General features: G+C 49.5%; 44 protein-coding genes (1 of these 44 running past the window's edge). 19 read left to right on the top strand and 25 right to left on the bottom strand.

Annotation, left to right across the window (positions count from 1 at the left end; translation table 11 throughout):
* Positions 1–15, top strand: partial view of a GNAT family N-acetyltransferase gene (locus BWI97_RS23045; RefSeq protein ID WP_102202985.1) — the 3' end only. It extends 1,041 nt beyond the left edge of the window; 15 of the gene's 1,056 nt are visible here — the last part of the coding sequence; its start codon lies off the left edge, out of view; its stop codon occupies positions 13–15.
* Positions 16–140: 125 nt separating this feature from the next.
* On the opposite strand, the gene BWI97_RS23040 is transcribed toward BWI97_RS23045, so the two are convergent.
* The gene (locus tag BWI97_RS23040) at positions 141–1,760 is read right to left on the bottom strand and encodes a carboxylesterase/lipase family protein (protein WP_102203137.1); all 1,620 of its coding nucleotides are present in this window, start codon (positions 1,758–1,760) and stop codon (positions 141–143) included.
* 152 nt (positions 1,761–1,912) lie between these two features.
* On the opposite strand from BWI97_RS23040, the gene BWI97_RS23035 reads away from it, so the two are divergent.
* From BWI97_RS23035 to BWI97_RS23025, 3 genes are all read left to right on the top strand, one after another.
* On the top strand, positions 1,913–2,638 hold the full coding sequence (locus BWI97_RS23035; protein WP_102202984.1) for an NUDIX domain-containing protein: 726 nt from the start codon (positions 1,913–1,915) through the stop codon (positions 2,636–2,638).
* 94 nt (positions 2,639–2,732) lie between these two features.
* Positions 2,733–3,128, top strand: a complete 396-nt coding sequence (locus BWI97_RS23030) for a VOC family protein (RefSeq protein ID WP_102203136.1) — start codon at positions 2,733–2,735, stop codon at positions 3,126–3,128.
* Positions 3,129–3,463: 335 nt separating this feature from the next.
* Complete coding sequence (locus tag BWI97_RS23025; protein ID WP_094813746.1) at positions 3,464–4,330, top strand: sugar phosphate isomerase/epimerase; 867 nt, start codon at positions 3,464–3,466, stop codon at positions 4,328–4,330.
* Positions 4,331–4,493: 163 nt separating this feature from the next.
* Here BWI97_RS23025 and BWI97_RS23020 read toward each other — a convergent pair whose 3' ends face one another.
* Both BWI97_RS23020 and BWI97_RS23015 read right to left on the bottom strand, forming a co-directional pair.
* Positions 4,494–5,246: an SDR family NAD(P)-dependent oxidoreductase gene (locus BWI97_RS23020; RefSeq protein ID WP_102202983.1), complete on the bottom strand. Its 753-nt coding sequence runs from the start codon at positions 5,244–5,246 to the stop codon at positions 4,494–4,496.
* Between the two features lie 190 nt (positions 5,247–5,436).
* Positions 5,437–6,366: an AraC family transcriptional regulator gene (locus tag BWI97_RS23015; protein WP_102202982.1), complete on the bottom strand. Its 930-nt coding sequence runs from the start codon at positions 6,364–6,366 to the stop codon at positions 5,437–5,439.
* 369 nt (positions 6,367–6,735) lie between these two features.
* On the opposite strand from BWI97_RS23015, the gene BWI97_RS27750 reads away from it, so the two are divergent.
* The 3 genes from BWI97_RS27750 to BWI97_RS23000 are packed head-to-tail and all read left to right on the top strand — an operon-like array spanning position 6,736 to position 9,419.
* On the top strand, positions 6,736–7,374 hold the full coding sequence (locus BWI97_RS27750; RefSeq protein WP_102202981.1) for a hypothetical protein: 639 nt from the start codon (positions 6,736–6,738) through the stop codon (positions 7,372–7,374).
* Positions 7,374–8,057, top strand: coding sequence for a response regulator transcription factor (locus BWI97_RS23005; protein ID WP_102202980.1), 684 nt, complete (start codon positions 7,374–7,376; stop codon positions 8,055–8,057). Before BWI97_RS27750 ends, BWI97_RS23005 begins: the two co-directional genes overlap by 1 nt.
* A 15-nt stretch (positions 8,058–8,072) precedes the next feature.
* Entirely contained in the window at positions 8,073–9,419 is a 1,347-nt protein-coding gene (locus BWI97_RS23000) for a HAMP domain-containing sensor histidine kinase (RefSeq protein ID WP_102202979.1), read from the top strand.
* A 33-nt stretch (positions 9,420–9,452) separates the two neighbouring features.
* On the opposite strand, the gene BWI97_RS22995 is transcribed toward BWI97_RS23000, so the two are convergent.
* The 4 genes from BWI97_RS22995 to BWI97_RS22980 all read right to left on the bottom strand — a co-directional run bounded on the left by BWI97_RS22995 (position 9,453) and on the right by BWI97_RS22980 (position 13,341).
* On the bottom strand, positions 9,453–10,499 hold the full coding sequence (locus BWI97_RS22995) for a PepSY-like domain-containing protein (protein ID WP_102202978.1): 1,047 nt from the start codon (positions 10,497–10,499) through the stop codon (positions 9,453–9,455).
* 252 nt (positions 10,500–10,751) lie between these two features.
* Positions 10,752–11,465, bottom strand: a complete 714-nt coding sequence (locus BWI97_RS22990) for a hypothetical protein (protein WP_146011004.1) — start codon at positions 11,463–11,465, stop codon at positions 10,752–10,754.
* Positions 11,466–11,623: 158 nt separating this feature from the next.
* Positions 11,624–12,838, bottom strand: coding sequence for an NO-inducible flavohemoprotein (gene hmpA / locus BWI97_RS22985; RefSeq protein ID WP_233207972.1), 1,215 nt, complete (start codon positions 12,836–12,838; stop codon positions 11,624–11,626).
* Positions 12,839–12,912: 74 nt separating this feature from the next.
* Positions 12,913–13,341, bottom strand: a complete 429-nt coding sequence (locus tag BWI97_RS22980; protein WP_094813730.1) for an Rrf2 family transcriptional regulator — start codon at positions 13,339–13,341, stop codon at positions 12,913–12,915.
* A 320-nt stretch (positions 13,342–13,661) separates the two neighbouring features.
* Between BWI97_RS22980 and BWI97_RS22975 the strand changes: the two genes are divergently transcribed.
* From BWI97_RS22975 to BWI97_RS22965, 3 genes are all read left to right on the top strand, one after another.
* The gene (locus BWI97_RS22975; protein ID WP_102202976.1) at positions 13,662–14,915 is read left to right on the top strand and encodes an alkaline phosphatase family protein; all 1,254 of its coding nucleotides are present in this window, start codon (positions 13,662–13,664) and stop codon (positions 14,913–14,915) included.
* A 289-nt stretch (positions 14,916–15,204) separates the two neighbouring features.
* Complete coding sequence (locus BWI97_RS22970; protein ID WP_146011003.1) at positions 15,205–15,723, top strand: hypothetical protein; 519 nt, start codon at positions 15,205–15,207, stop codon at positions 15,721–15,723.
* A 40-nt stretch (positions 15,724–15,763) separates the two neighbouring features.
* Positions 15,764–16,333, top strand: coding sequence for a hypothetical protein (locus BWI97_RS22965; RefSeq protein WP_102202974.1), 570 nt, complete (start codon positions 15,764–15,766; stop codon positions 16,331–16,333).
* Between the two features lie 61 nt (positions 16,334–16,394).
* Here the strand turns inward: BWI97_RS22965 and BWI97_RS22960 are convergent, their stop codons facing one another.
* From BWI97_RS22960 to BWI97_RS22940, 5 genes are all read right to left on the bottom strand, one after another.
* Complete coding sequence (locus BWI97_RS22960; protein ID WP_199182074.1) at positions 16,395–17,177, bottom strand: LytTR family DNA-binding domain-containing protein; 783 nt, start codon at positions 17,175–17,177, stop codon at positions 16,395–16,397.
* Entirely contained in the window at positions 17,174–18,313 is a 1,140-nt protein-coding gene (locus BWI97_RS22955; protein WP_102202973.1) for a sensor histidine kinase, read from the bottom strand. Before BWI97_RS22955 ends, BWI97_RS22960 begins: the two co-directional genes overlap by 4 nt.
* Positions 18,314–18,326: 13 nt before the next feature.
* Positions 18,327–19,727 (bottom strand): efflux transporter outer membrane subunit, encoded by a 1,401-nt coding sequence (locus BWI97_RS22950; protein WP_094813721.1) that lies wholly within the window; start codon positions 19,725–19,727, stop codon positions 18,327–18,329.
* Positions 19,728–19,844: 117 nt separating this feature from the next.
* On the bottom strand, positions 19,845–22,985 hold the full coding sequence (locus BWI97_RS22945) for an efflux RND transporter permease subunit (protein ID WP_102202972.1): 3,141 nt from the start codon (positions 22,983–22,985) through the stop codon (positions 19,845–19,847).
* A 46-nt stretch (positions 22,986–23,031) separates the two neighbouring features.
* Positions 23,032–24,150 (bottom strand): efflux RND transporter periplasmic adaptor subunit, encoded by a 1,119-nt coding sequence (locus BWI97_RS22940; protein WP_199182073.1) that lies wholly within the window; start codon positions 24,148–24,150, stop codon positions 23,032–23,034.
* 294 nt (positions 24,151–24,444) lie between these two features.
* Here BWI97_RS22940 and BWI97_RS22935 point away from each other — a divergent pair, with 294 nt between their 5' ends.
* The 3 genes from BWI97_RS22935 (at position 24,445) to BWI97_RS22925 (ending at position 30,914) form a co-directional block, all read left to right on the top strand.
* Positions 24,445–25,602, top strand: coding sequence for a Fic family protein (locus tag BWI97_RS22935; protein ID WP_369826648.1), 1,158 nt, complete (start codon positions 24,445–24,447; stop codon positions 25,600–25,602).
* A gap of 622 nt (positions 25,603–26,224) precedes the next feature.
* Positions 26,225–27,658: an arylsulfatase gene (locus tag BWI97_RS22930; RefSeq protein ID WP_094813715.1), complete on the top strand. Its 1,434-nt coding sequence runs from the start codon at positions 26,225–26,227 to the stop codon at positions 27,656–27,658.
* Between the two features lie 226 nt (positions 27,659–27,884).
* Entirely contained in the window at positions 27,885–30,914 is a 3,030-nt protein-coding gene (locus BWI97_RS22925) for a glycosyl hydrolase (RefSeq protein WP_158242821.1), read from the top strand.
* Here BWI97_RS22925 and BWI97_RS22920 read toward each other — a convergent pair.
* The 5 genes from BWI97_RS22920 to BWI97_RS22900 all read right to left on the bottom strand — a co-directional run bounded on the left by BWI97_RS22920 (position 30,852) and on the right by BWI97_RS22900 (position 35,294).
* A complete protein-coding gene (locus tag BWI97_RS22920; RefSeq protein ID WP_102202969.1) occupies positions 30,852–31,298 on the bottom strand; it encodes a hypothetical protein in 447 nt (148 codons plus the stop codon). The two genes, BWI97_RS22925 and BWI97_RS22920, sit on opposite strands and share 63 nt — an antisense overlap.
* A 52-nt stretch (positions 31,299–31,350) precedes the next feature.
* The gene (locus BWI97_RS22915; protein ID WP_102202968.1) at positions 31,351–32,220 is read right to left on the bottom strand and encodes an AraC family transcriptional regulator; all 870 of its coding nucleotides are present in this window, start codon (positions 32,218–32,220) and stop codon (positions 31,351–31,353) included.
* 8 nt (positions 32,221–32,228) lie between these two features.
* Complete coding sequence (locus BWI97_RS22910) at positions 32,229–32,918, bottom strand: siderophore-interacting protein (protein WP_102202967.1); 690 nt, start codon at positions 32,916–32,918, stop codon at positions 32,229–32,231.
* A 239-nt stretch (positions 32,919–33,157) separates the two neighbouring features.
* On the bottom strand, positions 33,158–34,201 hold the full coding sequence (locus tag BWI97_RS22905) for an NAD(P)-dependent alcohol dehydrogenase (RefSeq protein WP_102203132.1): 1,044 nt from the start codon (positions 34,199–34,201) through the stop codon (positions 33,158–33,160).
* Between the two features lie 430 nt (positions 34,202–34,631).
* Positions 34,632–35,294: a hypothetical protein gene (locus BWI97_RS22900; RefSeq protein ID WP_146011002.1), complete on the bottom strand. Its 663-nt coding sequence runs from the start codon at positions 35,292–35,294 to the stop codon at positions 34,632–34,634.
* Between the two features lie 378 nt (positions 35,295–35,672).
* On the opposite strand from BWI97_RS22900, the gene BWI97_RS22895 reads away from it, so the two are divergent.
* On the top strand, positions 35,673–37,241 hold the full coding sequence (locus BWI97_RS22895; protein WP_102202965.1) for a TlpA disulfide reductase family protein: 1,569 nt from the start codon (positions 35,673–35,675) through the stop codon (positions 37,239–37,241).
* A gap of 195 nt (positions 37,242–37,436) precedes the next feature.
* Here BWI97_RS22895 and BWI97_RS22890 read toward each other — a convergent pair whose 3' ends face one another.
* Positions 37,437–38,549 (bottom strand): acyltransferase, encoded by a 1,113-nt coding sequence (locus BWI97_RS22890; protein WP_094813703.1) that lies wholly within the window; start codon positions 38,547–38,549, stop codon positions 37,437–37,439.
* 614 nt (positions 38,550–39,163) lie between these two features.
* Between BWI97_RS22890 and BWI97_RS22885 the strand changes: the two genes are divergently transcribed.
* Both BWI97_RS22885 and BWI97_RS22880 read left to right on the top strand, forming a co-directional pair.
* Positions 39,164–40,468: a DUF2254 domain-containing protein gene (locus tag BWI97_RS22885; protein WP_102202964.1), complete on the top strand. Its 1,305-nt coding sequence runs from the start codon at positions 39,164–39,166 to the stop codon at positions 40,466–40,468.
* Between the two features lie 392 nt (positions 40,469–40,860).
* Positions 40,861–41,304 (top strand): hypothetical protein, encoded by a 444-nt coding sequence (locus tag BWI97_RS22880; RefSeq protein WP_102202963.1) that lies wholly within the window; start codon positions 40,861–40,863, stop codon positions 41,302–41,304.
* A gap of 193 nt (positions 41,305–41,497) precedes the next feature.
* On the opposite strand, the gene BWI97_RS22875 is transcribed toward BWI97_RS22880, so the two are convergent.
* The 7 genes from BWI97_RS22875 to BWI97_RS22845 all read right to left on the bottom strand — a co-directional run bounded on the left by BWI97_RS22875 (position 41,498) and on the right by BWI97_RS22845 (position 52,790).
* Positions 41,498–43,333: a serine hydrolase gene (locus BWI97_RS22875; protein ID WP_102202962.1), complete on the bottom strand. Its 1,836-nt coding sequence runs from the start codon at positions 43,331–43,333 to the stop codon at positions 41,498–41,500.
* A gap of 31 nt (positions 43,334–43,364) precedes the next feature.
* The gene (locus BWI97_RS22870) at positions 43,365–44,432 is read right to left on the bottom strand and encodes an AraC family transcriptional regulator (protein WP_102202961.1); all 1,068 of its coding nucleotides are present in this window, start codon (positions 44,430–44,432) and stop codon (positions 43,365–43,367) included.
* A 418-nt stretch (positions 44,433–44,850) separates the two neighbouring features.
* Entirely contained in the window at positions 44,851–45,573 is a 723-nt protein-coding gene (locus BWI97_RS22865) for a DUF3823 domain-containing protein (RefSeq protein ID WP_102202960.1), read from the bottom strand.
* Positions 45,574–45,584: 11 nt separating this feature from the next.
* Entirely contained in the window at positions 45,585–47,432 is a 1,848-nt protein-coding gene (locus tag BWI97_RS22860; RefSeq protein WP_199182071.1) for a RagB/SusD family nutrient uptake outer membrane protein, read from the bottom strand.
* Between the two features lie 20 nt (positions 47,433–47,452).
* On the bottom strand, positions 47,453–50,893 hold the full coding sequence (locus BWI97_RS22855) for a SusC/RagA family TonB-linked outer membrane protein (protein ID WP_102202958.1): 3,441 nt from the start codon (positions 50,891–50,893) through the stop codon (positions 47,453–47,455).
* A gap of 149 nt (positions 50,894–51,042) precedes the next feature.
* On the bottom strand, positions 51,043–52,128 hold the full coding sequence (locus tag BWI97_RS22850) for a FecR family protein (protein ID WP_102202957.1): 1,086 nt from the start codon (positions 52,126–52,128) through the stop codon (positions 51,043–51,045).
* Positions 52,129–52,199: 71 nt separating this feature from the next.
* The gene (locus BWI97_RS22845) at positions 52,200–52,790 is read right to left on the bottom strand and encodes an RNA polymerase sigma factor (protein ID WP_102202956.1); all 591 of its coding nucleotides are present in this window, start codon (positions 52,788–52,790) and stop codon (positions 52,200–52,202) included.
* Between the two features lie 694 nt (positions 52,791–53,484).
* Between BWI97_RS22845 and BWI97_RS22840 the strand changes: the two genes are divergently transcribed.
* The 3 genes from BWI97_RS22840 (at position 53,485) to BWI97_RS22830 (ending at position 57,649) form a co-directional block, all read left to right on the top strand.
* Positions 53,485–54,555, top strand: a complete 1,071-nt coding sequence (locus BWI97_RS22840) for an ATP-grasp domain-containing protein (protein ID WP_102202955.1) — start codon at positions 53,485–53,487, stop codon at positions 54,553–54,555.
* A 129-nt stretch (positions 54,556–54,684) separates the two neighbouring features.
* On the top strand, positions 54,685–55,056 hold the full coding sequence (locus tag BWI97_RS22835) for a hypothetical protein (protein ID WP_102202954.1): 372 nt from the start codon (positions 54,685–54,687) through the stop codon (positions 55,054–55,056).
* Positions 55,057–55,096: 40 nt separating this feature from the next.
* A complete protein-coding gene (locus tag BWI97_RS22830; protein ID WP_102202953.1) occupies positions 55,097–57,649 on the top strand; it encodes a DUF4132 domain-containing protein in 2,553 nt (850 codons plus the stop codon).
* Positions 57,650–57,671: the final 22 nt, after the last annotated feature.

Here is a 57,671-nt window from a genome sequence, read left to right as displayed (position 1 = left end):
TTTGATTATACCTGAGAAAATAGTTTCAAGTTTAAGTTGAGGTTTGAATATTTATTTCTTTAATAATCAGGTAAGTACTATAAAATACAAAGAGGAAGTACGGGATTCCCCGTACTTCCTCTCTTTTTAAAACGAATCCTCTATTTAGCTTTCTTCGACATTTCGTCAATGGCCAGATACCGCTCGCGGTGCTGCTCGGGTTGCTCGAAGGTCTTGGCACCAATGTGCATGACGTACACCTTATTTTCCGTAGCGGGCGTCCATTTGGGTAGGCCAGCTCCGTTGGGATTGCCCGTCTTGATAAAATTAGCAAAGTAATTCTGCATGGTTTTGGACACTTTGTAGTCTTCATCCGTCCAGGCGTACACTTTGTTGGTGGCCAGATTGCCCATGGCGTACTCAATTTCAGCCGAGTGAACGGCACCCTTAGCCGCCGGGGCGGGTTTGGTAGCGGGATCCGCATTTTTCACTACGCCTCCGGCCAGTCCGGGCTGAGCGTTGCCCATTTCAGGCCTCATCGCGGGACGCGGCTGGGTATACAGATAGCGGTAGACGGGTTGTTTGCTGGTTTTCATGTGGTAGTCTGCCCATTTCCAGGTGCTGTACCCAATGAAAAGATCACCCGCCAGAGCCGTACCTACTTCTTCTACCTGAGCATCTGAAGTCACGGGATAAGCCTTTAGAATGTCATCAGCCGAAGCACCTAAACGACCCTGCACGGCCTTTTTGTAGTTTTCTACGGTAGGGGCTTGCGGACCCATTAAGGCCCGGTAATTCATTTCCTCCGAGTTCCAGCCCAGTAATAGCGGTACTTGAGCCTGGTCTCCCGCGGCGAAAATATCGCTGACGGGTTTCGGGAAAAAGTAACCGTCGATGGTGATGGGAAAACTGCCGGGAGCTGCCTTTGCGGTCGCTTCCAGTAATTCTTTCGCCGGCAAGGCCCGCAGGGCAGCCAAAGAGGCAGCTCCGATGGATTCGCCAAACTGACTGCCTTTCTTTTCCGCCTCAGCGAGGGAAACGGGTGAGAGCGTACCCATCAGCGAACCACTTTCACCAATCGCCTGAGCAAACAGGTTTTTGGAACCCGGCGAGGCCATCTGGGCACTTACCGCAATAGAGCCAGCCGATTCGCCAGCAATGGTTACTTTGTTCGGATCGCCTCCGAAAGCGGCAACGTTGGCCTTCACCCAGCGTAAAGCCGCCTGCTGATCCATGAGTCCGTAATTACCGGACGAATGGTGCGGTGATTCCTTGGTTAGTTCGGGATGGGCCAGAAAACCGAAAACCGTAAGCCGGTAGTTTACTGTTATGGCGACTATGCCCTTCTGAGCCATGCTTTCGCCATCGTAACGCGGCTCGGAGCCATCGCCGGCCATGAAGCCACCGCCGTAGAAATACACCAGTACGGGCAGTTTTTCATTCCCTTTTTTCGCGGGCGTCCATACATTCAGGTACAGACAATCTTCACTCGTTCCGTTCGAACGAAAGTTCATGTCCCCAAACAAGGCTCGCTGCATGGCAGCAGGGCTAAAATGATCCGCTTTGTGCACGCCTTCCCAGTTTTTAACGGGCTGAGGTTCTTTCCACCGTAGATTGCCCACGGGGGGCTGAGCAAAGGGAATGCCCTTGAACGAACGAATCCCACTGGCTTCGACGGTTCCTTCGACGACTCCGTTCTGGGTTTTAATCTGAGGAGCTTTCGACGTCTGGGAAAAGGCCAGCGTCGTTCCCATCAGTAAAAAGGTAAGCATTGTTTTCATCATCGCAAGAGGCTGTTTAACGCATGAAGTAAAATCGATTGGCTTTTTGAAAAATCAGAGAAATGCTTTATTGTTGCATAGTGCAACAATAATAGAAAATGCCCTTGAATCGAACAAATTTTGTAAAAAAGAAACGATAAAGAGTGTTACGTATGACTACTGCGACGGATGAGACCAACCCTGATGGACGAGGGTTTTTACCGGGTCTGGCTCTTGATTTTGTCATTTTCGGTTTTCACGATCAGGAACTTAAAATTCTGATTCTGGAGTACAAAAACACGGATTTATTTGCCCTGCCGGGCGGATTTGTCCGCGAAAAGGAAGATCTGGAGTCTGCCGCCCGCCGCGTGCTGGCTCAGCGAACGGGCCTGACCGATATTTACCTCGAACAGTTTCATACCTTCGGAAGTCTGCAGCGGTATGATCCAGCTCCGCTCGCTCAGATCATGCAAGCGAAAGGTCACGCGGTGCAGCCGGATCACTGGCTATTACGGCGGTTTGTAACGGTAGGCTATTACGCTCTGGTAGACTTTACCCAAGCCGTACCCCAGCCCGACGCGATGGCCGATCGCTGTGCCTGGTACGAACTACATCAGCTGCCTTCGCTGATGCTCGACCACAAAAGCATTGTAGCCAAAGCCCTGGAAACACTTCGGGAAACGCTGGATCGAAAACTCATTGGGTTTAATCTGCTGGAAGAATCCTTCACCATGCACACGCTGCAACGACTTTACGAAACGGTACTGGGGGAGCCACTGAATCGATCGAGTTTTCAGCGACGTATGCTGAGTCTGGGAATTTTGCAGCGACTGGAGAAGACGTATACCGGAAAAGCCCACAAAGCTCCGTATCTCTACCGGTTTATTCAGCCGGAGTAAGCTGTCGCAATCAGCCCGGCAAATGGTCGGTTTTGACCAGTATTCGCTGGGAAAAAGGGGCTTAGGTTTGCAAAAACAAAAACATACTGAACCTATGGCTACGCAAATCTTTGTAAACCTGCCCGTAAAAGCCCTTGAACCTTCCGTCACCTTTTTTACGCAACTGGGCTATTCATTCAATCCCGAGTATACGGACGAAAACGCCACGTGTATGGTCATCAGTGAAACCATTTACGTCATGCTGCTGGTGGAGCCTTTTTTCCAGACGTTTACCAAAAAAGCAGTAGCCGACGCCCAACAAACCGCTGAAGTCATTGTATCCCTCTCCCTGGAAAGCCGGGCGGCCGTCGATGACATGATCCAGAAAGCCCTGGCGGCTGGAGCGACCACACCTACGCCCGCTAAGGACATGGGATTCATGTACCAGCACGGCTTTCAGGATCCGGACGGTCACTTGTGGGAATTTTTCTATATGCAACCCAACGCGTAAGTACGTTGCCATCCAACGTCCACCACTCCGTAAGACTAGAGCTTAGGGGGTGGTGGACGTTACTTTAATTAGCAGACGCCAAATGTTTGATAGCAACCGAAATCGTTAGCCCGTGTCTGGAAACCAGCCTTGATCAACACGGGTACGATGCGGCCCATAAAAGCTTTTGACCAAACCGTATTAGTACAATTGAAGGGAGTTTATACACCAAAAAACAGGGAATACTCGTTCTATCGGCAGAAAAAAGTTAAGGAATCCTACTGACAAAACAACGCCTGTTGACTTGTTCGGTGTACCTTAGCCTTTTTGAAACCCTTACTCTGGAATTTTTTACAATGCAAAGACGCCATTTTTTAAAACAGTCTGCTCTGCTGACGGCTGGTGCCCTCGCCTTACGTGAGTCGCTTGCGGCGGCTCCGTTGAAAACGATCAATCCGTTCGGCGTTCAGTTGTACAGTGCCCGCGACGTACTGCCGAAGGATCCTAAAGGCATCATGACGCAGTTGGCTCAGTACGGCTACAAGCAGTTTGAGAGCTACAGCGGACCCAAGGGATTTTTGTGGGGTCTGGAGCCGAAAGAAATGAAATCGTTTCTCGATGGGCTGGGCGTAAAGATGATCAGTACGCACTTCGATTTTCGGGCCGCGGCCAGCAAGCCTGATGTACTGAAAAAGAACATTGAAATGGCACAGGGAGCGGGCCTGAGTTACCTGCTTTGTCCTTACATTGGTGCTCAGAAGACTTGGGATGACTGGAAGAAAATCGCCGATGAATTCAACAAAGTAGGAGAGGAAGTAAAGAAAGGCGGCCTGAAGTTTGGGTACCATAACCACGACTACTCGTTTAAGCCCCTGGATGGCAAGCTACCCCAGGATTACCTGCTGGCTAACACCGATCCTAAAAACGTAATGTTTGAGCTGGATTTGTGCTGGATTGACGTTGCGGGAGTGAATACAACCGAACACCTGAAGAAATACGGCAAACGTTACGAACTCTGCCACATCAAGGATTATACCGTTAAAAATGGTAAACCCGTTCAGAACGATATTGGTGAAGGATCCGTAGATTTCAAAAAGACGTTGCGGAGCGTACTGGATACGAGTAAGATTAAGTACTTCCTCGTTGAACAGGAGGAGTACCCCGGCTCGCCGATGGACAGTCTGAAAAAGGACGCTCAGTATATGAAAACGCTGAACGTTTAGCCAAAAGGCAGCGACGAAAAGAGCAAGGCACGGACACTGTCCGTGCCTTGCTCTTTTCGTAGGGTATACGGGTGCAGGTTTCCAGACCTGTACCCACTATGAGGCAGTTTCCAACTGCCGCCTCTCCAGTAGGTGATTAGTACTTCTGAATGAAGCTGATTGACTACAGATTCACCCCACCCGATACCTCGATTCGCTGAGCATTGATCCAGCGGGCTTCTTCCGTACACAGAAAAGCCACTACACCCCCAATGTCATCGGGTAAACCTACGCGGCCGAGGGCCGTCGCACTGGCAATTTGCTGATTGATCTGAGCATTGTCCCGCACGGCTCCACCGCCAAAATCGGTTTCGATGGCTCCCGGAGCTACAACGTTGACGGCAATACCCCGTGATCCCAATTCCTTCGCCATGTACCGGCTCAGCGTTTCGATGGCCGTTTTGAGGGAAGCGTACACGGCGTAGCCTGGATTGGAAAAGCGAGTCAGACCCGAAGAAATATTGATGATCCGGCCACCATCGGTGAGGAGGGGAAGTAGGTGCTGGGTCAGGAAAATGACGCCTTTGAAGTGAATGTTTACCAGTTGATCCACATCTTCTTCCTTCGTATTGCCAATGGGCGTATGAGCGGCCACACCGGCGTTGTTGATCAGAAAGTTGAAGTGTTCCTGGCCAAAGGTATCGGCGAGTACTTGTTTGAACTGGCCAACAAAAGCCTCAAAGCTAGCCACGTTTCCCGTATCAAGCGGAAGGGCTGCGGCTTTCGCTCCCAGTTGCTCAATCTCTGCGACGACCGCCTGAGCTTCGTCAGCTTTACTGTGGTAGGTAAGAATCACGTCGATTCCTTTTTTAGCCAGACTCAGGGCCATGTTTTTGCCCAAACCGCGGCTACCGCCGGTAACTAATGCAATACTCATAATGGTCTGTTTCTTAAGGTTTGAAAGAACGGTACTTAGCCGTAAAACCAAGTACCAGCATGCACAGGGCGTACCCGGCTAGGCCGTATCCCAACCAGCGATTTACGGCTGGCTTGCCGGATGCAAAGATGCGGGCTAGGACAATCCGGGTGTTTGTACGGATCAATCCATTCCTTGCAAAAATCAAATCTTAGGCCCGAAAAGCAAGTGGCGAGAAGGAGGTTTGTTTGCGGAAGAAATTGGAAAAGTGGGCGACCTGCTCGAAACCCAGGCAGTAAGCAATTTCGGATACCGTCCAGTTGGTTTGTTTGAGCAAAATTTTGGCTTCCTGCAGAATCCGCTGTTGAATGGCTTCCGTCGTGGTTTGGCCCAGCGTTTCTTTCAAAACTTTATTGAGGTGATTGACGTGAACCGCCAGATGATCGGCAAAATCCTTGGCCGTACGAAGGCCTACTTTCTGATGAAGCGTATCAATGGGAAACTGCCGTTCCAGTAATTCAAGAAACAGGGAGGTAACCCGGGCAGAGGCCGGCGGATGGGTTGAGCTTGCCGGCAACGGCTGTAGTTTCTGTCCGTAATGAATCAACTCCAGCACGTAGGTGCGTAGCAAATCATACTTATAGGCGTAATCGGACGTGATTTCTTCCCGCATCTTCAGGAACAGGCTGTTGAGCTGGTCGGCTTTCTCATCGCTTAGCTGAAAGATCGGTACGCCGCCCGGTCGGAAAATGGGTAGCTCGTCCAGGATGACGCCGCTCTTGCTGGGCAGGAGAAACGCATCCGTAAAAATGCAGAAATAACCCGCCTGTTGCTCATCCAGCGGTACGTAATGATAGGGTACTTTAGGGGAAGCAAACAGCAAAGCATTGGTTTCAATGTCGATGACTTTGTCGGCGTATTCGGCCCGGTTTCGACCGCGAATCAGACTGATTTTGTAATAAGTCCGACGATTGTACGGCATGACCGACCGCTGCGTTGTCTTCTGAAATAAGTCTTTAATGCTGAAAACATTGAAATGACCAATTTCTTTCGCGACATCCTGCGGAAAGATCGTTTGTTTTTCGAGCGTAGAGCCCGTCGTTACTTCCCGATAAAAATCATCAACCGAGGTCAGAGCCATGTAGCGTACGTTTGTAAAAATCAAATTTACAAAGAGTCATCAACAACTCAAACGAACCACATACGGATTCTATGGGTACGCGTAGAGGTCAGTTAAGAAGAAGAGCTAAAATCGAAACATTAAGAAATCTTAATCTTATCCTAAGGCCGTTTTTATCGGAGTAGCCGAACTTGGCTCCTTTGCAGAGAGAGAATTCGTCGGGGCTGGCGGACTCAAAAGAACGATACTCTTTGAAATGCTTCGGTAAACGTTTCCGTAAAAGGACTCATCTTGAGTTAGGATTGTACGGGTAGAGTCGGTAAAGTAAGTCCGTGCAGCAAAAAAGTACCCCATTATGGAATCGTTCGTGATTCCCCTTTATTCGTTCGTGTGAAAAAAACGTTACGCTATACCACCCTTTTCCTGCTCTTGTGGCTAAGTAGGGAAACAACCCAGGCCCAGACCTCCGTTTCGGGCCGGGTGCTCGGCTATGTGTGCAATCGGATTGGGGATTATGATGGCTTACGGCTACAAACAACGGCGGGCGAAGTACAACTAAATTTTCCTCCCCACGCCGCTCTCAGTGTGCGGCGACTGGCCCGTACCGGACAAACGATTACCGCCGATGTCGAACCCGGAACGGGTGGACCCGGCCCGGCTCGCCCGCCGGAAGCCCGGCTGAACCGGTATCGTCTGATTCGGCTGCGAAATCCCTCCTCCGATTTAGTAATACAAGTGGCCGGTTTGCCGCCGCCCCAACCCCAATCGGGCTCGCTGGTTCAGGCGGAGGGGCCCCTGCTCAAAAAGATACGGGACGAACGCGGGCAGTTGATCGCTTTGCTGACGGATAAGTATCTCATTGAACTCAAACCCCACCAGGCCGGACAAATTCTTCCCTTGCTCGAAGGTGTTCAACGCCTGAGTGTGACCGGTTTCGAGCGAACCGCCGAGGGTTTTGTCAATCAAACCGGCCGTGCTGTATTACTCCCTTCTACACTAACGATTCGGGGTCAAACCTTTGCACTCTAATGAAAATTCTGTTAATCGACGACGAAGAAAAACTGGCCCTGCACCTGCAGAAAGGTCTTCGGCAGGCGGGTTACGCGGTAGATATTGCCTTTTCGGCATCGGTAGGCCTTGAACAGGCAGCCGTAGGCGGTTATGATTTGATTTTGCTGGACCTGATGTTACCCGGAACGACGGGCTTTGACGTGTTGCGTACTTTACGGGCTTTTGGCATTGATGTTCCCGTAATGATTCTGAGTGCTCTCAATCAGTCCCGCCACGTAGTAGAAGGACTGGACTTAGGAGCCGTTGACTACCTGCGTAAACCCTTTGAGCTGGAAGAATTACTGGCCCGGATTCGTACAGTACAACGGAGTCAGGCGGGCAGTCGGCTGGCGGTGTGGCAGATCGGTGACTTGCGTATGGATCTGGCCAGTCGGCAGGTCAGCCGGGGCGAACAACCCATTGCCCTGACGCCCCGGGAGTATCAGTTGCTGGAACAGCTCATGCGAAATGCCGGTCGCGTTCTGTCTAAAGCCCAGTTGACCGAAAAAGTCTGGGAATCTGATTTTGACCGGGGTAGTAATGTCGTGGAAGTACACATCCACCAACTTCGGAAAAAGATTGACCGGGGCTTTGCCGTGCCGCTGCTCGAAACGGTCGTTGGCGTAGGGTATCGCCTCAAGGGAACACTGGAAATCAATTAAACTTCTTTGATAGGTATGGTAGGAATCTGGCCCATTCGTAGTATTCGGGTAAAAATGGGTCTGGTATTCGGGCTTACCTTCTTTGTGGGGTTTGCCGCTGCGGCTACCTACGTATTCCATGAGGTCAAAAAGGTACTGATTCAGCAGGAAAATCGGGCGTTGATGGATCGGGCTACGCGGCTATCCGAACGGGTGTCGCTGTACCCCCTGGTCATTCCATTGCCCGAGTCGGGCGAAGTGCTGGCCCTTTGGTATACCACGGGCGATTCCTCCCGCCGTCTGTACCAGTCGCCGCAATTTCCGGAACACCTGAGCAAAACCGGAGCCGCTACGGTCTTTCAATCCGATACGCTTGAACTGGCCCGGGTGAACCGAGATGCGGAAGGCGATTACGGAAATCTTACGACCATCGTAGGGCGTAGCAACCGCCCCCTGACCCGGCAACTGCAAAACATTGGCTGGTTACTGATCAGTACACTGTTGTTGAGCATGGTCATTTCGGGACTGGGAGCCTGGTGGCTGAGCGGCTGGCTGTTACGCCCGCTACAAGCCATCATTCAGTCGGCCCGTTCGGTCAATCTGGCCGGCGGAGTAACGCCCATTCCCATGCCCCGGACCAGCGATGAGATACAGGAATTAGCGACGACCATCAACGACATGCTGGCCCGCATTCAGCAGGCCGTGGATACGCAACACAACTTCTTTGCCGCTGCCTCGCACGAACTGCGTACGCCCCTTAGTATCCTGCGTACTGAAATCGAAGTGGCCCAGCGGGAGGCGATCAACGACCGCGAACGTTTTTTTCTAGCGAGTCAACTGGCCGAATTACGGCGACTGAGTCGGCTGGTGGACGATCTGCTGGCGATGAGTCAGCTTCGGGCGGGTACCCTGCAACTACGTCCGGAGCCCATCGAACTTGATGATTTGACCTTACAGCTAACGGAACGCTATCATGCCGTCCTGAAGCAGAGGCAACTCTATTTGTTGGTATATTTGGATGATACGGCTCCTTCGTTTCGCGTAGGGGCGGATGAAGACAAACTTACGAATGTGCTGCTCAATCTGCTGGATAACGCCACCAAGTACGCCCGACCACAAACGCAGGTGGATTTGCGACTGGAGGTGCTCGACGAAAACGTGGTCTGGTCCCTGACCAACTTGACCAGTGGTCCGGTAGCCGATCCCGATCGGTTGACTCAGGAATTCTATCAGGCTGATACCCGGCACGATGGATACGGCTTAGGCCTCTGGATTAGTCAGCAAATGGTTCGACTCATGCAAGGTTCATTCACCGTAACGGCCACCCAGGACTCCTTCCGAGCCGAGATTCGCTTCAAAAGAAACCAGGACTCCGTTCGCTAAAACAGTGCCCTGGTTCACTCACTTCAACTACCCTTATCCTCGGGCATGGGCCATCAGTAATTCGCCGGAGGCTGAAAACCGAAGCGTATACAATTGCTCACCCACGGCCACATCAATTTTGTACTCACTTCCCGCTGGCGGCGTATGCTGCTTGGCTACCAGGAACGTGTACCCACTGAAATGAGTCTGTAAGTAGGTCGTAATTACGGAAGGCAGCAGCGTCGCCTCCTGAATGAGGGCGTCTTTGGCCGGAGCCATTGGTCCACCCGGTCCTCCTGGCTTGGGACCTGGTCCCGCCGGAGTAATCTGTGTACCCGTCGTATCAAAATGCAAAACGAGGAGCTGGCCGTTACTGAAAACCTTCACGTCGTAAGTAGTCGTCTCATCGTGCACGTGTTCCTCGGTCCAGCCGTAGGTATAGCTGGTGTAGGTGCTCGCAAGAGCCGTCTCGATGGCCGCTGGTACTTTATCTCTGGAGAGGTAACGGACGGCGTGCGTTTTGGTCAGATCGCCGGGAGCCGTATGAGCATCCCGGAAGGTTCCTGTCCCGTCGAAATGAACGTTGATGCGTTGTCCATTCGCTACAATCTGTACCCGGTATTCCTGGGCAACGCCGTTGATCTGGACGGATTCCGCAACGATGAACTGGTACCCGGCGTAGGTCTGGCTGAGGTAACTGCTTACCGTAGCGGGCAATTGCGTAGCGGTCAGAGACGTAAGTACCTCTCCGCGAGGACCCGCCGGACGGGTCGTTAGGGCTCCGTTTGTGTCAAAGTAATAATCAACCGGAACGCCGTCTTTTAATACCGTCACCTTCGTACCCCCGTACGTGTTGGTACCGGGCTGAGCCTTTTTTTCTACCCGAATCAGGGTATATCCTGCGGCGTTCTGATCCAGGTACGTTTGGATGGCCGTCGGCAACGTTGAACTGGGCAATCCTACCACACTGGCGGAGGCCCGGGTACTAAACAGGACGCTGTTTTCAGTCGTCTGCGTGGGGCTGGGGGTCATCGCCGTTTTGGTACAGCTGGCGGTGAGGAGCGTGAGCAAAATCGCTCCGGATACAAAAGTCTTCTTCATTGGGCTCTTTGGTTGTTTGACCAAAGGTGATTCTGCCACATGAAGATAACCTTAAGATCGTATTAATTCTATTCGGTCTTACTAAAGCAATAGAACTGCCGTTTGCAAATCGAAGTCGGGTCGGCATTCTAAAGCTATCAATGTTCTACGCTTGGAAAAAGAACCGAAGGCTAGAAGCGAAATCGGTTGGTCTGATTTCCTGAGTACTACCAGGAAATCAGACCAACCGATAGGTTTTAGGTAAAGCCGCTATTAACGGAGCAGAAAAGACTTTCCGTTTACGGTAAGAACCGAGGCTTCGATCACCTGTTGTTTTTGCAGGCGAACCTGACCTTCGCCCGTGGGTTGGACGTATCCTTCTACCGAAACCGTACTTTCTTTCGGTGCGACCGCAATCACCTGGGCGGCGAGGTGAGGAGGCACGCGGACAAGTGTCTGGTCACTGAGGCGTAACCCACTTACCTGGCCCTGCTTGTTGAGCTGATAATCCAGCACTTTGCCTTTGAAAGTCGTCGGCGTTAATGGCGGTGGGGTAGCGGGTGCGGCCGGAGGCGTATCGGTTACGACGGTTTGACCACTCGTCAGGCTAACCAGCCGGAACATACTCTGCCCCTCGGGCGTAAGTTCCGAAGAACCCGTTATTGTTACCTGACGGCCCGATTTACTCGCTGCCTGAATGGCTTGTCCCAGGTGCGGGGGAAACTGAACGACTACCTTTTTTCCTTCGGTATTAAAAGTGAATCCGTCCAGAACCGACTCATCGTTGGCGGTGAAATCCTGCACAGTACCGCTCAGCGTCGTGAGGGCAACCAGCCCCGGTTGTTGAAGCGGAAGCGGCCCAGCGGGAGGAGCGGGTCGTAAGGCAGCGGGGCCTGGACCTGGGCCTACGGGAGGTTGTGCCTGGAGTGTGGCTACACTCGCCATACCGGCGAGTACGAGAAGTGCGAATGATGGTTTGCTTTTCATTGGTCTGTTTTGATGACTTACGATGGCAAACCTACCGTACCCACTTAAGGACGATCTGAAGAAACGATTAATTTATCTTAAGCTCCAGTTAGGGGAAGATTTGAATCCGGTTCGCTATTCCAAACCGGATTCCAAACCCTACGATTTCCCACGTTTCATTACAGAGCAAGCGACTGCGGACCAAATTCTTCAAAGCGAATGGAGGAAGCAGGAATACCAGCGGCCTGTAAATCCTCGAATTGTTTGGTAATGAATCCCGATGGACCACAGACGTAGTAAATGGCCTCGGGATCCAGAACGGAAGCGGGTAGCTGCGAAATATCAACGATGCCCGTCTGAACGCCCGCCTGCGAGCCGCCCAGGTCGGGTAACTGGCTGTAAAACAGGTGCGTGTGTAGGTGTGGATACGCCGCTTCCCACTCGGCCAATACATCTTTGAACGCGTGTACGCCCGCGTGGCGACAGCCATGAATCCAGTGAATGGGTTGTTTCGAGGGCGAATCCAGTAGATGTTCCAGCATACTCAGCAAAGGCGTTTGACCGACACCGCCGCTGATGAATACGCTGGGCCGGGAATCCGATAGCTCCAGCGTAAATTCCCCGGCCGGAGCACTCAGATCCAGCGTATCGCCCTCCTGAATGTGGTCGTGCAGATAGTTACTGATCATGCCGTTGAAACTGGGAATGGCGTTGGTTTCCCGTTTCACCGAAATCCGGTAATACCGCTGATTGGGAGCCGAAGAAATGCTGTACTGACGCGGCTGAAGCAACTGGAGCTGGGGCAGAAACACGCGTACGCTGAGGAATTGTCCCGGTTGGTGTGGGGCCACTGGACCGCCATCGACCGGGATCAGATAAAAAGAAGTAATCTCGCTGCTTTCGGCCTGTTTAATTTCTACGCGGAAGGGCCGCCAGCCGGTCCAGCCGCCTTCCTGAGCTACATTTTGCTCGTACAAATCCGCTTCCACGCCCGACATAAGCTTCGACAGTTGCTGATACGCTTTGGCCCAGGCTTGTATGAGTTCGGGCGTTGCCGCCTCCCCGAGTACTTCGCCAATGGAAGCCAGCAGATGGCGGCCCACAATGGCGTAATGTTCGGGCCGAATGGATAAACTGACGTGTTTGTGGCCAATGTGGTTCAAAACGGGTAAGAGTACGGAAGGATCATCGATGTGTTCGGCGTAGGCCAATACGGCCATCGCCAGGGCCATTTGCTGGCGACCGTTCTGCTGGTTCCCCTGATTGAATGTATGCTTAAGCTCCGGATTGTAGCGGAACATGCGTTGGTAAAAGTGCGTCGTTAGTTGTACTCCATTGGTTTTCAGTACGGGAACGGTGGCTTTGACGAGTTCTTTTTCTTCGGTGGTCATCATGGTCATCTAGGAGAAACAGTAGTGAATTAAATAGTAAAAGACCTTTTAGTCTTTTATTGAGATAAAAAAAAGGATCAGGCACTTTTTAACCGAACCAGACCCTGGGCAATCAGGTCATTGAAATCACCGATGGTAGACGATTGCAACATTTTCTGAATCTGAGCCCGTACGCTTTTAAATTGCTGATGGATGGGGCAGGGGTTGGTTTCCGAGCAATTAGGTAGGCCCAAACCACAGCCGCTAAAAAGTTTGTCACCATCAATGGCCCGTACGACGGCAGCCAGTGAAATATCCATCGCCGCCACGAAAAACCCGCCATTTGGGCCTTTCGCCGATTGCAGTAAGCCTTTGCGAGTCAAATCCTGAAGGATTTTAGCCAGAAAGGGCTCGGGAGCATCAATTGCCTGAGCAATCTGCCGGAAACCGACTTTGTGCCCAGCGTCCGATTGCTGAGCAATGTAAAGCAGGGCCCGGATGGCGTATTCGCAGGTTTTTGAAAACATCGGCGTGTTAAACTTGGGACAAACGTACGCGGTTTTAAATAAAAGACAAAAATATCTTTTATTTATTTTTTGCCTGATTTTCTCGCTAGCCAACGCCTAGCGGGCTTTCCATTCCGCTCGGACGTGTGTTATGATTTTGTAAAAGTTTAGAGAAAACGGTACTTGAGGCTCCGAATGAACCTAGATTCACGCCGTCAAACCCTGGTAGGTGGGACAAAAACGCATTCGCACTCCCTGGACAAGGGGAGGCTTGAGCGAACTGCTTGGATCATTCAGGATTGTTAAACGTTTTACGGGATCAAGTCTATTTTTCACGTACCATGAGCTTTACACGTTATTTTGCGTATGCGATGCTTTTGTTGGCCAGCGTCCGGACCAGTTACGCTCAGCCGGGGGCACACAAGGCCGTATTCGTAATTGTCGATGGCATTTCTTACGAACAACTCAAAAAAATCTCGACGCCTCATCTGGATGCCATTGCCAAAGTCGGCGGTATGAGCAAAGCGTACGTAGGGGGGCAGAAACAGTCGTATTCACAAACCCCCACCATCTCGGCGGTGGGTTATAATAGCTTACTGACGAGTACCTGGGTCAACAAGCATAACGTCTGGGATAACAGCATCCGGGAACCGAATTATAACTACTGGACGATCTTTCGCTTCTTTAAGGAAACCTATCCCCAGAAGAAAGCCGCCATTTTTTCCACCTGGCTCGATAATCGTACCAAGCTGATTGGTACGGGTTTAGACCAGACCAAGCAGCTGGAAATGGATTATTTCTTCGATGGTTTTGAACTGGATACGCTGCATTTTCCGCACGATAACAAATCCGAATACATTCGCCGCATTGATGAAAAAGTTGTCGATGAGGCGGCGGCCTACATCCGTACCAACGCTCCGGATTTGTCCTGGGTCTATCTGGAATACACCGACGACATGGGCCACCGATACGGGAATAGTGAGGCTTTTACCAAAGCCGTTACGCTGATGGATGATCAAATGGGGCGATTGTGGAAAGCCATTCAGGAACGAGAAAAACTCGGTGAAAAATGGCAGTTTTTTATTACCACCGATCACGGTCGAAGCGAACCCGTGGGAAAAGATCATGGTCGCCAGTCGGATGCTGAACGCAGTACCTGGATCGTAACCAACGCCAGCGGCTTGAACGATTACTTCCGCCAGTCGGCGAAGACGCAGGCGTACCCCGCCATTGTGGACATCACCCCAACGATTGGTCGGCACCTGGGAATCAATTTTCCGAAAGAACGGGCCTTTGAACTCGACGGCGTACCGCTGACTGGTAAACTTTCGATCAATCACCCCACCATTGCCAAAGAAGACAAGCAGATCAAGCTTACCTGGCAGGCGGTTGACAAAACGGGCGAGGTAAAGATCTGGCTGGCCCTAACCAACGACTTTGAAAAAGGCGGCCATGACCGCTATCTGTTGATGGAGCAAGTCCCCGTAACGGCTGAAAAAGCGACACTGGACGTATCTAAACTACCCGAAGGTTTCTATAAAGTCGTACTCGAAGGAACGTATAACACTGTGAATCGTTGGGTAGTGGAACGGTAAAAAAACGGTCACTAGTAAGCGAAGAGCCGCATCGGTTAGTCTATCTAACTAATGCGGCTCTTCGCTATTAGTAGTGAATGAATAGGTAATTATTTTTTAAAATAATCCGCCTAAGAATAATGGAAATTGCCAACGAAATTGATTTTGTATCAGCAATACAGTCTAATATTTTTACGCTTTAAAAAAATAAATAATTCTTTTACCATTATTTTTAAAACGGGATTAAGCTTACTTTGAAAAATAAATTAACCTGCCTTTCTATTTTAATTTAGAACCAACCTTCCCCTCTATGAAATGGCTTTATACGAGCATAGTAATGGTACTGTTTTCTTCCCTGTCATACGCACAGCGTACGTCCCGATTTGAATCCAGTCTATTCGTTGAAAAATTTAATTATTTCATCCGCGGGCGTACGGTGGATCCTAGTCCGGACTGGAAAGGGGATTACCTGCCACCACAAGCGAATGGATTTCGCCTGACTTCCGTAAACGGCTGGGTTTTTAAAGAAATGATCCATGCGGGTCTGGGGCTTAGTTACGCCCGAATTGCCGGGATCAATGGTATGATGGCTTTTGCCGACCTGCGGGCAGACTTTTCTACGCAACGTTTCACACCATACTTCTACCTGAATCCTGGCTATTCTCATTTCTGGAATCAGTACGAAGGCGGTACGGCAACTTTTCTATTGGAAACGGGTCTAGGTGCCGGTTATCGACTTAAAGGTAAAAGCCGTATACTCGCCTCCGTGGGCCTGTTAGGCATGCAACAGAAAGGTTACCTCACGGGTAAAATTGGGTGTACCTTTTAAAATTCATTCACTAATACGATTCCTTTCACCAACCCATCCAATGATTAAATTTACTTTTTACGTACTGCTTCTTTTCTTCGTTACGGCTTTTAGTGGAAAAACGTATGCACAGGACCCCTCTCGGGTACGTCCGTCCCGGGACGGGTTTTGGTTATCCTTAGCCGGTGGAGGTGCCGTAGGACAAACCAAGTTGGCCAATCTAACGGGGGCCGTTGCTTACGAGTTTAAAAACAAACCAACGCTCCTTACCCTTCGCTGTTCGTATAATCTGGGGATTTTCGAAAAGGAAAGCGTAACTCCTCTGATTGATGTGGCGGATGTAGGTTTACTCTACGGCTACAAAGTAGGAAAGTTTCGTTTTTCGGCGGGTGTGGGTGCGGTATGGGGTACTGATCGGGGGGCGTATAAATACTACCTTTCCGATCCATTAACCTATGGAAACAATGTGTACGAAAGCCTGGACTATACAACCATTGGCCTGCCCACCGAAATTCGATTTATTACGGGAGTAAAAGATTTAGGAATCGGTCTAACGGCTTTTGGGAATGTAAACGCCAAGCGTTCTTTCTTCGGTTTAAACCTCGCCTTTTACCTGGGTGAACTCAAATAAATCGGGCGGTTCTACGTATGTCTGAAACCAGAACGTATCCATACGTTAATTTTAGAAACCATCATTGATTCAGCCAATGCTTAAACGTAGGAGCCTTGTCCTTACTGATGATAATCTCCAGCGGTTCGTATGTGCCGATTTGTACTTTAAGCTTACCGTTGAAGTAGTTATGAATACTTCGGATACTGCCTACGTGAATAATGTACTGGCGATTGGCCCGGAAGAAATGCTGCGGATTTAAATCAATTTCCAGCTCTTCGAGCGTATGCGGAATCATCGTTTTGCCACCGCTTTTCGTGTGGGCGAAGGTGAGCTTGGCTTCCGAGAAAAAGAACTCAATATCCTCCACCAGCAGGGTGGTATAGCCATCGCGGTAGGGTAGCAAAAACCGCTGTCGGGATGGTTTCATCTGCTTCTGATACAAGGCCAGAAACTCGGCGTAAAGCGTAGCTGGGTCGGTGGCAGATTGGGTAGGATGCAGCTGATCGAACTTATCCAGGGCCTGAGCTAGTTCGTCGGCGTCAATGGGTTTTAACAAGTAATCAATGCTGGTAACCTTAAAGGCCATCATCAGGTACTCGTCGTAGGCCGTGGTAAAAATGATGGGGCTGCTGACGGGTACCTGCGAGAAAATGTCGAAACAAATGCCATCCGCCAGCCGGATATCCATAAAAATTAATGGAGGCTTAGGTTGCGTTTTCAGCCAGGCCACACTTTCGCTGACGGTACCTAATACCGCCAAAATCTGATGATTCGGGCGAAGGCTTTGCAGCAGTCGAATCAGACGGTTCACATTGGCTTGTTCGTCTTCAATAATCAAACAGGACAAAAGGCTCGTATTCATTCGTGCGTAGTGCTCAGGCTAAGACTGGATTGCGGGGCGTGGGGGAAATCGAATAAGGGGAGTTCTACCCAGAAGTGCTGGCCATTGGCGTTTACCACCGGTACCTGACTGGAAAGAATGCGATACCGATTCTTAATGTTTTTCAGTCCCAAACCCGAAGAGGGTAGCGGCGTCGGAAAGGGCTGGATGTTGTTGGTCACGCACAGGCGATTACCAACCTGCTCGATACGAATGGTTAAGGGTTCGGCTAGGGTTGCCCGGTTGTGCTTGATGGCATTTTCAATCAATAACTGAATGGAAATGGGTGGAATCCACTTATGACCGAGTGTCGGATTAAGATCCAGTTCAATCAGCACCTGTTGCCCGTGCCGGATGCCAATCAGATACTGGTACGCTTGCACGAAAGCAATCTCATCCTTGAGGGGTACCAAATCCTGCTTCATGTTCTGGATCATGTAGCGGTACACCTTGGCCAGTTTATCCAGAAAGAGGGAAGCCTTGGAAGGATTTTCCAGAATCAGTTCGGATAAGGTACTGAAGTTATTGAAGAGAAAATGCGGATCGAGTTGAAGCTTGAGCGATTGTAACTCCGCCTGCAGGGCCATTTCTTTCAGTTCCAGCGTCTTTACTTTCAATTCGGCCGCTTCTTCCAGCGTGGTTTTCCAGCGGTTCAACAGAAAGTAACCCGTATGATAGGTGCTCACCATGAGAGCTACGATTAGATTGACGACGAGAAACTGCCAGGCTTCCAGTACTTCCTTGGGCGTGGGCGTTTCCGGATAAATCCAGGCATATAACTGATCCTCAATCAACAAAATGATCACACTGGCCAGTAGCGTACAGACGGTCTGCACGATAAACCGCAGGAGTGGCGAGCTGGACCAGGGGAACCAGCCTTCCAATCCATCGGCAATACCGATACTTACTTCGATCAACAGCCAGCAAAACAGGAAGGTGATGGTCAGGTCCGTCGCCCACTGTTTGCAGACGAGGGTACTACCAATATTCCAGAGCGAGCTTTCCGGATTAATGAGGTAGTACAGCACGTGAATGGCCAGCATGACCACGGGAGTCAGGGCGAGTCGAATGTACCGTTTGTAGGTACGACGATCCAGATGCAGAGGAGTGCCAGGCATACGCTTGTTGGAATTAACGCCAGCCACCGCCCAAAGCCCGGTAGAGCTCAATGGTAGCACTGGCTTTTTCGCGTTCTAATTGAGTGACGGCCAGTCGGGACTGCAAGTAATTACTTTGGGCGGTAATAATTTCCAGGTAATTCGCCATGCCGTTTTTAAACAGCAGCTCCGTTGAGCCAATGCCTTCTTCGAGGGCTTGTCGCCGATTAGTAGCTGATTGAATCTGCTCTTCGAGTTTCTGGTTGGCTACCAGGGCATTCGATACTTCCATATAACCCGCGAGTACGGCCTGCTGAAAGGTAATGGCTGCCCGTTCCTGATCAATACGAGCCTGCTCCACCTGAGTTCTCAGTTGGCGACGCTGGAAGATCGGCTGAGTAAGTCCTCCGGCAATATTCCAGAAAAACGATCCCGGCACACTCAGCCAGTTCGAAGCCTGAAAGGAAGTAAGACCACTTTGAGCGGTAATGAGTAAGCGAGGATACAGGGCTGTTTGAGCAATACCCAGCCGGGCGTTGGCCGAGCGAAGGGCGTATTCGGCGGCGTGAATATCGGGCCGGGCGGCCAGTAGCGACACTTCGTAGCCGCCTTTCGGATTGATCGTGAATTCCGAACTGGTATGCACCTGACGCAGAATTCCTTTGGCGTACTGGCCGCAGAGCAAGCTCAGAGCGTTTTCCTGTTGGATAATACTTTGCTGGATTTGCGGAATCAGTTGCTTGGTGGCTTCGAGTTGAGCTTTGGCTTGCTGAATGGCTAGTTGCGTCGCTTCCCCGACGCGATACTGGATGTTCGTAATGCGTACGGTAGAGTCACTCAACTCCTGACTATGGACGGCAATTTTGAGCTGTTCATCCAGCATCAACAGGTTGTAAAACCCACTGGCTACATCGGCAACCAGCCGCGTTTGTACGCCACGTTTGATTGCTTCGTTTTGAAGCAAATCCGACAAGGCCTGTTCTTTTTGTCGTCTGACGCGACCCCAGAGATCAATTTCCCAGTTTAGGCCCATATTCAGACTAAAGTCACTGACATTTAGCGTACCAATAAAAGCTTCATTCCCCAAACCCGCGAAGCTGTTGCGGGCCGTTCGGTTGCGACTCACCTGCAATTGAGCGTTCAGATCGGGCAGATAGTTGAGTTTCACCTGCTTTAACGTAGTCTGAGCATATTCAATATTTTTAATGGCAATTCGCAAATCGTTATTAGACGTCAGGGCTGTATCAATTAATGCCTGAAGTAAAGGATTGGCGAAAAAATCCCGGAGGTGAGGCAGCGTAGCCAGACTGGAATCGGCGGGCTGATCGTTGCGAAACTGCCGGGGCGTCTGGGTGTCGGGGCGTTTGAAATCCTTACTCACCCGGCAGGCGGTAAGCAGAACAAACACGAGTAGTAGGGAATAAAAGGCTTTCATGTGCTAATCAATCGATTAGATAAGGGAAATGTTGACGGAAGCAAGCCCCGAACCCGCCTCACAGGCCAGCGGAGGCGGGTCGGAGTTTACTTCTCATCTATCGTTAACCTGGCTTTTCTACGCATGTACAGGTTGGGGCCGGGAGCGTTTCCGGCTTATTTTTTCCTGCAAAGACTGGCAAAGGACAAACAGCAGTGGAATAATCAGCAGTCCCAGTAGGACTCCGGTGATCATTCCTCCCGCCGCACTGGTACTGATGGAACGGTTACCTACGGCGGAGGACCCCGTCGCAAACATCAGCGGTATCAAACCGGCCACGAAAGCCAGCGAAGTCATCAAGATGGGGCGGAAACGTTGCCGGGCTCCTTCCACGGCCGCCTCCACAATACCCAGCCCCGACTGCCGGGCTTTGAGGGCAAACTCAACGATCAGAATCGCATTTTTAGCCAGCAACCCAATCAACATGATCAGTCCAATCTGCACGTAAATGTTATTGGTAATACCCGCCATGCCGATGGCCAGATACACGCCCAGCAAACCCGTCGGAATGGATAAAATAACGGCCAGGGGCAGCAGATAGCTCTCGTACTGAGCCGCCAGCAGGAAGTAGGTGAATACCACGCACATACCGAAGATAAGTACCATCTGGCCCGCGGATTCTTTTTCTTCCCGGCTCAGTCCGCTCCATTCGTAACCGTAGCCTGCGGGTAATTTCGCCTGGAGAATACGCTCGGTGGCATCCATGCTTTGACTGTTGCTGTAGCCTTCCTTGGCCAGAATATTGACGGTAATGCTGTTAAACAAGTTGTAGCGGTTGACCACGTCGGGACCGTATACCTTGTTTAAGCGAACCAGATTACCAATCGGAATCATTTGACCACTGGCATTCTTGACGAAGACCTGATTCAGGGATTCTTCATCCATCCGGAATTGGCCTTCGGCTTTGACGTTCACCCGGTAGAATTTCCCGAAGCGAACAAAATCACTCGACTGGGCACCACCGTAGAAGAGTTGCAGCGTCGTCATGACTTCGCGGGGCGTAGTGCCCAGCTGGTAGGCTTTATCTTCATCAACAATCACTTCAAACTGCGGGAAGTCACTGCGAAAAGTGGTGAACGCCGCTCCAATGGCCGGGTCCTGATTCAGGGCTCCAATGATTTGCTGAGCCTGGGTATTAAAGCTACTTAGTTCACCCCCAGTCTTGTCCTGTAGTACGAGTTCCGAGCCGTTTACGCTACCAAAACCTTCCACCGGAGGCGAACGGAAGAGACTGAAATCCCCTTCCTTGACGTTCGTCAGCCGTTGGTTCATGGCTTCGATAATCTCGTTCATGTCCTGAATTTCTCCACGATCCTTGATGGCTTTCAGGCGAATGAAGCCGACGGCGTAGGCGGGACCGGCACTGTTACTCAACAGGTTAAAGCCAGATACGCTCGTCACGGATTCTACTTCCGGCATTTTCTTAACGGCCTGATCGATGCGGCGAATAGCGGCGGTTGTGAATTTCAGGTTAGTACCCGGCGGTAAGGAAAGTGAGTAGACAATGAAGCGGTCGTCTTCGTTGGGTACGAAATCCTTGGGTGCCCGGTTCATCAGGAAAAAGGCCAGTCCGGTGACCAGAGCCAGTGCGGCAATCCCTACCCATTTGCGGGCAATGAGAAACTGAATGCTACGGATGTACCTGGACGTCAGGTTGTCGAAACCCGCGTTGAAGGCCGTCACAAAGCGTTGACTGAAATTCTGTTTGGGTGTCTCCCCGTGCGTATTTTTCAGAAACAAGGCACACAGGGCCGGACTCAGGGTTAGAGCATTTACGGCTGAAATCAGAATGGCACTCGCCAGGGTAAAAGCAAACTGCTTGTAGAAAATCCCCGCCGGACCGCTCATAAACCCAACGGGAAGGAATACGGCCGCCATCACCATGGTAATGGATAAAATGGCTCCCGTAATTTCCTGCATGGCGGAAACCGTAGCCTGTTCGGGCTCCAAGTGTTCTTTTTCCATTTTCGCGTGAACAGCTTCCACCACGACAATGGCATCATCCACGACAATCCCGATGGCCAGTACCAGAGCAAAAAGCGTCAGTACGTTGATCGAAAAGCCGATGATCTGTAAAAAGAAGAAGGTACCAATAATGGCTACGGGTACGGCAATCGCCGGAATCAGCGTGGAACGCCAGTCCTGCAAAAATAGAAACACGACGATAAATACGAGGATAAATGCCTCCACCAGCGTCTGCTTTACCTGATCGATGGATTGATCGAGGCGTTCTTTCACGCTTTGAATGATGTCGTACTGCACGCCCTTGGGGAAGCGTTTACTGCTTTCATCGAGGGTTTTACGAACGGCAATTTCAATTTCATTGGCATTGGAGCCACTGACCTGCTGAATGGCCAGGGTAACGGCTGGTTTGCCGTCTTCTTTGTTATCGCTGTCGTAAAAAGCGGAACCGAACTCAATGCGGGCCACGTCCCGGAGCCGGAGCAACGATCCGTCGGGTTTGGCTTTCAGAATGATGTGTTCAAACTCTTCGGGTTTGTTGAGCTTGCCCTTGTATTTGACAATGTACTGTAGGGGAGCCTTCGATTCTTCACCCAGTTTCCCCGGTGAGGCTTCCAGACTGCTGTTAGCAATGGCCGTTTCAATGTCCTGTGGAACGAGGTTGTTTACCGTCAGCTTTTGCGGATTCAGCCAGATTCGCATCGAGTAGTCCTTACTCCCGAAAATTTGCACGTTTCCTACCCCTTTGATCCGCTTGAGGGCCGGTACCAGGTTAATTTTGGCGTAGTTCTGAAGGAAAAGCTCGTTAAATTTGGCTGAATCCTGACTCATCACGTTAAAGAACATGATGTTACTATTCTGCTGTTTGATGGTCGTAATCCCCGCCCGAATTACCTCCGCAGGAATCTGACTGTTGACCTGAGCAACCCGGTTCTGTACGTTTACGGCCGCCTGATCGGGGTTCGTACCCTGATTAAAGATGACTTGAATGGAAAACGAACCATCGCTACCCGCCGTAGACTTGATGTACTGCATGTTTTCCACCCCGTTGATGGATTCTTCCAGGGGCGTAATCACCGAACGCGTCACGCTTTCACTGTTTCCACCGGGGTAAAGACCGGATACGTAAATGGTTGGCGGGGCAATGTCAGGGAACTGCATGACTGGCAGCTGCGTCAGAGAAATAAGTCCCAGCAGCACCAGTACAATGGAGATGACCGTGGCCAGTACGGGCCTATGAATAATTTTTTGAAGCATATCGGGAAAGAATAAGCCGGTGAAGGTACCGGCTGCACTACATCATTTACTGAACGGGCTGGACCTGTTCGCCTTCCGTTACCATTCCGGCGTCCTTGGCGATAATCCGGTCGCCGACCTTGACACCTTTAACCAGCACGTAGTTATCACCACTTTTTCCATTGACCTCAATCGGTACCCGCTCGGCGTGGTTATCCTGGGTCAGACGGAAGACATAGAACTGGTCCTGAATATCAGCCACGCCCTGTGTTGGGATGAGAATAACATTCTGCCGGGTTTCGGGTAGCACAATGCGACCCGTATTACCCGAGCGGAGCAAATACCGGGGGTTGGAGAACGCCGCCCGAACGCCGATACTACCCGTGCCCGTGTCGAATTTTCCGTCCACCATCTGTACTTTGCCGGGCTGCTCGAAGGGCTTGCCATCGGCGAGTACCAACTGTACGTTCGGCAACTTTTGGAGGGTTTCGCTGAGCGATTGCGTGGAACTCCGACTGAGTTGAAGAAAGTCCTGCTCGGTCATCGAAAAGTAGGCGTAGACCTGACTGATGTCCGAAAGCGTCGTCATGGGTTCGGTATCGCTGCGGGAAGCCAAGTTGCCGAGGCGTTTAGGAATACGGCCAATGTAGCCACTAACCGGAGCCTTGACGAGGGTAAAGCCCAGATTGATCTGAGCCGTAGCGACGGCAGCCTGCTGTAAAGCCACATTGGCCTTAGCCGTTTCGTAGGCAGCTTTGGCCGTTTTCAGCTGAAATTCGGAGGTGACCCGATTCTGACTGAGTTCGGTGAATTTCTCAACCTCCAGGGTGGCTTTTTTCAGTTCCGCCTGGGCGGCTCCCAGGTTAGCCTGAGCCGTATGCAGGGCTTCGCGGTAAGGAGCATCGGCGATTTTGAACAGCGGCTGACCCGCCCGAACGAAGGCTCCTTCTTCGACGTAAATCTTTTCCAGATAGCCTTCCGCCTGCGGACGAATGTCAACGTTGACTTTACCTTCAATGCGGGCTGGATACTCTTTATGAAGGGTTACGGAACGTTCCTGGAGGGTTAGTACGCTGCGTCGTTGCGGGGCTGCGGCCTGCGTGGTTTGGTTTTCCGCGGAGGAATGGCAACCAGCCAGGGCCAGAAGTGTACCGAAAAGGACTACCAGCAGTGTATTGTTTTTCAAAAATGGGAAGTGTTTCACTTTGATTGCTTTTAATGCAACAAATATAGATAGTACCCAAAGGTAAGCTTCCTTTTTTGTTACCCAGCCGACCAAACGGCTTACCCAGTCGGAAAGAACGCCAACTCATTCGTCGGGTATAAAATCGACCCCGATTACCAGTAAATAATCTCCATTGACGCTTGAAGAGGTCCAGGAGGTACAAATTAGTTACGAGTAAGCTGGAAGTTGACAAAAGAAATGCGGTGAATACGTGGATTAATCGCCGCACAATATGCGGCGATTAGATTTGGGTGTATGCAGTATTTGGAGTATATTCACCGCATATTATGCGGTGAATCTGTTATGTATATCTATAATAATAAGGACTGGCCTCATTTCCACTGGCATTCTGAGCAACTCATTCATACGTTAGCAACCGTACGGCACAAACAAGGTCATCTACTAGGTAAAATGGCTGGACTTGGATTCACGCTCCAGACAGAAGCAATGCTTGAAACCATGACCCTGGAAGTTATTAAAACGAGTGAAATAGAGGGAGAAATACTGAAAGCTGATCAGGTTCGCTCCTCCATTGCCCGGCGACTGGGAATTGAGACCTTCGGATTGGTTCGGGCAGATCGGGATGTGGAAGGGGTTGTTGAAATGCTGCTGGATGCGACTCAACACTATGATTACCCTTTGACCAAAGAGCGGTTGTTTGGCTGGCATGCCGCTTTGTTTCCGACCGGATACAGCGGCATGTACAAGATTACGGTTGGGAATTGGCGAACGGAAGGAGACGGTCCCATGCAGGTTATTTCAGGACCCATGGGACGCGAACGGGTTCATTTCGAGGCTCCAGCATTTGACCGGCTTGAGGAGGAGATGCAACGTTTTCTGGAGTGGTTTAACAGTGAACAGTTAATAGATCCCGTGATTAAGGCCGGGATTGCTCATTTGTGGTTTGTGACTATCCATCCTTTTGATGACGGCAATGGACGGATTGCCCGAACGATTGCCGATCTGCAACTCTCCCGAGCCGACACCAGTACACAACGCTTTTACAGCATGTCTGCCCAAATCCGCAAAGAATGGGGGATGTATTACGACATGCTGGAAAAAACCCAAAAAGGAACAGTAGACATCACCGAATGGCTGGATTGGTTTCTCGCCTGTCTGGATCGAGCCGTAGTAGCTTCGGGCGAAGTACTCAACACCGTTTTGAGCAAAGCCCGGTATTGGGAATGGCTGACCACCAAGTCCCTTAATGAGCGGCAAAAACTTCTGTTGAACAAACTTATGGATGGCTTCGATGGCAAACTAACCACGTCGAAATGGGCGAAGATTGCGAAATGTTCGCAGGATACCGCCTTACGGGATATTCAAAACTTAATGGCCCAGGGGATTCTGATTCAGGAGGAGTCAGGGGGCCGGAGCACGGCCTACCTGCTGGCCCCGCTGAACGAGCGATAAATAAACGTAACGGATGTTTCAGGATAATGAACCCCCACTTTTAAGTCATTCTGTCCGCTTTAAGTATACGCGGAATTAGCACAGATTCGAGTGGGACAGCTATTCTTAAGCATTGAGAAAAAGGAGGAAATTTCAGGATTTGTAAGGAGGGTGAACAACCAGAGGCAAGACAGTAATGCAAACATTTCCCAGAACGGTTTAGAAGGCAAAAAGTAAATTGCCAGAGTATAAGCCTGCCATATCCTGAGTACAGATTAGTGGTACCAAATCCTGAAGCAATCATTTTACTTTAAACCGAAAGTCCTTCGCCCGATGTATACTAAACGTTTCTAACGGGGGCTTTCTTTCTAAAGTAGATGTTGAATTTAAATTATATAATAATCTGAAAGTCAGGGATAATCTATGATATTTTAGTCATTGCATGTTAAAAAAGTTGCCTTCGTCTTTTTATCTGCCTTTATTTTCCTATAAATTTAGTAGATTAATAGGTTTTGTTGGGTCTTTCTTCCCTTTTGAATCAATGAACGGTTGTCACGAGCTTTCAGCGTGCTCTCTACGGCTTGAGTAAGGGAGTACCCCACCGTTTTGGCGTCTTTTTCAGATTAGTTTAAAATCCTTTGTCATGCGATTTTCGTTCAGCTATACGGTTATACTTATACTGTCCTTTGCTTCGATGGTTCGGGCTCAAAAAGCTCCCCGGCCCAACATCGTCTTTATTATTGCGGATGATCTGGGTTACGGCGATGTAGGATTTAACGGGCAGAAGAAGATCAAAACGCCCAACCTTGACCGGCTGGCCGCTGGAGGCATGCGATTTACGCAGTTTTACGCCGGTACCTCCGTCTGTGCTCCCTCGCGGTCCTCTCTCATTTCGGGCCATCACACGGGGCATACGTACATCCGGGGCAACAAGGGCGTATCACCTGAGGGACAGGAACCCATCGCCGACTCGGTCGTGACCGTGGCCGAAGTATTGCAACAGGCGGGGTACAAAACCGGGGCGTTTGGAAAATGGGGCCTAGGACCCACGGGCTCCGTTGGCGACCCGAATCGTCAGGGCTTTGATGCCTTCTACGGCTATAATTGTCAAACGCTGGCTCACCGGTACTATCCTAACCATCTGTGGGAAAATGACCGGAAGATTGTTTTGGAAGCCAATGAAAACCTTCGTCAAACGAAGCAGTACGCTCCTGATCTGATTCAGGCCAAAGCACTGGACTTTGTCGAAGCCCAATCCAACGACCAACCCTTCTTCCTGTTCCTGCCCTACATTCTGCCCCACGCCGAATTGCTGGTTCCCGACGACAGTCTGTTACAGTACTATAAAGGCAAGTTTCCCGAAAAACCCTACATGGGGCACGATTACGGTGCCGAAGCGACCCGGGGCGGATACACTTCGCAGCCCTACCCACACGCTACCTTCGCGGCGATGGTGGCCCGGCTGGATTGGTACGTCGGGCAAATCGTAGCTAAACTCAAGGAAAAAGGACTGGATAAGAATACGCTCATCATTTTTACCAGCGATAACGGGCCCCACATCGAAGGCGGAGCTGATCCGGATTTTTTCGATAGCAACGGACCTTTCAGGGGGTACAAGCGGGATCTGTACGAAGGAGGCATTCGGGAGCCGTTCGTGGCCTACTGGCCCGGTACGATCAAAGCGGGTTCGTCGAGTGCCTACCTCGGAGCCTTCTGGGATTTGTTACCCACGTTCGGTGAATTGGCGGGTACGAGTGCTCCCCAAGGCATTGATGGACTTTCGTTTGCGGCGACGTTGACGGGGCGTGGCAAGCAGCCTCAACATGACTATCTCTACTGGGAATTTCACGAACAAAATGGCAAGCAAGCCATTCGCCAGGGCAACTGGAAAGCCGTGCGATTAAACGCGGGTCGTCAGCCGAATGGCCCGGTTGAACTTTACGATTTATCGAAAGATCCGGGTGAAACTACCAATTTGGCCTCGAAACATCCCGCTAAAAGCAAAGAACTGGCTCAGTTGATGAACCAGTCGCATGTTCCCTCGGCTTTATTTCCCTTCGGAACGGGGGAGAAGTAGTGTATCGTTATACGAAGTGCATACACCCTGGTTAAAACAAATCCCTGTCCAAACACCTCTGCAAATCCCAGAAAAAATTTGTTGGGTCTTAAAACGTATAGAGAGGAAAGTCAGTATCAAATCTTGCGTAACGGTCTGTTGTCTGTAGGGGTACAGTCCAGTAAAAACAGATCACTCTAGTAACGTATCCGCGTGACTGAACCCCGGTGCCTCGATGAAACTGCCTATGAAAAAAACGACGCTATCCGCCTGCCTGCTGACGTGCTTACTGAGTGTCGCCGCAGCCAGTCAGGCTCAGGTGAACTGGCCAGTGATTACCTCTCAGCATAAACCCTGGTCCCGCTGGTGGTGGGAGGGCAGTGCCGTTAAGAATCAGGAGCTTCGCAAGGCTCTGGAAACTTACCAGAAAGCCGGATTGGGTGGGCTTGAAATTGTACCGATTTACGGGGTGAAAGGCTACGAAAAAGACTTTCTGCCCTATTTAAGTCCGCAATGGATGGATGCTTTAACGTATACCCTCCAGGAAGCCAAACGCCTGAATCTGGGGATTGATATGTCGCAGGGCTCAGGCTGGCCCTTTGGCGGACCCTGGGTTACCGAGAAAGATGCCGCCAAAACGGTGTATCACCAAACCTACGAACTCAAAGAAGGACAACGCCTGTCGGAAAAAGTACTGTACTTTGTACCCGGCTTCGTTCGAACGGCGAATCCGACGAAACTGGAATTGTCGCAGGTAAAAGCCCCTTTAGCCGCTAATACCAATCTACAGGAACTGGCTCTGGATCAGATTCAGTACCCCGCACAGCTCAAAGCCCAGCGGCTGGTGGCCCGCAATCAGCAGGGTACCACGCTGGATCTGACCAGCAAACTCGACGCGAGCGGTACGCTCAACTGGCAGGCACCCGCTGGATCATGGAAATTGCTGGCCCTCTTCGAAGGCATGCACGGCAAGATGGTCGAACGGGCGGCCCCCGGCGGGGAAGGTTATGCCATCGATCACTTCTCGAAGGCCGCGACGGATCGATACCTGAACCACTTTGATCAGGCATTTAAGGGTCATACGCTGAACGGTTTACGGGCGATGTTCAACGATTCCTACGAAGTGGACGACGCCCGGGGCCAATCCAACTGGACGCCGGAGTTCTTTGCCGAATTCAGGAAACGTCGGGGCTATGCACTGGAAGAGCACCTCTTCGATTTATTGGACAAGGGTGAAAACCAACTCGGCGTTTTATACGATTACCGGCTCACTATCAGTGAATTATTGCAGGAAAATTATACGGCGGCCTGGCGAAAATGGGCGAATCAGCGGGGCTATCCCATTCGTAATCAGTCCCACGGCTCACCCGCCAACATTCTGGATTTGTACGCCACCTCCGATATTCCCGAGACAGAAGGCCGGGATATTTTCCGTTTTAAGTTCGCTTCGTCGGCTGCTCACGTGACGGGCAAAACGCTCGTTTCCTGCGAGGCAGCTACCTGGCTTAATGAGCACTTTGTTTCCACGCTGGGTGACGTCAAGCGGGCTACGGATCTGTACTTTCTAGGTGGAGTAAATCATTTGTTTTACCACGGCATTGAATATTCGCCCAGTACCGACCCCTGGCCGGGCTGGTTGTTTTACGCGGCCGTCCATTTTCAGCCCACCAACCCCTTTTGGCACCATTTCCCAACGCTGAACCAGTATATTGCCCGGTCGCAGTCCTTTCTTCAGCAGGGTCGGGCCAATAACGATGTCCTGCTGTATTATCCGCTAGCCGATAAGTACAACGAGCCCGGTCGCGAGTTGCTGCAACACTTTGATGGCATGGAGAAGGGTTTTAAGGGTACCGTTTTCGAAGCCAGTGCCGAAGAAATGCAGGCGAAAGGTTACGCGTTTGACTATATTTCGGATAAACAAATCCTGACGTTACAAACCCAGCAAAACCAGCTGCTCAGTAAAGGAAGCCGCTACCAGACGCTCGTCTTGCCCGCCGTGCAGTACCTGCCTTTGGCAACGCAAAAAGCCCTCCTGCAACGGGTACACGACGGAGCCACGGTCATTTTTTACAAAAACCGGCCCGAGCGGGTGCCGGGTCTGTCCCGGCACGAAACCCAGCAAAAGGCTTTTGACGAAGGGTTCGCGGGTTTACAATGGTCGAAATCGGAGGCTGGTCAGCAGGCCGTCTGGGGTGAAGGGCGAATTTTAATTGGTAATGATTTGACCGGGTTACTCGAGCAGGCTCAGGTACGGCGGGAAGCGATGGTGGCCGAAGGGATTCAGTTTAGCCGCCGGATGATTGGGTCTAAGACCTTGTACTTTATCCTGAATACCAATAAAAATGCCTGGGAAGGCTGGTTACCGCTTTCGACCAGGGCCGCCTCGGTTGCTTTGTACGATGCGTATACGGGTAACAAGGGACTCGCTCGTTTGCAGGACGGAAACGTTTGGGTTCAACTGGCCGCTGGAGCTTCGTTGATCCTGGAAACGGCACCCACCCAACGGACGGGAACACCTTTTCCCTATTACAAAACAGCCGGAGCAAAAATAGCCCTGAAGGGTCCCTGGAAGGTACACTTTATGGAAGGGGGGCCAAGTTTACCAGCAGATCTAGAACTAACCACATTAAAACCCTGGACGGAGGTCAACCAACCTGCATTACAGGAGTTTTCGGGACTGGCTCGTTACCAAACTACGTTTACTAAACCCGAAGGTCCGGCCAAACGCTGGCTGTTGCAGCTGGGCAAACTTCATGGTAGTGCCGAAGTGCGGTTAAACGGAACATCAGTAGGTACCTTATTGGAAAATGATCAGCAGGTAGTGCTGGATGAACGCTGGTTAAAAGCCAGCAATTCGTTGGAAATCAAAGTAGCCAATGGCATGGCTAACCGCATTATTAGTCTGGAGAAGCAGGGTGGGGCGTACAAGAAGTTTTATAACACCAACTTCCCGGCCCGGCTGAAAGAAAACGTGGGCAAAGACGGCCTGTTTACCGCCAAAGACTGGAAGCCCCTGCCTCGGACGTGGAAGGAGAAATTACGATTCAGCCCATTGAGTAAGTTGCCCGTACAGGTGGATGTTTCATTCACTCGGGTGGAAGCTTTATTCCAACCCAAAAAGAGTAGGATGGATTTGGATAGTCCGCCCACCCATTCAGGCTATTTTTTTAAACTTGAGTCCGATTGGGCAGATCGTACTACAACAGTCAGGTATTTAAGCAAAAAGACCAAGCGTTTTACACCAGGCAAAAAATTGGAAAAGGGCGGTTTGGTTTAATTCTGGGTACGTGAAGATTTTATGAATCCGGGACACATCAGACCGCAGATTCGAGAAAATACCGTTCTGCGAAAAGAGAAAAACCAGTTTTTGTTGGCGAAGTAGCTGCCGAATCGATAAACGGTCTTCGGTACGGGAAGCAGGGGTGTTGTTGCCTTCAGGGAGGTTCGGGGTAAGAAATGGGTATGCTAAGCTTACGGCAGCTAACGCGGGCTGAACAATCACAACAGCATCCGAAATTTCTAATCCCGGTGTTTCCGCGTCAGACCGGTCGGCATCTAAACTTTGTAGATAGATTTCATTACCCTTATTCCATAGATAATCCGCTACGTCAAACGTTAGCGAATCTTCCGCCTGGATGTCTCCAATGATTAGAAATTTCATAGCTAAGTGGGTCTGATGCTACTGTAAAACGGGATATTTCTTACCGAAAGGCTTACTCGGAAACGTGTAGTTTTCGGAAATCCGTGGGGGACTTCCCAACGAGCTTGCTAAACAAACGGGTGAAGTACTTCCCATCTTCGTAACCCAGGCCATAAGCAATTTCCTTGACGCTTTGGGTTGTGTAGAAAAGCTGTCGTTGAGCCTCCTGGATTACCTCCTGCTGAATAAAATACGTTGAAGGAAAACCCGTAACCGATTTTACCGTGTCATTTAGGTAACTCACCGTAATGTTGAGCATCGCGGCGTAATCGGCGGGTCTTTTCAGGTTCAGGAAATGTTCTTTTACCAATTGCTGAAATCTTTTTGACAGGTCAACGCTTCGAAGGGTATGCTGCTGAATGCGTTGCTCTTCCTGGGTCTGAAAGAGATGAGCAGCCTGATAAAAAAAGGCATTCAACAAATGTTGCAAAAGCTGAGCCTGAAAACGCTCGGGTTGCTCCGCGTGTACTCGCGTATGGATAAGTTTAAACAGATTAATGAACCAATCCAGGCTGGACGCGTCCAGACGCATGAGTACGATTCGGGAAAAAGCCTGATCAATCACGGTGCGGGCTTTGGGATCAATCAGAGCCGCATCGCAGGCCAGCATCCAGCCGTGAGCTTGTCGGGCAAAACCCAGCTGGTGGACTTGTCCGGGACAGGAGATCAATAAACTTGACGTACCAACTTCCATCTCCTGAAAATCAATGCTAAAATTAACCGCTCCCCGTTCCAGCAAAAAACAGCAGTAGTGATCGTGGCGGTGAGGCATCATGCTTCGATCCTGGGCAAGTACCTCGATTTCATCAAATGAAAACGATTGAATCTCAACGCCTGACAGGCTTTCAATGAGCGAGTAAAGGGCTATGGTTTCCTGGGTCATGGCTGTAGTCAGGACCAAAATCCGTGTGCGTAAATTTTAGCGTGCACATCCGGCATGGCTTTTAGTTTTTTTCGCAGGCTTTGTACCAGCGGAATATTTCCGGCAATATAAATGCTGGTGTACGCTTGTAACGACTGCGTTTGAAGCCATTGTTCCAGCTCCGCCTGTCCGTTGCTGTGACTTTTTACTCGAAACTCGAATTCGGGGTACTGCCAGGAGGCCGGAAACACGTAGTCATCCGTGAGCAGGACGCAGCCTTGCATGGGATAATGTTCCCGGGTCGTGAGTTGTCGCAGGCTCAAAAAGTGGCCCAAGGCACTGGCGTCCCCCAGGCAAAGGATTTCTCCCGGCTTTTCGGGTACAGGAGCCGCATGAGCGAGGCCCAGCAAAATAGTATCACCCCCTTTGAGTTGTCGGGCCCAGCGACTGCCAGCCCCCGCATGTCCGGTTTCGATATAAAAGGTACATTGCCGGGTGTCAACGTCCCATTCGGCAGGTGTATAATCGCGGTACGTAAGCGTTTCTACCTGACACTTGAAACGCTTGATACTTTCCCACTTTTCCATGGCAACGGTTGGGGTATGAATGACAATTTCGTGCAGGGTGGACGGTTGCCAGGCCCGGACGCTAACTACCTGAGCCGGAGTAAGCATTTTTTCCAGTAAACCCGACGCTGCTTTTTTAAGAAGATTGGCCATAGTCGATTGATTTGCTGGCAAAACTACGGGCCAATCAACTGCCTTTTGTCTAACAAAGAACGGGGATAGGTGGACAAATGGCGGTAAATGCTGATAGGTGTGCGTGGCAAGGCAGACGTAAGGCTACGTATGTCAAAAGCCCCTCCTACTACTAGTGAAGACCAGCGATGGAAGGGGCTTTCCAATGGGTACAATGATCATTGTCTTGACAGGCCATTAACCGACATCGATTGGGGCTCTTACAAAGTCGCCATATCGATTACAAAGCGGTAGCGTACGTCACCTTTCAGCATGCGATCGTAGGCGGTGTGAATATCGTTTATGGCAATGATTTCAATGTCCGAAACGATGTTCTTATCCTGACAGAAATCCAGCATCTCCTGCGTTTCGGCAATACCACCAATGTTCGAACCAGCCAGACTTTTACGCCCCGGAATCAGACTGAAGGCCAGAATAGCCGAGGGCGTTGGCGGGGCTCCAACGCAAATATGAACGCCGTCAGTTTTGAGTAAGGCCAGGTACTGATTGTAATCGTGCTCGGCGGAAACCGTATCGAGAATAAAATCGAAATAGCCCGTTACGGAAGCCAGTTGTTCGGGGTCTTTGGTCACGATAAACTTGTGGGCACCGAGGGCTTTGGCATCCTGTTCTTTGCTCGGTGAGGTACTCAGCACGGTTACTTCCGCTCCCAGAGCAACCCCGAATTTTACGCCCATGTGGCCTAAACCTCCTAGACCCAGAACCGCCAGTTTATGGCCTGGCTTTACGCCCCAGTGTCGCAGGGGCGAATACGTAGTAATACCGGCACAGAGCAGGGGAGCCGTAGCTGCCAGATCGAGATTTTCGGGGATGTGCAGTACAAAATCTTCGTGCACCACGATGGTGTTGGAATAGCCCCCGTACGTCGGTGTTTTCTTATCCTGCTCCAGCCCATTGTACGTCTGACTGTTGCCGTTGAGGCAGTATTGCTCCAGACCGTGCTGGCAATTTTCGCAGGTACGGCAGGAGTCTACCAGACAGCCCGTTCCCGCCAAATCACCTACCTTGAACTTTTGCACGTGGCTACCCACGGCCACCACGCGGCCTACGATTTCGTGACCAGGAACCATAGGGAAAATCCCATTGTTCCATTCATCCCGGATCTGGTGCAAATCCGAGTGGCAGACGCCGCAGTACGTAATATCGAACTGAACATCGTGCGGACCGAGTTCCCGGCGTTCAAAAGACCAGGGAGCCAGGGGCGTATCCTTGGTCTGGGCGGCGTATCCTTTTGTTTCTATCATCGTTTTCTTATGCTTGAAAAGGGTTTTCATTGCTTCAGGGAAGCCATACGTTTCATTGCTGGGCCGAGGTGAAATCAAGGCCCGGGCTACGTCAGAGCAACTTTATTACCTTTTAGGTGAAAATCACAGAGTAATCGGAAAGGAATGGGCCAGGTAAGGGGGTGAGAACAAAAAGAATCAGCCTCTGGAAGCAGGGGATTTTCTTGCCCCATTCTGTTGGCAACCCTTCAGTAGTAAAACCAGAGGCTGATCAGATACGGCTAAACATGAGCCCTGGAGCCCGAGCTACTGCCTGCCTCAATCAAGACTTATTCTGATAAAGCGTTGATTGTATGTTGTTTAAAAACTATTTATAAAGCTTTGTCCTGATCAAAATCAAAGCTTAAAGGCTGAAGGTTGTTCCTTTTAACGTACTGCTCTCAAACAAGGACTATTCTTTTAAACGTATATCCTTAACCTCAACGCGAAAGACCCCGTGCCGAAAACGGGCAACGGGCGGAAGCTGGTTTTGTAAGCGATTGGGAATCGTGAGGTTTTCGTTCAGGTCCAGCGAAAACTGACCCTCCACCGTGCAGGATTCCGGATCGTACCGGGCAATACGCACCCAGCTCGCACGGCCCTTGCCATTGACGTATTCTTTGGCAAGGCCACTGCCATTCCACAGTAGTCGGTAATTGGTTCGCTCCACATCCGTAACCCGCTGGCCATGAAGCCGGGCAATCGTATACCGACCTTTTTTAAGTGGGATCTGATAGACAGACAAACTTTGGGTAGGAACGCATTCGCCGTTGCAACCCGTAATGGCAGGGGAACGGTTGACAGAACTATTGCCCGAAAAGTCAAGGTCGGTAAACACTTGCAGCGTAAAGACCGATCCGGGCTGTTGACCCGGCTTGATGAGGCGAATGGCCTTTCCAGTAGCGAACCACGTAGAGTCATTAAGTTGGCTGACTACATTATGCGGACTCGAACGCGGCAGGCTGGCGTGGCGGGTACAGGCCGTACCGAGCACAAGCAAAAGAAGTAGTTTTTTATGCGGTGAATGGTGAACCGAAAGGCGTATAATGCGTAACGTCCGTGCAAGATGAAACAAAAACAACTAAGGTTTTAATTTTTTAACTATTTATTTAGTTATTGTGAATATACAGTGCTAGTATTACTGCAGATTTGAAAAAGATCCTTCCTCTATAATTAATTTTGCTATGCGATCAGCCTGCATTTTATTTATTCTTTTCTACGAATTAAGCACTTCGCTCCAGGGACATTCCAGCGTAAGAAGATTATTTCCCGCCGTCTTTAAAAACGGCTAAACGATCGGCCATTTTGGATTAAATCGGCAAGCCTACATCGCTTGCAGTGGGTGCTTTTTGTAAAGCACTTAAGCTAACTATTTGACAAATAGTGGCTTATAGAAACAACTATGGGCTGTTTTAAAGCAGCAAGTCATCCCGTCAACATTTAAAAAAATCCTATGAAAAACATCGGTCTGTTTGGTACGGTCCTACTTTTAGGAACATTAGCAGAGGGGAATAGTCAGACGATTGCTAACCCTCCATCGGTTACGATTCAATTTAAAAATCAGCCGCAGATTGATAATTATTTTCATTTTAAAATTAACAACCGTACGTCCTGGTCGAGGAGAGACGATCTGTTGTCCCTGTATACCGATGATGGGAATGGCCGATTTGAATTAAAACCCAATGAAATTCCCAATCCGATTGTTTTTAAAAGTCCCGCTTCAGTCGTAATCGCACGGCTTTCCGCCAATTATATGGATTACAATGACTATCTGCTCCGAAGTGGAGACTCCCTGCTGATTAGCTACCGCGATTCGATCCCGCAACTGAGCATTCTGCATCGAAAGCCATTTCCGGCTGATCTTCGGGTAGATGAGCTAATTCGCAAGGGCGTGGGACGTACCGAAAAATATACACCACTGGGCTGTTATATGGATGCGGGAAAAATTTACATGCGGGACATCATAAACGATCCCGCCGTGATGAAGAAAATCGCCACCCTGACACCGGTGCAAAACATTGCCCGCATTGACAGTGGCATCGCCCGGGTCAAGCGGAAACTCTACCCGCAGGTACTGGCGGATCTCGCCGTGGCCCATATCGTGCTGGATTCTTTGCAACAGGCGGGTATGCTATCGCCGGAAGTGTATGCTTTTCATAAAGAGAAGGTACAGATGCGGACGAACTTGGTCGAACTGGAAGCTGGACATCTTTCCAGTGATCGTATTCAGGCGATTTTAGCAGACTACAAGAAAAATCCCTACCACTATCCGGAAGTATACCATCACGAATTCCTGGATGCAGTTGCCGATCGGCTCGTGGCCCGAAAGGCCCGATTTATGGATCTGAAAGACGGAGTAAACCGGGATTACCGCCAGGCATTTGAACTGATCCAGACGAGTGCCCTGTTTCCGGCTCCGGCAAAAGACTATCTGCTCACGCGGGAAATGTACCGAATCGCCCGGACCTTTTCCCAGGCTGACTTTCTGCACTATCACCAGACGTACAAAGGGCTGGTGAAGGATACGCTCTACACGCAGTCTCTGGAAAAAAACTTTGCTTTGAAGTTTGATCAGCTACGAAACACCACGCGGTCCCTGGTGCTACTCGACAGTAAAAACAAACGCATTACCCTCGAAGATCTTAAGAAACGTCACGCCGGAAAAATCATGTACGTGGATTTCTGGGCCAGTTGGTGTGGTCCCTGCCGGGCCGCAATGCCGGAGTCTATGCACCTCCGCAAGGCTTTACAGGAAGAAAAAGTCGTGTTTGTGTATCTATCCATCGATAATCAGGTTAAACCCTGGCTAGCAGCCAGTATGCAGGAGCAGCTCAGCGATTACCCGGAAAACTATCTGATCGTCAACGCCCAGGCTTCCGATTTCATCAAGGCAACGAAAGTACAGGCCATTCCCCGGTACATGATTTTTGACAAAAAGGGAAAGCTCACCCACGCCAATGCTCCACGGGTTGAAAGTAAGGAAACGGCTGCACTGTTGAGTAAACTGGCGGCGAATCCCTGAGGGAGTGACAAAACGGGTATTCTCCTGCTTCTTGTGCACCGGATTACACGAACGGGCAGGAGAAGACAGGAGGATCCATCGGGGCCTAAGCAGGGTAGATCCATTGGTGGGTCCTCAATCGTTCATTCATCGATGGTCCTGTGTACGGAATTCAATCCCTTCTCAGGCTCAACGCGTACAGGATTTTGCTTTCAACTACTTCAGCTTTCTCCGCAACCAGGCTCGTACCGGTTCATCGTACCACTTTAAGCTGGCATACGCCAATCCAATGGCTCCCGTAAACGTGAGTAGTGCGTAGGGCCAGGCCTGGCTGAGGGTAATGCCTTTGTGATGACTCACCCAGGCTACGTAAAAATACACCAGCACGTAATGCGTCATGTAGAGGGGATAGGAAAGATCACCGAGGAAGGTGCAAATTTTCTCTTCCATAGGCGTATGCACCACGCCACTGGCACCGAGGTAAACAATGAGTGGAAAGACCACGATGATGCAGAACGCTTCATAGAGACCGTTCATCCATAGCTGAGCTTCACCGCCTAGGCGTGGCATCAGTAAAACCACCGCAATCAGCAGGCTACACCAGAGAAAGGCATGTTTGATAGCTACGGGTCGGGCTACCCGAGATAGAAGCAGTCCGGCAAAAAACGGATAAATCGTACGGGTGATGCCGATCTGCATGTGTTGAGCATTGAGTGTCCAGCCACCCGCAACGTCTCCATTGGGGTTTGTAACCGCAAAATGCAATAGTACGGCACCGGCCAGTATGACAAAAGCAGTCAGGGCCTTTGTCGATAACTTCCTCAGTCCTAAAGCGTAGAGTAGATTGGCGATGTACTCGAAAAATAAGGACCATCCCACACTATTGAGCGGATGCATTTCCTGCCAGCCGCGTATATCCATCGAAAGGGGGATCGGGAGAAGCGTATAACCGATCAGCGTAACAAGAATCAGCTTCCAGACCGGAACGGTATGAATGAGCGGCCAGATCGGGGAGTCGGTAAAGTAAAAGGTAACCGCACCAAGGGTCATGCCCCACACCACGAGGGGTTGCAGCCGCTCGAACCGGCGACGAAGAAAGCCGCCCACGGTTAAGCGGTTCCATCGGTCGTCGTAGGCATAACCAATAACAAAGCCGGATAAAAGAAAGAAAAAATCAACGGCCAGGTATCCATGGTTTACTACATTTTCCAGGCGGCTGCTGGCCAGCGGCTCGGCCAGGTGAAAAAAAACGACCAGGATGGCGGCTACTCCCCGGAGCCCATCCAGGATTTGATAATGAGGCTTGGTGCCTAATTGATGGTTATGCATACATAGTAAGACCCTTGCGACTATACGCTGGTTTGAGCAGGCACGAAGCGGAAGGTAGGTTTAGATTCTCTGCCAGTTTTCCCTTCAGTATAGGGTGTGCATTCGCGAACTGCGTAGGCTTGCTTTTACCGTTGAGGTCCTGGCGAGAGCGGAGGCATGTCCGAATACGGAATCGAACGGACCGATTTCAATAGTATACGCAAGAACTCGAAAAAAGCAGAAAGGAACAAGACCAGCGATGGAGTAATGAAGGGAATAGCCTTTTTAGACAGGTGTAGCCATACAACGCGTACAATCAAGTAGATACGACCAGCTTGCGTGAAATATAAGTAGTTGTACGTGCCAGTTGACCAGAATTTTCCCCGAAAAAATGGATAGAACAGTCAGGATATTGCAGAAAAAGAGTTTTGCCACTAGGCTGCTTTAGCAAAGGCTCATCCCTTAGGGTCAGTGTGAGCTGATGCTTAGAATCAGCTGCTTATAGGTTCATTGCCCCCAAAGCCGAATGATCAAAGAACAGAAAGTATCACCGGCGATCGCCTGGGTATCAGAACAATCGGGTGATACCGGGAAACTGAAATCTTATAGAGAAAATAAATCATACGTTTTGAAGTATGCTCAGGGAATGGCTGATTTTACCCGTGGGCCCCTACTGGTTTTATTTTTTTACGGCGTTTCCAGACACCTTGACAAGTAGAGCCGTGAATAATTTTTTACTCAGAAAATATCAAAAAACCGTCAACAGTATCGCCTTTTACCCGGCGATCATCTCCCTGGGATTTCTCATTTTGTGTGGAATCATGATCACTTTAGATTATTCAACGCAGGGAAAATTGATCAAGAGTGAGCTGGTGTGGTTACGTTTAAGAGATGCTTCAACGGCCAGAAGCATCATCACGGCCATTGCCGCTGGACTGTTGTCGCTAACCGTATTCAGCTTTTCAATGGTAATGATCGTGCTGAATCAGGCGGCCTCTCAGATGAGTAACCGCGTACTTGGTCAGTTAATCGGGAATAGGTTTCAGCAAATCGTTCTAGGCATTTATATCGGAACCATCATCTATGCTTTCTTTCTGTTAAGCACGATTCGGGATGTCGAATCAGGAATTTACATTCCGGCCCTTAGTATCTACCTGCTAATGTTCTTTACGATCTTCGATATTTTCCTGTTTATTTATTTTTTACACTACATTACCCAGTCCGTTAAATATGAAGTAGTGATCAAAAAAATAGTTGAGGATACGCTGGATGCAATGAAAAAAAGCTGTCCTCATTCGCAACCTGTTCCTGCCCAGCCGTTTACGCATACTTCTCATTTTGTCAAAGCTACCGAGTCGGGTATCTACGAACGGATTGATCTGGAAGCTCTACAATCGCTTTGTTCGGAACACGGTATTCAGATTAATGTAGTCGTTACTCCGGGTACGTTCGTGCTACCAGGCACTCCTTTGATGGGAGTAAGTAAAATGATTCCGGAATCGCTGGAAAAGCAAATCATTGACTTAACGTCCGTCAGGCATAATCAAACCATTCAGGGCAATTATTTTTACGGGTTTAGCCAATTAAGAGAAATTGGATTGCGAGCCTTGAGTACGGGCGTAAATGACCCCGGTACCGCTATTCTTAGTTTGCACGCCCTGGTATCCCTCTTCTTGTACCGGTCCAGTCATTTTCCGGCCGAGGCGGTTTACGATCAGCAGGGAAAAATTTTAATAGTAATTCCTGAAATCAGTTTTGATGCGTTGGTTTTGCAAAGCCTCCGACCACTGTGGGATTACGGTCAGGATGATCGATTATTCTGTAACGAAATGCATTTGATGTGCCTGCAATTGCAGGGGCTTACTTCCCACGTAGTCTTTAAGAAACTCCTGTCTGACATCGAGGCAAAGCAATCCACTTTCAATGCTGATTATAAATAACATCATTCATTTGTAGAACCGGACAGGTCAAGGATACTGCCGTTTTACTACTGTTCTCTTCTGATCAATACCGGCCTGGGTGTAAATAGTGTATTATCGGACGATGAGCCCTGAAAACTATGGGAAGTTCCTGTAAATCAGTAAACCATTTGACGCGTTCCGTAGGTACCTCAAGCGGGATGCACATAACCTTCGAAGACGCATTTAGCCAGAGAATAGTAATAAAATGGGCTCAACGGACAAAAGGCGTAACAGCAAGCCAGATAACATAAGATACTGGTACACTGTTTTTCCCTAAAAAAGTACGTGTTCATTTACAGTAATTACCAGCATTTTGTTGAATTAAAATCAACCCCTTTAGTAGAATTGTTCAATTATAAAACGATCCATCCATGCAATCATTTATAAAAATCAAGTGGTCGAATGTTACAGCCAATGTCCTGATGTGGGCTTTTGTCCTGTTGTTGCTTCAATCCTGTAACTCAGAAAAATACAATTTTGCTACTTCAACGGTCGTGCCAGCCGCAGAAGGAAGTGTAGAGGTGGAGAAAGATGGCAACGATAACTATGAAGTTAATTTGAAGATTACCAGATTAGCTGAACCCAGCAGACTTACGCCACCCCGGAAACTCTACCTGGTTTGGGTACAAACCGAGAAAGACGGAGTAAAAAACATTGGACAGTTGAAAACGGATAGCGGATTTCTTTCAGATGAACTCAAAAGCTCTCTAAAGACACTGACGCCCTTTAAACCCATAGGATTTTTAATTTCAGCAGAAGACGACCTCAATGCCGCTCAACCCGTCGGGCAGATCGTAATGCAAACCGAAAAGTAAAGTCGGACGTTAGTGACGAGGGTTCTTCGCAATAGTTTCAAAAATCTTCTCCGGATATTTGAAACCTGTGTTGACGTTACGAACCAGGCTAGACGGATGAAACCACAGGTCGATTCGTTTAGGTACTGGAGTGGCCCAAACTAATACATCAGGAGAGATCAACCCCTGAAAACCATTGCTTTTCAGGGGTTGATCAACGAGCCAGCAACCTCTTCAATACTTCCTCGCTGTTTTGATCCGTAGAATCTAGTTCGACGGCCTTTGTATAGGCAGCTATGGCACCTGCTTTATCCCCTCGCTTCAGTAATAAATCGCCCAAACGGGCGTGTACGATCGCTTCCCTGGGAAACTGTTCTTTCGCAATCATAAGTATTCCTTCGGCTGCGGGCAAATTGGCAGGGCGTTGCTGGAGAAAATCATAAGCCATGTAAGTCAGTTGGAAGACATTCAGATGCATTGCTGCGTACCCCTCCATGGCTTCCTTGATCCGGCCCATTCGGATTAGTTCGCTGGGTAAGTACTGGTCCTCAGCCAGACGCGGCCAGGGCGTTTTTTCCCATGCCAACCGGAGCGAATCGATTTTACCCGATGGGCCCCGACTGAAATAGGCATGGGTCGTGTAATCGGTCAGGGCGATGGTATCGGGGCTGATGGGGACGCAAAGGATGGGTTTGCCATTGTTGATCTGCTCGACAAGCAAATTGCCCTCCCGCCTGATTTGTACCACTTCATCGGCACCCCGCTGGTAGCGGCCTACGTACGCGTTCAGGAGCGAATCTGGTAAAACTTGCCTGACCAGGGGCCTGGGCAGAAAGTCTTTCCAGTTGTAAACGGCTGCTACGGCCCGACGAATCTCTTTGGCTAATTCATTGGCCCCATTGTCATTGTTCATCATGACTATTACACCATTACCGCCCGTCAAACTTCCCGTAACTTCAGCTAAAAATCCGGCATTGACGCCCGTGTGGGTAAAGTATCGACCGTCTTCACCCGTGCTTGTTTGCTGTCGCAGTAAAAAGACTCCCAATCCCATCTGTTCGTCATAGAATCCTTCACTCACCTGAGTCTGGGGTGTCATCATTGCCTGAGCCGATGCCTGTTGTAATAGACCACGTTTTCCCCCGTAACTAGCCTGAATGTCAATCAGAAGCAGAGCCAGATCATGGGCTGTGGTGTACAAACCAGCCGCGGCCTGTTGCGGATAGACGTAGGGCATGCCTTTAAACCAGCTATTGGACGAATAAGCCCACGATGCCCGGGTAGCTAGTGAAGCGGGAAGAGGTTGGGCAAAGGTTGAATGCCGCAACCTGAGCGGCTTAAAAAGTAACTCGTCGGTTAAGGTTGCAAAATCTTTACCCGTTACGTCCATCATCGCCAGCTGTACTACCAGATAGCCACCACCGGAATAGCGGAATCCCTGATTGGGTTCACTGTTGACGATTACGGGCCGACTTTCCGTGCCGGGTTTACCCGCCAGAATATCCACAATCGATGGCAGGGGCGTCTGGTTGGGTGTGAAGCCAAAGTAGGCGGACTGACTCGTTCCGCCGCGGTGACTCAGCAGCATCCGCAGGGTTATTGGAGTTCGACGCGTAAATTCATTCTCCGGCAATTTCCAGGAAGTCAGGTAGTGATTGATGGGGGTATCCAGGCTAAGTCGCCGCTGCTCAACCAGGCGAAGGGCCGCCAGGGCAGTTACTAACTTAGAGATTGATCCTGCTGAAAAGAGGGTATGCGGGGTGACTGGCTGGCGAGTGCTTGTATCCGCCAGACCGTACGACTTGACCCAATCGATGTGGTAGTTGCGAACAACGGCGATGCTTAGCCCCGGAACCTGATGATATTGTCTGCGTTTTTCAAGATTCCAGCCCGATAGCCCCGCGATGGGCACGTAAGGCATCAAACCCGTCTCAACAGCAGCGATTCGGTCGGCCCGCTTTTCGGGTACTTGAGCAATGACGAACGGGAGGAATTGGGCGAGGCCAAGCCACGTGCAGAAAAACCAACGCAGGAGTCTGTAGGATTGCATGATCGACTGATTTGACCCAAAGGTGTACGCTTTACAAATCAGGATCGTCCCGAATCATAGAATGGCACTTCTTTTGGTACATTTTTGGCGTGCAGCCGGTTTGCTCCTTGAATACCCGATTGAAGGTGGTTTTGGACGGAAAGCCCGCTTCCAATGCCAAAGCCAGGAGCGTAAATCGCTCGGCGTCTCCGGCTTCCAGGCGTCGCTTGACTTCTTCCACGCGATGCGTATTGATGTACTCAGCAAACGACTGCCCAAAACCCGTATTGATGGTTCGGGAGACGACGTTGGGAGAAAGCCCAAGCCGGGCTGCCAACGAAACCAGCGTAAGCTCCGGGTTCTGATAAAGCTTTTGGTAGTGAATAGCCTGTTGAATCTGGTCCTGATGTTCTTTATTGACGGACGAGGCTGGTAGTATCTTCGCCGGGAGATGTACTTGTGTAAGGGTGTGACCGGTGAGGGCGGCGATACAGGTAAAAATCGGGAACAACTGAGCGGTAAAAAAGAATCGGGTATCTTGAGGTGATAAATACAGGAAGTTGATGAGTGGATCAAGCAGTGCCAGTCCGTAGAAGAAAGCAAGACCCCGTAAGGCAGGTTTCATCCAGCCTGCCGGATCAGGTGTCTGTTGCACTCGTTTCCAGCTAAGGTAAAGATAGCTGAGCATCAGTAGACCACTGACGTAATACTCCACATAACGGGTGTAAGGTTTATGAACCGTTAGCCAGAACCAGGCTTTGGTAGGGAGCGGTTGAAAAACCAGAATCAGATAAAACAGGATCTGTAAGGCAAGCGGAACAAAATGCCAGCTAGTGAAAGGTTGGGTTGGCGTAGTGCGGGCCCGCACATACCCGTAAACAAACGCACCGAAACCCCAGGAAAAAAATAAAGGCGAAAAATAGAGCCAGCGGTTGCGATAGTAAATGCCGGATCGACTTAAAAAGTAGTCAATCACCTGACAGGTGAGTCCAACGATTAGCAGTGCTAACCACCGATGGGCTGAACCTCTGGGCTGAAGTAAAAGCCTGCCCGCCGTGGTAATGCCCTGAGCAATGCAGAAAAGATCAAAGAGGTTTCTTAGGTTTAAATAAGCCGTCATGGGCAAGTAAAGCAGGAATTGGGCTCACCTAAAGTACGGATACGCCGTGAATTCTGCAACAGAGGAAAATATAGACAGACACAGACCCGAACGTACCTTTCCCGGCGAACGAGTTACCTATTGAATAGTATCCAAACAAACATCCCGGCACCTACAGCACCGGGATGTAAAACTTCCGCTAAAATTGATAATCATTTTTGCACCAGGGGCACAAAACACTTCACTTATAAACCCGCTGATTCTAGTGATATCAACCGGTTCGCAATCTTCAGCCTTACAAAGGGAATGATCTGTTGAACGAAGTCTTTTCTGGGGCTATGGGTAAAATGTTCCTTTCTCCTTTCCTGGATAGCCTTAGCTAAACCGAACGGTTTTAGGCTCATCGGCTTGAGAAGAAGAGCTGGTTTGATTACATAAATCAGGGCGTTAGCTGTACCGTTTTGGAGTAGATCAAGTCAGAGACAGTTCTGGTTTTGATTCCGACGCGAGCGAAGAGAAAGCCCGTTTTCCTAAGATTAGTTTTTTCACTATTGGACAGGGTTTTCAAATTCAACGTGAGGGTATTGGTACCCGGTACGACATTGGTAAACGCCCTTTCGAGAACCTTGGACGTATTATCCACAATAGCAGTAGGAGTCAATTGAATCACTGTTCTTTCCATGACAGCGGTGGAAACTACCTGCTCAACGTTGAAGGTGGCGGTAAATACCGAATCCTTGTAAGTGCTCGTGTAATTACTCAACCAGAAATAAGGCGTTACTTCAAAGTTTACATTTTTCTCTTCCCCTTTCAGGGTAAACCGCAGGGTGTCCGTATTGGGTACCCAGGGACCCCGGCCCGGCGTCAGGTTGAGGTAGTAATCGCCATCGAATGCATTAATGGTATAAGTGCCGTCTTCTCTGGAAAATACTTTGATGAATCCCTGGATCCAGCCTTCGCCCGTCTGGTGAAGCTGAAGCATGTTGGATCCGGTGGCATCAGAAGCCGTTCCCATCAGTTGCATGGGCTGACCTTTGTATAAAAACTGACCCGAAACCCTGGAAGTAGGATAATCCCAGTTATCAATTTCCGTGCTACAGCTCATCAGCAGACACACCGGCAGAACGAGTAAGAGACGATAAAAAAGCGATGCTATAGTCATGAGATCAAAGCTTATTGTAAAGGATTGTACACCAGTTTGGGGTTGTTGGCTCGCCAGCTTGGCTGAATGGCCGCGTAATAATTCATCAACGGGAAGTTGCGGGGGTTTGGAGCCATTTTATAGGAAACCTGTTTGGTAAACACCCACTTGCCATCGTTCGCGTCGCCCGGAGCTACTACTTTGTACGGGAAGAGCGAATACATCTGAGCCGTCGGATCATTCGGTGTTCCATTCCAGATGGTGTGAGCTAACCGCCAGCGTTTCAAATCCCAGTACCGGTGATCTTCAAAAGCAAATTCAACCCGGTATTCATTCACAATATGGTTGAAAGTGATGGACGATTCGGTGACGGGCGTAATACCGCCCCGGCGGCGGGTAGCATTCAGGTTCGTAACGGCCTTGGCTTTATCCCCAAGCTCGAAAGCGGCTTCGGCGGCAATCAGGTAGGCTTCGGCGATACGGAACCGGGGCCACCACATCTCGCTAAAGCCTGGGTTTAGGCCTGCATTGGGAGCTTCATCCAGGAATTTCCGAACCAGAAATCCGGTTTTGTTCACAAAATTGTCGGAATTGGCTACCGGACCGTTAATCGACGTAACCAGATTACCCTGCGTATCCCGACCGCCAGCGGCGGAAGTCCGCAGTACATACTCATTACCCGATTTGTTAAGCTGACCCGCCTGAAGAATAACGGGGGTTTGACGGTACGGGGCGTTGGGATAGATAACCGTTCCCCAGAGCCGGGCATCCTTTCTGGTGAAAGGGTCTTCGACGGAGTTGTAGAATACGTAGCTGCCATCGTCATTTCGCGTCTTGATTTGCGGAGCACTGCCATCTTTGTTTTCAAAAGCTTCTACCAGATTCAAAACCACGCCTAGGGCATTGCCCTCCGTAAAATCCCGCTGAGAATACGGCATGGTAAAATTCGTAAACTGCGTCACTACGTTTGGACGTAACCGGTCCATTGCCCAGATTACTTCCGTGTTGCCCGCTTTTACGCTCGTTGCCTTATAAAAAGAGTCGCCCAGATTTGTAGGGTCGATTTGTAAAACATAGGGTCCCTGCTGAATCACCTGTTCGGCGGTTTCGAGGGCTATTTTGTAATACTTGCTGGCCTGATCAGCGGGAATACCTGCCTCCCAGTTCTGCGTTCTGACGCTCGGGGTAATTTTATTACCGTAGTTGGCAATGGAGGCTGCGTATATTGCAGCCCGTGATTTAAGCATCAGGGCCGCCCATCTATTGGCAACACTTCCATTCGTGGTTTTGGCAGCCGTTAATTTGGTAGCGGCCAGGTCGCACTGAGCAATTACATAATCGTAGATGCCCGCTTCGGTCGAGCGTGGTACCTGAAACTGCACCGGATCGATACCCGACTGATAGGTATAAACGGTATCGCCTAAAATCGGCATGCCTCCAAAACTGCGGGCCATGCAGAAATGATACCAGGCTCTTAAGAAAATGCACTGAGCCTCTAGATTGCTACGGTCTGCTTCCAGCAGGGACGAACGGGCCGCACTGGAGCGAATGCCAACCAGAAACTGATTCATGCGTCGAACCAGTCCGTAATCATACGTCTGAAAGAAGTGACGGGGAATTACTTTTTCGTCATCCGTAGTGGTTGGCGGTCCGTACGACAGGTTGGCCTCATCCAGCAAGTGATAATTGCCGTGATTACTGTTGGTCTGTCCATAATTAACGGAAGCATAAAAGTTTGCCAGAACCGATTGAGCCAGGGCTTTGTCGGTAAATACCTCACTCTCAGGTAATATATTGGTTGGCTCTGTATCCAGTTCGGTTGTACATCCTGTCAGGTAAAACAGGAATGCCAGGGTTAGGAAACCAAGAGAAATTTTCATGATCTTTCGAAATAAAGGTATTACAGTTTCAGATTAAAGCCGGCATTAACTAACCGGGGGTTAGGATAAGCTATCCCTGAGTTAGCCGTCATTTCCGGGTCCAGTCCACCGGGCATATTCGTCAGGGTCAGAATATTTTGAGCAGAGACGTATACGCGTAAGCCCGAAAGCTTGGCTTTTTTAATCATACGGTCCGGTAGCGTGTAGCCAAACTCAAGGTTACGTAACTTCATATACGTAACGTTTGTCTGCCAGTTGCTGTTGGGCCAGTGGGTATTCATCCAGTTATTGACGCCCTTGGTCAGCAGGGGGTATTTACCGATGTTGAATCCACTGTTTTTATCCCAGATGTCTTTGTACCAGGTAGAGTTATCGGCCAAGTATTGTGAAACATTGGTGTTGCCATCGAAGTATCGCATCACCCATTGCTGTTCGTACGTAAACTTGGAACCTCCGGCAAATTCGGCTCTGAAATCGAATCCTTTCCAGCTGGCTCCGGCCTGGAAGGCGAAGTTTAGCCAGGGCGTTCCACCGTTTACACGATAGGTAACGTTTTTCATATCCAGATCCGTGATGTATCCATCGTTGTTGGTATCCTGGTAGATGTAATCACCGGGACGAAGGGTCGTATTCCCATAGTGATCCTGATCGATGGGGTGATTGGCAATTTGCTCCCAGCTTTGAAACTGCCCAACGGAAACGAGCTGAAAGCTACCATCCCGGAAACGGCCTTCGGTACTGCCAAGGTCGCGGTAACGATCGTAGGAGTTGGCCCATCTGGGTTTGTAACGCGTGCCCGTAATCCAGCGGGAAAACGTAAAATTACCACCTACGAAATAGTTGAAATCCCGCACGTTGTCTTTCCAGCTTAGGTGCATTTCAATACCCTTGGTATGATCGCTGTTCAGGTTTTCAGCGGGTAAGCTAAATCCAATTTCGTTGGGTAACAGTACATCATAGCGACTGGCTAATTCACCCGTCTGGTGACGATCAAACCAGTCAAAACCCGCCGTCAGACGATTGCCCAGTAAACCTACGTCTATACCTAAATCCAGAACAAACACCCGACCCCAGGTAATATTATCCGTAGCCAATCCCGTAATACGGCTGGAAACCACATCCCGACCATCCAGAATAGCAGAGCCCTGATTAAAGTTATAACCGGTAATATAGGTCAGAGCACTTCCCAACTCCCTGCCCAGTACCCCGTAAGAACCACGAAGCTTGACTTCATCAATTTTCTGACTCAGAAAAGTATTGTTTTTCCAGAATCCTTCCTGCGAAATCCGGTACGCCAGCGATCCCGAAGGGAAGAAGCCAAAGCGTTTGCCCTTTTTGTAAAAGTAGGACCCATCATAACGACCTGATAACTCCAGAATGTATTTGTTATCGTAGTCGTAATTGAAACGGCCCAGAACACCCAGGCGACTCTGATTAAAAGGAATGGCGTCTATTACGTTGGCCGTGGATTTGGTCGTGAGGAATGGAATACCATTCGCTTCCTGATTTCCCCAGATATAGACCCTTGAATAGTTTGCTAACTTCGTTTCCATCCCCGTAACCAGATGCACGTGATGTTTGGCGAACGTTTTTTCGTAGTCGAGTTGTACGTTACTCGTCATTTCCTCCGCGTTCTCTACGTTACGTTCCAGATAACGGGCATTGCCCTGATAAGCAATGGTATACGCGTTAGTAGGCTGGTCGAAGCGGTACAACAGAGGCGATTTCTCCCGCAGGTCGTTTCGGATATTTCGGTACCAGTAGCTAACCAGAGCCCGGGCTTTAAGGCCGTCAAAAATGCTGTATTCGGCGGTGCCGTTGATTTGCATGATCCGGATTTGTGATTCGTACTTGCCGGACATTTCTTCGTTGATCCACCCGTAGCTGAACTGGGGATCAATAGCCGAGATTCCCGGGTAACGGGGATCATCATTGACGAAAGGCCGTTTGGTCGGTAAATTCCGGAAGGCGGCCTGCAGGGCAAAATCGTAATCGTCTCCTGGAAGACCCGGTTGCCGATTGCGTTCCAGACGGCCATTCATTAATACGCCTACTTTAAGCTTCTTAGTAATATTGAAGTTGACATTGCTTTGAAAGTTGGTCCGGTCGAATCCGTGAAAATTCCGAAGCATACTCTTCTGCTCGACACGGTTGAGGCTGATGTAGTAATCCGCGTTGTCACTGCCACCGGAGACGTTCAGGCTTCCGTAAATTTGGGGTCTGGTTTGCCAGATGTAATTGTACCAGTCGAAAGACTGAAAACCCGGCTCGGTTCCCCGCACCCATTTATCATACTGTTCCCGGTTGATAGTTCGGGCGGCATCGGGCACATTATTGTAGGTTTCGTCCTGAACAATGGCTTTCATGTACGTAGCTGCATCGGCGGGCTTGTTATAACCTGCCGGAATCTGGAGGCCATAGTAGCTTTGAAGCGTAATGGTTGGTTTCTGGTTACGCTTTCCTTTTTTCGTGGTTACAACCAGAACGCCGTTGGCCGCCTGCATCCCGTAAATGGAAGCGGATGCATCCTTGAGAATGGAAATGTTCTCAATGTCATTGAAGTCCAGCTGGGCGAAACTACCGTAGTCTTTCTGAATCCCATCAATAATAACCAGCGGAGTCCCGTAGTTACGGATTTCAATGGCGGGAGCACTGCCCGGACGGCCCGTAGTCTGACGAAAGGCAATACCCGGAATTTTACCAACCAGGGCCCCGGCTGCCGTTACGGTACTGGCGTGTGACAGTTCTTCGGCATTAACCGTAGAAATCGCCCCGGAGACGGTTTCTTTCTTATTTTTCAGACCGAACCCTACTACGACAACCTCATCGAGTACTTTGTTATCATCCCGAAGCGTCAGGTTGATGGAACTTTGCTTGCCTACGCGTACTTCCTGGGTTTTGTAGCCCAGAAAACTGAACAGTAACTCATCTTCCTCGCTGTTTACTAAAACTTTAAAGGTTCCATCGCTGGTCGTAACCGTTCCACGGGTGGTTCCCTTAATCAGGATATTCACCCCAGCAACCGGGTTTCCTTTTTCATCGGTCACGGTTCCGGTTACTGGAATTTCCGCTCCCAGAACGGTTTCTTTCTTTAAAGTTGAGGCAGGTGGCGTAATTCGCTTCAACAGAATCTGATTACCGGCTGATTCGTACGTAATCTGGATCGGGTTTAAAATCTCATTCAGTACCGTCTGAATGGGTTGATTCTGTGCCTGGTAACTAATTTTTTGCTTGGACTGAATGATTTCCCGGCTGTAGATGAATTTGACACCGACGAGTTTTTCTATCTTTTTGAGAACATCTTCGACGTTCTGGTCTTTGACGACAATAGAAATACGGCGGTCCAGATCATTTTGAGCGTGAACCTGGGCTGGCAGGAAAAGCAGGAGACTGAAGAGCCAGCACACCATCGGCAACACGGTCCGCGGATAGCCTTTTAGGACACGTAAGGGTAGAAGCATTGTGGATAGAGGTTTTGGAGTTTATAGAAAAAATGAGCAATAGAGGTCTTGTTCTCCATCGAATAGAGAAAGCGTGAGAACAACACTGGAACAGTTTAAGGATCGGTCGTCAGGTCACTTCAATCGCTAGCGTTCTGACCATTCAACGGTTAGGGAGTACAGCTATGGCCGGTGACGTAAATCGTATCTCCTTGTGTTTCATAAGAAGCTTCAACTGCCGAGCAGATCAGCCTTAGTTTTTCAGCAAAGGGTACGCCGTTTAAGTCACCCGTAAAGGTGCAGCCCTGTAAATTGTGCGGGTCAAATTCGATTTTGATGTGATACGTGTTCTGAAGTCGGCTAAGTACCTCAGTGACGGGAGTAAATTCAAAGTTTTGGTTATCGTTAAGTACAGAGGTAAGATTTTGTTTATGAAGGGCAGGAGCCAGGGTTTGCTTGGTTAACTGATTCGTGACAATATCAAGTTTAACCTGTTCATTCTTTTCTAAAACTAAATAGCGATCAGGGTTTTTCATGGAGTTTACCGTAACCGTACCCGTTTTTACTTTCACAAAGGCAATCTTCTGATCCCGAGAGGCCTGTACCTGAAAACTGGTACCCACTACCCGAGTAGTAAGAAACGGTGTGTAGACCCAGAAGGGGCGAGTTTTATCTTTCACTACTTCAAAGAAACCCTCGCCGATCAGGTAAATTTCCCGTTGATCAGCCTGCATGTTGTACCAGAGCTGCCCTGCCGGGGAAAGCAAAACCGAGGAGCCATCCGTAAGGCTAATGAGCTGGGCGGACGGGCCCGTATTCACAACTTTCTGCCAGCTGTTTTTCGTAGCAATGATTTTCTCTTCAATTGGAGCGGTATTTGAACCAGTTGTTGAATTCCAGATAAAATCTTTCAGGAAAAAACCGATGATGACCAGAGCTGCCAGGCCTGCCAGCGGAGCCAGCCATTGCAGTCCGGGCCGGAACCTGCGAATCCTGGAGGTAGTAAGGTTTCGTTCGTTAGCTTCGTGAATGGCTTGCTTAATCTGCTCGATTTCACCCGTATGCTGAGCTTCTGGCTGGACCTTGTCACTGAGAACCAGGCAGAGGGCAGCGGCCTGTTCGTATAAGTCCCGTTTGTCTGGATTTTGCCGGAGCCATTCCTGCCAATAGGTGTAATCCTGGGGTCTGCGACCCGTGATCCACTCCCGGAAGGCATCATTAGCTAGAAAGTCCTCTAAGGTATCGAAAGAAGTCATGGATGATCCGGCTTCGTTGGCATGATTTACTGCTTATATGCAGCAACTCACCGGTCATACTCTGTTTAATGCTAAAATTTTAAAAATAAATACAAAAAGATAAAGAAGTGCTGGGGCTGACAATGGTTCCTCATTTTTGACATGGCCCGGGTCAGGAAATTGGAAACCGACTGCCGATTCACCTGCATGACTTCAGCAATCTCCCCAATGCTCATATTCTGGTAATAGTGCAGGTATATGGCTTCCCTTTCACGGGAAGAAAGCTGATTCATTAGCAATTGCAATTGCTGAACACGGCTGGAGAAGGCTTCATTCTCAATCAGGATCGATTCCCCGCTGATGTTTTCCGGAGTTCCCAGCTCCCAATCCAGGTCATGGGTAATCATTCGCTTGGAAGAACGAATGTGCATGAAAATGTGATTACGAAGTCCCTTGAGCAGATAATGTTTCACCGATAGGGTGTCATTAATCTGGGTTCGGTTCTGCCACAGTTGTAAAAACAGATCCTGTATGCAGTCCTTAACCACAAACTCGCTGACGGAAAATTTCTGACCGTAGTGCTTTAAGGTAGCATAATATCTTTCGGCAATAGTACCTAGTGCCGCTTCATTGCCAGCAAGATACGCTTGCCATAAATCAGAATCAGTGCTGGTCGTATGCATCGCGGAAGTCAGGTAATGGATAACAGATGAGAGCCGGGTAGTCTAAAAAGCCTAGGAATACATTTTAGGACTATTCAATTTTTACTATATACCTGTACATTTTTCAGGAAAGTTAACTAGTAAACAGTCGTGTGAAAGCATGGTATTGACATTTCAGTTCAATAAACCCATGCAAATTTATTTATATAATCTATTTTTATCAATGAATTGTTCAATGAATGTTTTTTTCGTCGGTGTAAAAATTTTAGCTAGGTGTTGAATTCAACTAATTCAAGGAATAACGTGCCTACGGATCGTGAGTAATTTCAATCGATTATGTCTTTTTCGCCAGAGTTCGTCCTTTTTACTACTTGAATAGTAAATCACTGGTAGTGAATTTCTTAGCTGAACATAATCTGTTGTTGAGTATAAGGAGTCACCTCTACGAGCTGTTTTTAAGGTGACGACTGGTACGCTGAACACGGCTCCTGCCGATACCTGATTTTCCTACACCAGGCTTTCGTTATTTTTTGGCAATCGAGCATCTTCTAAAGGTTCAGACGTGTCATAAAGTCCGTCTACGTCCTTGCTCGCCACGATTCAAGATAGGTCTTCGGCAAACTCATCCTGTATTTTCGGGTTTAGGTAAGTAGCTATAGTAGCTTTACAGGTCTGGGAACTTTTTGTAGGGTACCAGATCAAAGCCATGTGTCGTATGTCTTCTTTCTATAATTCTCCCGTCGCGATTCTGTATCAGGCCGCCCTGCCTCCCGTCAAAAACGGCATCATCAAGCCCATGAAACCCGGAGGCTATTCCGATAGCGGGGCGGATATGGCCTTCACCTTACAGCAGGCGGGCATTCCGGTTGTAACGCCAGTCGGGCATCCGGACCCTACTCAGGTCTATGATTGGGTTTTCCCGGATACCCGACAGGGAATTGAGCAAGCCTTAACCCTGGGAGCCAAAAGGCTATGGCTGAATACCATTCTTTTCGAAACCCACCCCATCCAGCACTATTTAAATCAGGGAATTCCGGTTGTTGGTCAGGACCCGAGTCTCGTAGAATTGTATGACGACAAATGGGATACCAACGCGTTGTTACGAAGTAAAGGTTTGCCCATTCCTTCGGCACACGTTCTCCAGCGTGTTGAGGAGCTTGAATCCATTCTCCAGCAAGGACTCTCACTGCCAGTTGTCGCCAAGCCCATTCGGGGCAGAGGAAGTGCGGGTGTTTCGCTCATCCATACGCCGGAAGAATTACGGGCTACAGTAAAAGCCATGCTGCAATCAGCGGAATTTGGTGATGCGATTATGATCGAAACCTATCTCCCCGGCCAGGAAGTCACCCTGACCGTGATGCCTCCGGGAAGGTATCATATGGAGGGGGCAAGCGTAGCAAAAACCCGGTATTGGAGTCTGCCTCCCGTCAAACGATTTAATCATCAAAACGGCATTGCCCCTTACAATGGAGTGGTAGCTGTGGTGGCCAATAGTGCAGTCGTTTCGGATGAAGAAAGGAGGACGGAGTCACTACAGGTCCTCATGCGACAGTGTGAACAGGCGGCGGAACTTGTTTCGGCCAGGGCTCCCATTCGCATTGACTGCCGGCAAGATAACCAGGGCACTTATTATTTATTTGACCTGAACCTGAAACCAAACATGACCGGTGCGGGTCGTCCGGGGCGTGAAGATCAGGATAGTTTGTCCGCCTTGGCCGCCCGAAGCATTGGTTGGAGTTACCCGGATCTGCTGGTAAACATGCTCGCTCAACAGTGGCACCGGTAAAACCATAACAGGACTGGATCAGAATTAGCTAGCTACGTTTCTAATCGGGTCGTTCGTTTTACTCATTTTTTCTTAGTTTAAAGGTCGTTAAACACTCTTGGTAGCATTTTCCCCTGGTCCTGTCAATATATGTTCCTTACCCTGTATGATGAAACCTTCTCCGGTCAGCAGCTTCATAGTCTGGTCCTGGAAATAAACACTGAACTGGTGACGGTCAAAGACCTCATCACTGCCCGCGTTTTAGCTGAAATTGAATGTTTTACGCAAAAAATGCCTGCCAAACCTTTCGTGGTACCCGCAGAGGCTGATGCGTTGACGGAGACTTCCCTTCGGACAATTGATGCTGAAAAGCAAGTTTACGTGGCCCTGGATGCCTTCGAAAAAAACGGCTTCTTTGTATTGGTGGATCATGTGCAGGTGGAAAGCCTGACTGAGCAAGTTCGCGTTGCTTCCGATACTAAAATTAGTTTCATCAAATTGACGCCACTAATTGGAGGCTAATTTAAAAAAGTATTGATAATCCCTTTGTAATCAGCGTACCATGGATTATTACGAAAATAGAAATGCTACTTTCTTTGCAGAAATAGCGAATGAACCTGCGTTTGACCGAGTCATTCGCGAGCTTGGGAAACAGTACCTGCTAAAAAAGCCAGAAGGGAGTGCATATGAGCTAAAACTGCGGGAATGTCCCCTATATACACAGCAGGTAGCTTTATGGGAAAATGCTAAAAAGATTGCCTTTGTCCTGCACTGTTTAAGTACGAGAACCAAAGGTGAGCATGAGGTGGCGTTTACCCTGAAACGAAAATTCGTAAGCCAGATCGTGAAAGATGTATTGGTTCTGGACCATCTGGCCATCGCCCAATTATGGGAAGGCTTTAAAGGTCAAACCTTTGATCGTGATAGCTTTGAAGACTGGCCCTTGGTTTCCTTTTTCAATACAATAGTCAAACAGTTTAAGGATAAATCCTTAAGTCCAGAGGAAAGAAATGTACTTGCTCAGCTTTTAAAAGATCAGCAGGAGTTTGATCCTTCCAGGTATTATTACGGCTATACAGCCTTTAAGAATGATCGTATTCGCATCATTGATCAGCTTACGGTTCTGTTAGAGAAGAAAAATAAGGGCATAGCTGCTAGCCTGTTTACCGAAAATGATGGCTTTGCAGGCTTTGCCAATGCACGCATTGAAAGCTTACCCCTGACAGAGCGGGAGTTGTGGTATGGATTGATCGATCTGGCCAAACGTACGTCCGGTAGCAAACCCACTAAAAAATTTCTGTCCGATTCCCAGGTATCCATTCAGAAAGTAGGGGAAGAGCAGTTCTATGCCGTTATTCATTCCTGGTTTGAATTCATTACCAACCTCAGATTTGTATACAAAAAAGTAACGGACTGGGATGGGATTACCCGGGAACAGGTAGACTTAACGCAGTTCATAGCCGACTACAACCAGGGGATTCTTAAGCCTTTGGTTTGGATGTGTACGCCGAGTTATCGGGAAAAAACCGTTCATATACTCGGTGCGATGGCCGAACGGCTCTACCAAAGCCTGCCCGGGATTGGCGTTCCAAGCGTTGGACTAGCCAATGCCTGTGTGTATGCCTTGTCGACCATGCGGGGAGGAGTGCCTTATCTTTCCCGATTAAAGCTCAAATTAAAGAAACCCAGTTTACGCGAAACGGTTGAAAAGGGCTTACTGGCCGCAGCTGAACGACAAGGAGTTTCGATTCACGAAATTCAGGAGCTTTCGCTGGAAGAATACGGATTGACTGCGGGTAAACTTACGGAAAGCTTTGCTGACTATCAGGCTACGCTCACCATTACAGGCGTTGGAAAATCAGAAATCACCTGGTTACTGCCGGATGGTACAACTCAGCAGTCGGTTCCGGCTGCCATCAAAGATCAGCACCTTTCGCAGCTCACCCAGTTCAAAGCTCTGCAGAAACAGATCAACCAGATGCATGCTTCGCAACGAGGCAGGCTTGATCAACTGTTTAGAGCCCAATGCTCCTGGGCCTTCCCTGCGTTCAGAAAATACTACCTCGACCATGGTTTATTGAGCTGGCTTAGTAGACGATTGATCTGGTCATTTGACGATTCGCAAAAAAAACAGTCCGCCTTTTGGGAGAAGGAGGGTTGGGTGAATGCCTGGGGGGAAGCGGTCATCCCGCACGAAGAGGCACGCGTAAGCCTATGGCATCCGGTACTGGCTACCGCTGAGGAAATCAGGGCCTGGCGAACGTATATGCAGGGAAAGCAGATCGTTCAGCCCCTGAAACAAGCCTATCGGGAAATCTACATCCTGACGGACGCTGAGCTACGCACCTGCACGTACAGCAACCGAATGGCCGCTCACCTCTTGAAGCAGCATACCTTTGAAAAACTGGCGAAGAACCGGGAGTGGAAATACACCCTGGCGGGTACGTTCGACAATGGTCATACGGGCAAAGCGGAGCTAAAAATCCCTGATTTCGATCTTCAGGCAGATTATTACGTTCATGCTCTGGAAAACGGCGAAGACTCTATCGTCAGTAGCGGGGTCTTCAAATACATTGTTACGGATCATGTACTATTTCGTCGTATCAGTACCCGGCAAAACGTTGAATTAACAGACGTGCCTCCGGTCGTTTTTTCGGAAGTCATGCGGGATTGCGATCTGTTTGTAGGCGTATGTAGTGTTGGAAATGATCCTACCTGGCAGGATTCCGGCGGAATGGATGAATACCGGGATTACTGGCAGCAGTATTCCTTTGGTGCCTTGTCCGAGCCGGGAATAAACCGGAGGGAAATCCTGGCGAATCTTTTACCCCGTTTAAAAATTAATAAAGTCGCCGAGCTTCAGGAGAAATTTCTGGTAGTAAAAGGAAAATTACGTACGTACAAAATTCATCTGGGGAGTACAAACATTCTCATGGAACCCAATGATCAGTACCTATGCATTGTAGCCGATTACCAGCAAAAAGACCCGGCGAGGGGTTTGTATATTCCCTTTGAAGGAGACGAAGGGCTTTCCTTGCTGCTTTCCAAAGCATTTTTGTTAGCTCAGGATTACAAAATCACCGATCCATCTATTCTTTCCCAGATCAACCTATAACAGCCAGTCGACGCCTGATAAA

This window comes from Siphonobacter sp. BAB-5405, from assembly GCF_002872335.1.
Lineage (GTDB): Bacteria > Bacteroidota > Bacteroidia > Cytophagales > Spirosomataceae > Siphonobacter.
Note: the sequence above shows the minus strand (reverse complement) of the source record. Positions and strands in the feature narration are given on the sequence as shown.

What these genes read in the sequence shown, in the direction of transcription:
- BWI97_RS23040 (WP_102203137.1), bottom strand. Translation starts at nt 1,760, where the DNA reads ATGAAAACAATGCTTACCTTTTTACTGATGGGAACGACGCTGGCCTTT.
- BWI97_RS23035 (WP_102202984.1), top strand. Translation starts at nt 1,913, where the DNA reads ATGACTACTGCGACGGATGAGACCAACCCTGATGGACGAGGGTTTTTA.
- BWI97_RS23030 (WP_102203136.1), top strand. Translation starts at nt 2,733, where the DNA reads ATGGCTACGCAAATCTTTGTAAACCTGCCCGTAAAAGCCCTTGAACCT.
- BWI97_RS23025 (WP_094813746.1), top strand. Translation starts at nt 3,464, where the DNA reads ATGCAAAGACGCCATTTTTTAAAACAGTCTGCTCTGCTGACGGCTGGT.
- BWI97_RS23020 (WP_102202983.1), bottom strand. Translation starts at nt 5,246, where the DNA reads ATGAGTATTGCATTAGTTACCGGCGGTAGCCGCGGTTTGGGCAAAAAC.
- BWI97_RS23015 (WP_102202982.1), bottom strand. Translation starts at nt 6,366, where the DNA reads ATGGCTCTGACCTCGGTTGATGATTTTTATCGGGAAGTAACGACGGGC.
- BWI97_RS23005 (WP_102202980.1), top strand. Translation starts at nt 7,374, where the DNA reads ATGAAAATTCTGTTAATCGACGACGAAGAAAAACTGGCCCTGCACCTG.
- BWI97_RS23000 (WP_102202979.1), top strand. Translation starts at nt 8,073, where the DNA reads ATGGTAGGAATCTGGCCCATTCGTAGTATTCGGGTAAAAATGGGTCTG.
- BWI97_RS22995 (WP_102202978.1), bottom strand. Translation starts at nt 10,499, where the DNA reads ATGAAGAAGACTTTTGTATCCGGAGCGATTTTGCTCACGCTCCTCACC.
- BWI97_RS22990 (WP_146011004.1), bottom strand. Translation starts at nt 11,465, where the DNA reads ATGAAAAGCAAACCATCATTCGCACTTCTCGTACTCGCCGGTATGGCG.
- hmpA (WP_233207972.1), bottom strand. Translation starts at nt 12,838, where the DNA reads ATGATGACCACCGAAGAAAAAGAACTCGTCAAAGCCACCGTTCCCGTA.
- BWI97_RS22980 (WP_094813730.1), bottom strand. Translation starts at nt 13,341, where the DNA reads ATGTTTTCAAAAACCTGCGAATACGCCATCCGGGCCCTGCTTTACATT.
- BWI97_RS22975 (WP_102202976.1), top strand. Translation starts at nt 13,662, where the DNA reads ATGAGCTTTACACGTTATTTTGCGTATGCGATGCTTTTGTTGGCCAGC.
- BWI97_RS22970 (WP_146011003.1), top strand. Translation starts at nt 15,205, where the DNA reads ATGAAATGGCTTTATACGAGCATAGTAATGGTACTGTTTTCTTCCCTG.
- BWI97_RS22965 (WP_102202974.1), top strand. Translation starts at nt 15,764, where the DNA reads ATGATTAAATTTACTTTTTACGTACTGCTTCTTTTCTTCGTTACGGCT.
- BWI97_RS22960 (WP_199182074.1), bottom strand. Translation starts at nt 17,177, where the DNA reads ATGAATACGAGCCTTTTGTCCTGTTTGATTATTGAAGACGAACAAGCC.
- BWI97_RS22955 (WP_102202973.1), bottom strand. Translation starts at nt 18,313, where the DNA reads ATGCCTGGCACTCCTCTGCATCTGGATCGTCGTACCTACAAACGGTAC.
- BWI97_RS22950 (WP_094813721.1), bottom strand. Translation starts at nt 19,727, where the DNA reads ATGAAAGCCTTTTATTCCCTACTACTCGTGTTTGTTCTGCTTACCGCC.
- BWI97_RS22945 (WP_102202972.1), bottom strand. Translation starts at nt 22,985, where the DNA reads ATGCTTCAAAAAATTATTCATAGGCCCGTACTGGCCACGGTCATCTCC.
- BWI97_RS22935 (WP_369826648.1), top strand. Translation starts at nt 24,445, where the DNA reads ATGCAGTATTTGGAGTATATTCACCGCATATTATGCGGTGAATCTGTT.
- BWI97_RS22930 (WP_094813715.1), top strand. Translation starts at nt 26,225, where the DNA reads ATGCGATTTTCGTTCAGCTATACGGTTATACTTATACTGTCCTTTGCT.
- BWI97_RS22925 (WP_158242821.1), top strand. Translation starts at nt 27,885, where the DNA reads ATGAAAAAAACGACGCTATCCGCCTGCCTGCTGACGTGCTTACTGAGT.
- BWI97_RS22920 (WP_102202969.1), bottom strand. Translation starts at nt 31,298, where the DNA reads ATGAAATTTCTAATCATTGGAGACATCCAGGCGGAAGATTCGCTAACG.
- BWI97_RS22915 (WP_102202968.1), bottom strand. Translation starts at nt 32,220, where the DNA reads ATGACCCAGGAAACCATAGCCCTTTACTCGCTCATTGAAAGCCTGTCA.
- BWI97_RS22910 (WP_102202967.1), bottom strand. Translation starts at nt 32,918, where the DNA reads ATGGCCAATCTTCTTAAAAAAGCAGCGTCGGGTTTACTGGAAAAAATG.
- BWI97_RS22905 (WP_102203132.1), bottom strand. Translation starts at nt 34,201, where the DNA reads ATGATAGAAACAAAAGGATACGCCGCCCAGACCAAGGATACGCCCCTG.
- BWI97_RS22895 (WP_102202965.1), top strand. Translation starts at nt 35,673, where the DNA reads ATGAAAAACATCGGTCTGTTTGGTACGGTCCTACTTTTAGGAACATTA.
- BWI97_RS22890 (WP_094813703.1), bottom strand. Translation starts at nt 38,549, where the DNA reads ATGCATAACCATCAATTAGGCACCAAGCCTCATTATCAAATCCTGGAT.
- BWI97_RS22885 (WP_102202964.1), top strand. Translation starts at nt 39,164, where the DNA reads ATGCTCAGGGAATGGCTGATTTTACCCGTGGGCCCCTACTGGTTTTAT.
- BWI97_RS22880 (WP_102202963.1), top strand. Translation starts at nt 40,861, where the DNA reads ATGCAATCATTTATAAAAATCAAGTGGTCGAATGTTACAGCCAATGTC.
- BWI97_RS22875 (WP_102202962.1), bottom strand. Translation starts at nt 43,333, where the DNA reads ATGCAATCCTACAGACTCCTGCGTTGGTTTTTCTGCACGTGGCTTGGC.
- BWI97_RS22870 (WP_102202961.1), bottom strand. Translation starts at nt 44,432, where the DNA reads ATGACGGCTTATTTAAACCTAAGAAACCTCTTTGATCTTTTCTGCATT.
- BWI97_RS22865 (WP_102202960.1), bottom strand. Translation starts at nt 45,573, where the DNA reads ATGACTATAGCATCGCTTTTTTATCGTCTCTTACTCGTTCTGCCGGTG.
- BWI97_RS22860 (WP_199182071.1), bottom strand. Translation starts at nt 47,432, where the DNA reads ATGAAAATTTCTCTTGGTTTCCTAACCCTGGCATTCCTGTTTTACCTG.
- BWI97_RS22855 (WP_102202958.1), bottom strand. Translation starts at nt 50,893, where the DNA reads ATGCTTCTACCCTTACGTGTCCTAAAAGGCTATCCGCGGACCGTGTTG.
- BWI97_RS22850 (WP_102202957.1), bottom strand. Translation starts at nt 52,128, where the DNA reads ATGACTTCTTTCGATACCTTAGAGGACTTTCTAGCTAATGATGCCTTC.
- BWI97_RS22845 (WP_102202956.1), bottom strand. Translation starts at nt 52,790, where the DNA reads ATGCATACGACCAGCACTGATTCTGATTTATGGCAAGCGTATCTTGCT.
- BWI97_RS22840 (WP_102202955.1), top strand. Translation starts at nt 53,485, where the DNA reads ATGTCTTCTTTCTATAATTCTCCCGTCGCGATTCTGTATCAGGCCGCC.
- BWI97_RS22835 (WP_102202954.1), top strand. Translation starts at nt 54,685, where the DNA reads ATGTTCCTTACCCTGTATGATGAAACCTTCTCCGGTCAGCAGCTTCAT.
- BWI97_RS22830 (WP_102202953.1), top strand. Translation starts at nt 55,097, where the DNA reads ATGGATTATTACGAAAATAGAAATGCTACTTTCTTTGCAGAAATAGCG.